General features: G+C 64.8%; 50 protein-coding genes, 1 tRNA gene and 1 pseudogene (2 of these 52 running past the window's edge). 39 read left to right on the top strand and 13 right to left on the bottom strand.

What is annotated here, in order from left to right; genetic code table 11:
* Together der and AC5RUM_RS13085 are read left to right on the top strand one after the other, a co-directional pair.
* On the top strand, window positions 1-600 hold the end of the coding sequence (gene der / locus AC5RUM_RS13090) for a ribosome biogenesis GTPase Der (protein ID WP_400581405.1). The gene continues 951 nt to the left of window position 1, outside the view; only the last 600 of its 1,551 coding nucleotides appear in the window; its start codon lies off the left edge, out of view; it ends in the stop codon at window positions 598-600.
* Between the two features lie 139 nt (window positions 601-739).
* Window positions 740-816 (top strand) — tRNA-Pro (locus AC5RUM_RS13085).
* A gap of 185 nt (window positions 817-1,001) precedes the next feature.
* Here AC5RUM_RS13085 and AC5RUM_RS13080 read toward each other — a convergent pair.
* Window positions 1,002-1,874: an Fpg/Nei family DNA glycosylase gene (locus AC5RUM_RS13080; protein WP_494035309.1), complete on the bottom strand. Its 873-nt coding sequence runs from the start codon at window positions 1,872-1,874 to the stop codon at window positions 1,002-1,004.
* 161 nt (window positions 1,875-2,035) lie between these two features.
* On the opposite strand from AC5RUM_RS13080, the gene gcvH reads away from it, so the two are divergent.
* The 5 genes from gcvH to AC5RUM_RS13055 all read left to right on the top strand — a co-directional run bounded on the left by gcvH (window position 2,036) and on the right by AC5RUM_RS13055 (window position 5,150).
* Window positions 2,036-2,422 (top strand): glycine cleavage system protein GcvH, encoded by a 387-nt coding sequence (gene gcvH / locus AC5RUM_RS13075; RefSeq protein WP_400581401.1) that lies wholly within the window; start codon window positions 2,036-2,038, stop codon window positions 2,420-2,422.
* 160 nt (window positions 2,423-2,582) lie between these two features.
* Window positions 2,583-3,059: an FHA domain-containing protein gene (locus tag AC5RUM_RS13070; RefSeq protein WP_494035308.1), complete on the top strand. Its 477-nt coding sequence runs from the start codon at window positions 2,583-2,585 to the stop codon at window positions 3,057-3,059.
* Between the two features lie 22 nt (window positions 3,060-3,081).
* Entirely contained in the window at window positions 3,082-3,798 is a 717-nt protein-coding gene (ftsR, locus tag AC5RUM_RS13065; protein ID WP_494035307.1) for a transcriptional regulator FtsR, read from the top strand.
* A complete protein-coding gene (locus tag AC5RUM_RS13060; RefSeq protein ID WP_205652606.1) occupies window positions 3,798-4,301 on the top strand; it encodes a bifunctional nuclease family protein in 504 nt (167 codons plus the stop codon). The genes ftsR and AC5RUM_RS13060 overlap by 1 nt, the downstream gene beginning before the upstream one ends.
* A 252-nt stretch (window positions 4,302-4,553) precedes the next feature.
* Window positions 4,554-5,150, top strand: a complete 597-nt coding sequence (locus AC5RUM_RS13055) for a MerR family transcriptional regulator (protein ID WP_215051712.1) — start codon at window positions 4,554-4,556, stop codon at window positions 5,148-5,150.
* A 109-nt stretch (window positions 5,151-5,259) separates the two neighbouring features.
* Here the strand turns inward: AC5RUM_RS13055 and AC5RUM_RS13050 are convergent, their stop codons facing one another.
* Window positions 5,260-6,081, bottom strand: a complete 822-nt coding sequence (locus AC5RUM_RS13050; protein WP_494035306.1) for a ParA family protein — start codon at window positions 6,079-6,081, stop codon at window positions 5,260-5,262.
* Between the two features lie 304 nt (window positions 6,082-6,385).
* Between AC5RUM_RS13050 and AC5RUM_RS13045 the strand changes: the two genes are divergently transcribed.
* Window positions 6,386-9,781 (top strand): pyruvate carboxylase, encoded by a 3,396-nt coding sequence (locus tag AC5RUM_RS13045; protein ID WP_494035305.1) that lies wholly within the window; start codon window positions 6,386-6,388, stop codon window positions 9,779-9,781.
* 131 nt (window positions 9,782-9,912) lie between these two features.
* Window positions 9,913-11,295: a MinD/ParA family ATP-binding protein gene (locus AC5RUM_RS13040; protein WP_494035304.1), complete on the top strand. Its 1,383-nt coding sequence runs from the start codon at window positions 9,913-9,915 to the stop codon at window positions 11,293-11,295.
* Window positions 11,296-11,395: 100 nt separating this feature from the next.
* On the opposite strand, the gene AC5RUM_RS13035 is transcribed toward AC5RUM_RS13040, so the two are convergent.
* Window positions 11,396-13,219, bottom strand: coding sequence for an AMP-dependent synthetase/ligase (locus AC5RUM_RS13035; protein WP_494035303.1), 1,824 nt, complete (start codon window positions 13,217-13,219; stop codon window positions 11,396-11,398).
* A 173-nt stretch (window positions 13,220-13,392) separates the two neighbouring features.
* On the opposite strand from AC5RUM_RS13035, the gene AC5RUM_RS13030 reads away from it, so the two are divergent.
* Entirely contained in the window at window positions 13,393-14,499 is a 1,107-nt protein-coding gene (locus AC5RUM_RS13030) for an ROK family glucokinase (protein WP_494035302.1), read from the top strand.
* Between the two features lie 32 nt (window positions 14,500-14,531).
* Here AC5RUM_RS13030 and AC5RUM_RS13025 read toward each other — a convergent pair whose 3' ends face one another.
* From AC5RUM_RS13025 to AC5RUM_RS13015, 3 genes are read right to left on the bottom strand one after another with little or no spacing between them, the layout of a single operon-like run.
* On the bottom strand, window positions 14,532-15,215 hold the full coding sequence (locus tag AC5RUM_RS13025) for a hypothetical protein (protein WP_494035301.1): 684 nt from the start codon (window positions 15,213-15,215) through the stop codon (window positions 14,532-14,534).
* Window positions 15,208-16,020, bottom strand: a complete 813-nt coding sequence (locus AC5RUM_RS13020; protein ID WP_494035300.1) for an alpha/beta hydrolase — start codon at window positions 16,018-16,020, stop codon at window positions 15,208-15,210. Before AC5RUM_RS13020 ends, AC5RUM_RS13025 begins: the two co-directional genes overlap by 8 nt.
* Window positions 16,017-16,805 carry an alpha/beta hydrolase gene (locus AC5RUM_RS13015; RefSeq protein ID WP_494035299.1) on the bottom strand — a complete coding sequence of 263 codons (789 nt, stop codon included), beginning with the start codon at window positions 16,803-16,805 and terminating at the stop codon, window positions 16,017-16,019. The genes AC5RUM_RS13020 and AC5RUM_RS13015 overlap by 4 nt, the downstream gene beginning before the upstream one ends.
* 110 nt (window positions 16,806-16,915) lie before the next feature.
* On the opposite strand from AC5RUM_RS13015, the pseudogene AC5RUM_RS13010 reads away from it, so the two are divergent.
* Window positions 16,916-17,602, top strand: a pseudogene (locus AC5RUM_RS13010) (lysophospholipid acyltransferase family protein); the annotation flags it as partial.
* 398 nt (window positions 17,603-18,000) lie between these two features.
* The gene (locus tag AC5RUM_RS13005; protein ID WP_494035298.1) at window positions 18,001-19,392 is read left to right on the top strand and encodes a class II 3-deoxy-7-phosphoheptulonate synthase; all 1,392 of its coding nucleotides are present in this window, start codon (window positions 18,001-18,003) and stop codon (window positions 19,390-19,392) included.
* Window positions 19,393-19,504: 112 nt separating this feature from the next.
* On the opposite strand, the gene AC5RUM_RS13000 is transcribed toward AC5RUM_RS13005, so the two are convergent.
* Together AC5RUM_RS13000 and AC5RUM_RS12995 are read right to left on the bottom strand one after the other, a co-directional pair.
* On the bottom strand, window positions 19,505-21,685 hold the full coding sequence (locus AC5RUM_RS13000; RefSeq protein ID WP_494035297.1) for a Stk1 family PASTA domain-containing Ser/Thr kinase: 2,181 nt from the start codon (window positions 21,683-21,685) through the stop codon (window positions 19,505-19,507).
* A gap of 107 nt (window positions 21,686-21,792) precedes the next feature.
* A complete protein-coding gene (locus AC5RUM_RS12995) occupies window positions 21,793-23,112 on the bottom strand; it encodes a lytic transglycosylase (protein ID WP_494035296.1) in 1,320 nt (439 codons plus the stop codon).
* A gap of 253 nt (window positions 23,113-23,365) precedes the next feature.
* Between AC5RUM_RS12995 and AC5RUM_RS12990 the strand changes: the two genes are divergently transcribed.
* Window positions 23,366-23,719 (top strand): Rv2175c family DNA-binding protein, encoded by a 354-nt coding sequence (locus tag AC5RUM_RS12990; RefSeq protein ID WP_400581372.1) that lies wholly within the window; start codon window positions 23,366-23,368, stop codon window positions 23,717-23,719.
* Window positions 23,720-23,882: 163 nt separating this feature from the next.
* Here AC5RUM_RS12990 and AC5RUM_RS12985 read toward each other — a convergent pair whose 3' ends face one another.
* Entirely contained in the window at window positions 23,883-24,977 is a 1,095-nt protein-coding gene (locus AC5RUM_RS12985) for a polyprenyl synthetase family protein (RefSeq protein WP_494035295.1), read from the bottom strand.
* Complete coding sequence (locus tag AC5RUM_RS12980; protein ID WP_494035294.1) at window positions 24,974-25,507, bottom strand: hypothetical protein; 534 nt, start codon at window positions 25,505-25,507, stop codon at window positions 24,974-24,976. Before AC5RUM_RS12980 ends, AC5RUM_RS12985 begins: the two co-directional genes overlap by 4 nt.
* A 75-nt stretch (window positions 25,508-25,582) precedes the next feature.
* Here AC5RUM_RS12980 and dinB point away from each other — a divergent pair, with 75 nt between their 5' ends.
* The 23 genes from dinB to dnaE all read left to right on the top strand — a co-directional run bounded on the left by dinB (window position 25,583) and on the right by dnaE (window position 52,976).
* Window positions 25,583-26,830: a DNA polymerase IV gene (gene dinB, locus AC5RUM_RS12975; RefSeq protein WP_494035293.1), complete on the top strand. Its 1,248-nt coding sequence runs from the start codon at window positions 25,583-25,585 to the stop codon at window positions 26,828-26,830.
* Window positions 26,831-27,119: 289 nt separating this feature from the next.
* Window positions 27,120-27,491 carry an SCO2097 family morphological protein gene (locus tag AC5RUM_RS12970; protein WP_494035292.1) on the top strand — a complete coding sequence of 124 codons (372 nt, stop codon included), beginning with the start codon at window positions 27,120-27,122 and terminating at the stop codon, window positions 27,489-27,491.
* A gap of 337 nt (window positions 27,492-27,828) precedes the next feature.
* Complete coding sequence (gene mraZ / locus AC5RUM_RS12965) at window positions 27,829-28,257, top strand: division/cell wall cluster transcriptional repressor MraZ (RefSeq protein ID WP_078028973.1); 429 nt, start codon at window positions 27,829-27,831, stop codon at window positions 28,255-28,257.
* 167 nt (window positions 28,258-28,424) lie between these two features.
* Complete coding sequence (gene rsmH / locus AC5RUM_RS12960; protein WP_494035291.1) at window positions 28,425-29,423, top strand: 16S rRNA (cytosine(1402)-N(4))-methyltransferase RsmH; 999 nt, start codon at window positions 28,425-28,427, stop codon at window positions 29,421-29,423.
* Entirely contained in the window at window positions 29,420-30,076 is a 657-nt protein-coding gene (gene ftsL / locus AC5RUM_RS12955) for a cell division protein FtsL (RefSeq protein ID WP_494035290.1), read from the top strand. The genes rsmH and ftsL overlap by 4 nt, the downstream gene beginning before the upstream one ends.
* 47 nt (window positions 30,077-30,123) lie before the next feature.
* On the top strand, window positions 30,124-31,926 hold the full coding sequence (locus AC5RUM_RS12950; protein WP_494035289.1) for a peptidoglycan D,D-transpeptidase FtsI family protein: 1,803 nt from the start codon (window positions 30,124-30,126) through the stop codon (window positions 31,924-31,926).
* 85 nt (window positions 31,927-32,011) lie between these two features.
* The gene (locus tag AC5RUM_RS12945; RefSeq protein WP_494035288.1) at window positions 32,012-33,691 is read left to right on the top strand and encodes a UDP-N-acetylmuramoyl-L-alanyl-D-glutamate--2,6-diaminopimelate ligase; all 1,680 of its coding nucleotides are present in this window, start codon (window positions 32,012-32,014) and stop codon (window positions 33,689-33,691) included.
* Between the two features lie 6 nt (window positions 33,692-33,697).
* Entirely contained in the window at window positions 33,698-35,167 is a 1,470-nt protein-coding gene (locus AC5RUM_RS12940) for a UDP-N-acetylmuramoyl-tripeptide--D-alanyl-D-alanine ligase (protein ID WP_494035287.1), read from the top strand.
* On the top strand, window positions 35,164-36,273 hold the full coding sequence (gene mraY / locus AC5RUM_RS12935) for a phospho-N-acetylmuramoyl-pentapeptide-transferase (RefSeq protein ID WP_494035286.1): 1,110 nt from the start codon (window positions 35,164-35,166) through the stop codon (window positions 36,271-36,273). Before AC5RUM_RS12940 ends, mraY begins: the two co-directional genes overlap by 4 nt.
* Complete coding sequence (gene murD / locus AC5RUM_RS12930; RefSeq protein WP_494035285.1) at window positions 36,255-37,841, top strand: UDP-N-acetylmuramoyl-L-alanine--D-glutamate ligase; 1,587 nt, start codon at window positions 36,255-36,257, stop codon at window positions 37,839-37,841. Before mraY ends, murD begins: the two co-directional genes overlap by 19 nt.
* A 2-nt stretch (window positions 37,842-37,843) precedes the next feature.
* Window positions 37,844-39,244: a putative lipid II flippase FtsW gene (gene ftsW / locus AC5RUM_RS12925; protein WP_494035284.1), complete on the top strand. Its 1,401-nt coding sequence runs from the start codon at window positions 37,844-37,846 to the stop codon at window positions 39,242-39,244.
* Window positions 39,245-39,255: 11 nt separating this feature from the next.
* Window positions 39,256-40,356 carry an undecaprenyldiphospho-muramoylpentapeptide beta-N-acetylglucosaminyltransferase gene (gene murG / locus AC5RUM_RS12920; RefSeq protein WP_494035283.1) on the top strand — a complete coding sequence of 367 codons (1,101 nt, stop codon included), beginning with the start codon at window positions 39,256-39,258 and terminating at the stop codon, window positions 40,354-40,356.
* Entirely contained in the window at window positions 40,353-41,732 is a 1,380-nt protein-coding gene (murC, locus tag AC5RUM_RS12915) for a UDP-N-acetylmuramate--L-alanine ligase (RefSeq protein ID WP_494035282.1), read from the top strand. The genes murG and murC overlap by 4 nt, the downstream gene beginning before the upstream one ends.
* A gap of 487 nt (window positions 41,733-42,219) precedes the next feature.
* Window positions 42,220-42,885: a cell division protein FtsQ/DivIB gene (locus tag AC5RUM_RS12910; RefSeq protein ID WP_494035281.1), complete on the top strand. Its 666-nt coding sequence runs from the start codon at window positions 42,220-42,222 to the stop codon at window positions 42,883-42,885.
* Between the two features lie 205 nt (window positions 42,886-43,090).
* Window positions 43,091-44,326, top strand: a complete 1,236-nt coding sequence (ftsZ, locus tag AC5RUM_RS12905) for a cell division protein FtsZ (protein WP_494035280.1) — start codon at window positions 43,091-43,093, stop codon at window positions 44,324-44,326.
* A gap of 104 nt (window positions 44,327-44,430) precedes the next feature.
* Entirely contained in the window at window positions 44,431-45,123 is a 693-nt protein-coding gene (locus AC5RUM_RS12900) for a purine nucleoside phosphorylase YfiH/LACC1 family protein (RefSeq protein WP_494035279.1), read from the top strand.
* Window positions 45,116-45,853 carry a YggS family pyridoxal phosphate-dependent enzyme gene (locus AC5RUM_RS12895; RefSeq protein ID WP_494035278.1) on the top strand — a complete coding sequence of 246 codons (738 nt, stop codon included), beginning with the start codon at window positions 45,116-45,118 and terminating at the stop codon, window positions 45,851-45,853. The genes AC5RUM_RS12900 and AC5RUM_RS12895 overlap by 8 nt, the downstream gene beginning before the upstream one ends.
* Before the next feature lie 90 nt (window positions 45,854-45,943).
* A complete protein-coding gene (locus AC5RUM_RS12890; protein WP_205652637.1) occupies window positions 45,944-46,471 on the top strand; it encodes a cell division protein SepF in 528 nt (175 codons plus the stop codon).
* 146 nt (window positions 46,472-46,617) lie between these two features.
* Entirely contained in the window at window positions 46,618-46,905 is a 288-nt protein-coding gene (locus AC5RUM_RS12885; protein ID WP_494035277.1) for a YggT family protein, read from the top strand.
* Between the two features lie 170 nt (window positions 46,906-47,075).
* A complete protein-coding gene (locus tag AC5RUM_RS12880) occupies window positions 47,076-47,768 on the top strand; it encodes a DivIVA domain-containing protein (RefSeq protein ID WP_494035276.1) in 693 nt (230 codons plus the stop codon).
* 84 nt (window positions 47,769-47,852) lie between these two features.
* Window positions 47,853-48,425 carry a signal peptidase II gene (lspA, locus tag AC5RUM_RS12875; RefSeq protein ID WP_494035275.1) on the top strand — a complete coding sequence of 191 codons (573 nt, stop codon included), beginning with the start codon at window positions 47,853-47,855 and terminating at the stop codon, window positions 48,423-48,425.
* Entirely contained in the window at window positions 48,418-49,344 is a 927-nt protein-coding gene (locus AC5RUM_RS12870) for an RluA family pseudouridine synthase (protein WP_494035274.1), read from the top strand. The genes lspA and AC5RUM_RS12870 overlap by 8 nt, the downstream gene beginning before the upstream one ends.
* Before the next feature lie 74 nt (window positions 49,345-49,418).
* Window positions 49,419-52,976 carry a DNA polymerase III subunit alpha gene (dnaE, locus tag AC5RUM_RS12865; protein WP_494035273.1) on the top strand — a complete coding sequence of 1,186 codons (3,558 nt, stop codon included), beginning with the start codon at window positions 49,419-49,421 and terminating at the stop codon, window positions 52,974-52,976.
* Here the strand turns inward: dnaE and AC5RUM_RS12860 are convergent.
* Window positions 52,973-53,431, bottom strand: coding sequence for a flavin reductase family protein (locus AC5RUM_RS12860; protein ID WP_494035347.1), 459 nt, complete (start codon window positions 53,429-53,431; stop codon window positions 52,973-52,975). The two genes, dnaE and AC5RUM_RS12860, sit on opposite strands and share 4 nt — an antisense overlap.
* A gap of 180 nt (window positions 53,432-53,611) precedes the next feature.
* On the opposite strand from AC5RUM_RS12860, the gene AC5RUM_RS12855 reads away from it, so the two are divergent.
* From AC5RUM_RS12855 to nrdR, 3 genes are all read left to right on the top strand, one after another.
* A complete protein-coding gene (locus AC5RUM_RS12855; RefSeq protein ID WP_494035272.1) occupies window positions 53,612-54,190 on the top strand; it encodes a hypothetical protein in 579 nt (192 codons plus the stop codon).
* 42 nt (window positions 54,191-54,232) lie between these two features.
* On the top strand, window positions 54,233-55,612 hold the full coding sequence (hisD, locus tag AC5RUM_RS12850; RefSeq protein ID WP_494035271.1) for a histidinol dehydrogenase: 1,380 nt from the start codon (window positions 54,233-54,235) through the stop codon (window positions 55,610-55,612).
* 87 nt (window positions 55,613-55,699) lie between these two features.
* A complete protein-coding gene (gene nrdR, locus AC5RUM_RS12845; protein ID WP_494035270.1) occupies window positions 55,700-56,197 on the top strand; it encodes a transcriptional regulator NrdR in 498 nt (165 codons plus the stop codon).
* Window positions 56,198-56,323: 126 nt separating this feature from the next.
* On the opposite strand, the gene ppgK is transcribed toward nrdR, so the two are convergent.
* Both ppgK and map read right to left on the bottom strand, forming a co-directional pair.
* Window positions 56,324-57,127 carry a polyphosphate--glucose phosphotransferase gene (gene ppgK / locus AC5RUM_RS12840; protein WP_400579601.1) on the bottom strand — a complete coding sequence of 268 codons (804 nt, stop codon included), beginning with the start codon at window positions 57,125-57,127 and terminating at the stop codon, window positions 56,324-56,326.
* An 86-nt stretch (window positions 57,128-57,213) separates the two neighbouring features.
* Window positions 57,214-57,671, bottom strand: partial view of a type I methionyl aminopeptidase gene (gene map / locus AC5RUM_RS12835; RefSeq protein ID WP_494035269.1) — the 3' portion only. It continues 421 nt past the right edge of the window; only the last 458 of its 879 coding nucleotides appear in the window; its start codon lies beyond the right edge, outside the window; the stop codon is at window positions 57,214-57,216.

Raw genomic sequence — 57,671 nt, 5'->3', positions numbered from 1 at the left:
GCGCAGGGCGCCGACTTCTACGCGTCCCTGCGGACGCAAAGCGCACTCGAAAAGGCGGAGGTCGCCGTCGTGCTCCTGGCCGTGGACGAGGTGCTGAGCGAGCAGGATGTCCGTATCCTGCAGCTGGCCATCGAATCGGGACGCGCCCTGGTGCTCGCGTTCAACAAGTGGGACCTCCTCGACGACGAGCGCCGCCGGTATCTAGAACGCGAAATCGAGCAGGACCTGGCCCACGTTGAATGGGCTCCGCGCGTCAACATCTCGGCCAAGACCGGCTGGCACAAGGACCGCCTCGTGCCCGCACTGGATCTTGCGCTCGAGAACTGGGACAAGCGCATCCCGACCGGCCGGCTCAACGCCTTCCTGGGCGAGCTGGTGGCCGCGCACCCGCACCCGGTCCGCGGCGGCAAGCAGCCCAGGATCCTCTTCGGCACGCAGGCCTCCAGCCGCCCGCCGAAGTTCGTCCTCTTCACCACCGGCTTCCTGGACCCGGGTTACCGCCGGTTCATCACCCGGCGGTTGCGTGAAACGTTCGGCTTCGAAGGAACACCCATCGAAGTCAACATGCGTGTCCGGGAAAAACGTGGCAAGAAGCGTTAATTAGGACACACCGGACCCGTGGCGGACGAAAATGTCACGGGCACCCTCCGGAATCGTGTAAGCTTTTGGAGGTGGTTCGGCCGGACTGCTTAGATGAAATTCTTCTGAAGTTCATCGAAGCGGAGAACGGCAGAACTGACGGGCTGTAGCGCAGCTTGGTAGCGCACTTGACTGGGGGTCAAGGGGTCGCAGGTTCAAATCCTGTCAGCCCGACCAAAGAAGATGCAGGTCAGAGGCCGTCTTCGGAGAAATCCGAAGGCGGCCTTTTCTGCATAACGAACAGATTGCAGCTGATGCTAAAGACGCGGCCTTCAACGCGAGGCGCCCGGAACGCGGGTCTGAGCATCGACCTCGCCGACTAACGGTCCAGCAGATTTTTCCTGCCCCAATCACCCGGGCTGCTACTTGAGGAACCGAGACGTCCGGCGGTCAGCCAGGACCTTGCCCTTGGTCTGGCAGGTGGGGCAGTACTGGAGTGCAGTGTCAGCGAAGGACACTTCGCGGACGGTGTCACCGCAGACCGGGCACGGCAGTCCGGTGCGGCCATGGACTCTCATGCCGCCCCGCTTCGTATCCTTCAGGTCGCCGGGCGCCTTGCCCGCTGCTTCCTGCACGGCCGCTCCGAGAACGCTGTGAATGGCCTCGTACAGGGCACGCACGCTCTGTTCGTCCAAAGAATCGGCCATGGCGTAGGGCGAGATCTTTGCCGCATGGAGGATTTCATCGCTGTACGCGTTTCCTATCCCGGCAATCACACTCTGGCTTCGCAGCACACCCTTGACCTGGTGGGGGTTGGCGGCCAGGATCCCGGCGAACATCGCAAGGCTGAACCCGGGGTCCAGCGGATCGGGGCCAAGGGCCGCGATTCCCGGCACCGCAAGAGGATCGGTGACCACGTAGACGGCAAGGCTCTTCTTGGTGCCGGCTTCGGTCAGGTCTATGCCGATATGTAGGCCGTCGCTGCCGGCGAACGCCAGCCTCGCCGCAATGGGGCTCTTGCCGGGCCGGAGCGGAGCCGTGGAGGGCGCCTCCGTGTAACGCACCCAACCGGCGCGGGCGAGATGGAAGACGAAGTGCAGTCCGTCGGCGTCTATGCTGACGAACTTGCCGAACCGCCGGACGCCGGTGACAGTGCGGCCTTCGAGGGCCGTATAGGGAGGATCGGCCGTCTTGAGTACGGCCACGGAGAGGACCTGAAGCTTCGTCAGCACGGTGCCTTCAAGGTGCGTGCCAAGAAAGGAACTCAGACCGGCCACTTCGGGTAGTTCTGGCATGCCCCCACTGTGGCACAACGCGGCAGGCGTGTCAGCGCCCGAGCCCGGATGATGTGGTTTCGGTGCCGTCTCCCGCCTGAACCATGTGCCTATACTTTCAGCGGTGGCTTGTTCCCTACGCCTCCGTTGACATTGGTGATTGACCCGATGAAAGGCCCCTGATGAGCAACATTCCCTCTGAGCTGTCCTACACCGCGGAACACGAATGGGTATCCGCGCCGAACGCCGACGGTGTGGTCCGGATCGGGATCACTGACTTTGCCCAGGACGCCCTCGGCGACGTCGTGTACGCCCAGATGCCCGAAATTGGAACGGCGGTGACGGCGAACGACGTCATTGGCGAGGTTGAGTCCACCAAGAGCGTCAGCGATATTTACGCCCCGGTAACCGGTGAAATTGTGGCCAGGAACGAGGCCCTGGACAGCGATTCAGCCCTCATCAACTCCGATCCCTACGGAGAGGGCTGGCTCATCGAGGTCAAGCTTGCGGAACCTGACGCGGTGGACTCCCTGCTCAGTGCATCGGAGTACGAACAACAGGTAGGCTAAAGCTAGCTGTTCGCGCTAAGCCGGGCCTGGTATCCAGTGCTGGTTTCCAGTCTTGGGGTCCAAAGGCCCGGCCGGCGCACGGCAAACCGGAGGTGCCACGCATTTCCGGACGGTACGCGTTGATTGCAGGGGGACATCTGCAACGAAGGAGGAGGAATCCATGGTTGGCGGCGAACAGAACCACACCGGCGGTGATTACGGCACGGACGTGGGCAGGGCCACGGAGACAACCTCGATCAACCTCACTCCGGTCCGCGACGAGCCAACGATCGTGCCCAAGCTTTCTCCGGAGGAGAGGACGGCCGTGGAGGCGTTGCCCTCCGGCTCCGCATTGCTGGTAGCACACAGCGGCCCCAACTCGGGCGCCCGTTTCTTGCTCGACTCCGACGTCACCACCGCCGGGCGGCACCCGGATGCAGACATTTTTCTTGACGACGTGACCGTCTCGCGCCGGCATGTCGAATTCCGCCGCACTCCCCGCAGCTTCGAAGTCGTGGACACCGGCAGCCTCAACGGCACGTATGTCAACCATGACCGCGTGGACAGCGTGGAGCTGAAGTCCGGAAACGAAGTCCAGATCGGCAAGTTCCGACTCACCTTCTACCTGAGCCCTGCCCGCGCAGCAGGACGCGCCTGATTCGGAGCGGCTGCCTGTGGCAATGGCACAACCGGAGCGCCGTGGACCCCTGGTCCTGAACATCGGGGAGGTCCTCGCTCAGTTGAGCGACGATTTCCCGAGCATGACGGCGTCTAAAATCAGGTTCCTTGAGGAAAAAGGACTTATCAATCCCCGGCGAACGCCGGCAGGCTACCGGCAGTACTCAGACAGCGACGTAGAGCGTCTGCGGTTTGTCCTGTCACTCCAGCGCGACCAATACCTGCCGCTGAAGGTGATCAAGGATTATCTTGATGCCATCGACCGGGGAGAGCGTCCGGATAACCTTCCGCCCGGCGTGACCGTCTCTCCGCGGATCGTTTCCGATGAGCTGGCGGCTGAACTTCAGAACAAGTCGCGCAAGCTCAGCGAGGAACAGTTGCGGGCGGAGTCCGGCGCGAGCGTGCCGCTTCTGCAGTCGCTGCTCAGTTTCGGGCTGATCGGTCATTCGAACGGCATGTTCGATGAGCACGCCCTGCAGGTGGCGCGCGCCTGCGTTCAGCTGGAGGGCCACGGACTGGAACCCCGCCATCTGCGGCCCTTCCAGGCGGCGGCTGAGCGGGAGTTCGGGCTGGTGGAACGGGCCGTTGCAACGCTGACGTCCCGCAAGGATGCAGCCTCGCAGGCCAGGGCCGCAGAGGCGGCCCGGGAAATCAGCGACCTTTGCCTGACCCTGCACCGGGCTCTGGTCCAGGACCGTATTTCACGGATGGAGATCTGATGATCGAAGTCGAGATTGTGGGCGTCCGGATCGAGCTGCCCTCCAACCAGCCCCTGGTGCTCCTGAGGGAGATCCACGGGGAGCGCCACGTGCCCATCTGGATCGGCACGCCGGAAGCCAGCGCGATCGCCTTGGCGCAGCAGGGCGTGGTACCGCCGCGCCCCATGACGCATGACCTCTTGGTGGACGTCGTGGAAACGCTCGGACATGCCGTGGTGAGCGTCAACATCGTGGCCGTGGAAGACAACATCTTCTACGGACAACTCCAGTTCGATAACGGCGCCACCGTCAGTTCCAGAGCGTCGGATGCCCTGGCCATCGCCCTGCGCGCGAAATGCCGGATCTGGTGCGCGGATTCTGTGATGGATGAGGCCGGAGTGCGGATCACCGAACACGACGAGGGGGAGGACACAGAGCAGGGCCCCACCGTGGACGAAGAAAGTGAATTGCGCCAGTTCCGTGAGTTCCTGGATGACGTGGAGCCGGAAGACTTCGACGGCTAAGGTCACGTTAAGGTTAAAGTTCAGGCTGAAAGTTTCGACACGCCCTTTCAATGACCTGAACATCTTTGACCTTGGGCCCTGGCAGGCCTAACGTCGAAGGTACCAAGTTCCCATTGCGTACAACAGCCGCGCGGGTCACACTGGAAAGTGCTACTCCGGCGGAATTACATGCATGAGTTTCATTTTGACTCCCGTGCGTGCAGTGCTGTTGCAGCAAGTTCCCCAGGGGAGCTCATGACAAGGAGGATCCACGTGAGTCCGAAAGGCGAAGCAGGCGAGCTGAAGCAGCCCTCAACGGCCGGCGTAGCTGTGCCCGCAAGCGGTGCTCAGGGCCTTCTCTTCACTGAGGACCTCCCGGTCTTGGACGAGGACGCCGGATACCGCGGACCCACGGCCTGCAAAGCGGCCGGAATAACGTACCGCCAACTGGATTACTGGGCCCGGACCGGCCTGGTTGAACCGGCTGTCCGCGGCGCCGCCGGCTCCGGTTCGCAGCGGCTGTACGGCTTCCGCGACATTTTGGTCCTGAAGGTGGTCAAGCGGCTGCTTGACACCGGTGTATCTCTCCAGCAGATCCGTTCAGCCGTGGAACACCTGCGTGAGCGCGGCGTCGAAGACCTCGCACAGATCACCCTCATGAGCGATGGCGCCAGCGTGTATGAATGTACGTCCGCCGATGAGGTCATCGACCTCGTCCAGGGCGGACAGGGTGTATTTGGCATCGCTGTCGGCCGCGTATGGCGCGAAGTTGAAGGGAGCCTCGCGTCCCTGCCCAGCGAACATGCCAGCGACCAGACCTTTCCCGATGACGAGCTGAGCAAGCGCCGGGCCGCCCGCAAGACCGGCTAAGCCCGGACACCTTCCTGGGCATCCAGAGGATTTATGGCTCCAGAAGATTAAGAGCGAAGGCCGCCTCCCCATCGGGGAGGCGGCCTTCGCTCTTTCGGGCGCGCGTGGCTCAGCGGTTACTGCGGCTGCGGCTCGCCCGGCCGGCCGACATCAGGTTGCCCAGGAGTGCGTCGAACAGTCCGGCCGCTGACTTGGCGGAGTCGCCGGGCCAGTGGTGGATGGAATGCGCGGCGCCCTGGATCTGCTGCCAGTTTGCCTGTTCCGGAATGTGGGGCGTCAGCAGGAGGTCACCGAACATCGACTGCATTTCGGCCAGGCGGAACGCGTGCTCGGAAGACCCGCTTCGGACCCGGTTGGCGACGATGCCTGCAGGGGACAGATTGGGGGCGAATTCCTGGCGGAACAGCTGTATGGCCCGCATGGTGCGCTCAGTCCCCGCCACGGAGAACAGGCCGGGCTCGGCCACAAGAGCCACCTTGGTGCTGGCGGACCAGGCCATGCGGGTCAGTCCATTCAGGGACGGAGGGCAGTCCACCAGGACGAGCTCATACTTCTCCGCACCTGCCAAAACGGCGGAGAGCCGGCGGAGGTCCCGCTTGCCGAGGTCGGGGCGGTCATACACCCCGGTGTAGGCGGAGCCCACGGCAACGTCCAGGACGGCGGGACCCGAGCCGTTGCTTTGGACCCGCCCGGTCCACCCGCTGGAAACGACATTCTCCGGAAGCCGGGCCTTGCGGGGATTCTTGAGCATCCGGCCGATATCCAGCTTGTCACTCGGCTGCACTCCCAGGGCAGTGCTGGCGTCGGCATGGGGATCCAGATCCACAACGAGGGTGGGGATGCCGGCGGCCAGTGCCGCAGACGCCAATCCGGTTGTGACGGATGTCTTGCCGACACCGCCTTTGAGGCTGCTGATGCTGACTACTTGCACTTGAAAACCAATACCTAACGCCGGTTGCCGTGTTGGGGTAGTTGATGTTCCGGTACTGCCGGAACAGGGGGACAGGCTTCGCCGCCCCATTCATCATATGTGGAGCCGGCGCCTAATCCCTTCTTATCGGGTCCGGGCATGGCTCGCCGGGCGGCTCTTCCGGGTCCCGGCCGGGGAGGGAATGAATGTGGCTGCGAAATGACGGATAATTCTGTGACGGTCAACACAATGATTTGTGTTTCACGGCACGCGTCTTACACACTGTGACCACTTACCGATACACCCGCGATGATGCAGGAGCAGCATGTTTTCCAAGATTCTGGTGGCCAACCGCGGTGAAATCGCAATCCGCGCGTTCCGCGCCGGCTACGAGCTGGGCGCCAAGACAGTCGCCGTTTTCCCCAACGAGGACCGTAACTCGATCCACCGCCAGAAGGCCGACGAGGCGTATCTGATTGGCGAGGAAGGCCACCCCGTCCGGGCCTACCTGGACGTTGACGAGGTGGTGCGGGTAGCTAAGGAAGCCGGCGCGGATGCCATTTACCCCGGCTACGGTTTCCTTTCCGAAAATCCGGACCTTGCGCGGGCAGCCAAGGCTGCCGGCATCACCTTCGTCGGGCCGCCCGCCGAGGTCCTCGAGCTCGCCGGCAACAAAGTCGCCGCGCTGGAGGCTGCCCGCAAGGCCGGCGTCCCCGTGCTGAAGTCCAGTGCCCCCTCGAAGGACCTCGATGAGCTGATCGCCGCTGCCGACGAGATCGGCTTCCCGATCTTCGCCAAGGCCGTGGCCGGCGGTGGTGGACGCGGCATGCGCCGCGTTGATACCCGCGAAGCGCTGCCCGAGGCGCTGCAGTCCGCGATGCGCGAGGCTGACGCAGCGTTCGGTGACCCAACCATGTTCCTTGAGCAGGCCGTGCTCCGTCCGCGGCACATTGAGGTGCAGATCCTGGCCGACGCCGAGGGCAACGTCATGCACCTCTTCGAGCGTGACTGTTCCATTCAGCGGCGCCACCAGAAGGTTATCGAAATCGCTCCGGCCCCTAACCTGGACGAAGGCATCCGGCAGGCCCTGTACCGCGACGCCGTGAAGTTCGCCAAGGCCCTCAACTACGTCAATGCAGGAACCGTCGAGTTCCTCGTGGATACCGTGGGGGAGCGCGCCGGGCAGCACGTCTTCATCGAAATGAACCCCCGCATCCAGGTGGAGCACACGGTCACGGAGGAGGTCACCGACGTCGACCTCGTCCAGGCGCAGATGCGGATTGCCTCCGGCGAAACCCTGGCCGACCTTGGCCTTTCTCAGGAGACCGTGTTCCTCAAGGGCGCGGCGCTGCAGTGCCGCATCACCACCGAGGACCCGGCCAACGGCTTCCGCCCCGACGTCGGAAAGATCACCGGCTACCGTTCGGCCGGCGGCGCCGGCGTAAGGCTCGACGGCGGTACGGTTTACTCGGGTGCCGAAATCAGCCCCCACTTTGACTCGATGCTCGTCAAGCTCACCTGCCGCGGCAGGGATTATCCGGCCGCTGTGGCCAGGGCTCGCCGTGCCCTTGCCGAGTTCCGCATCCGTGGGGTGTCCACCAACATTTCCTTCCTGCAGGCCGTCCTCGACGACGCCGACTTCATCGCGGGCGACGTCGCCACGTCCTTTATCGACGAGCGCCCGCAGCTGCTGAAGGCCCGTGTCTCGGCCGACCGCGGTACCAAGCTGCTGACGTGGCTGGCTGAGGTCACCGTCAACAAGCCCAATGGCGAGCTCACAGTCCACACCGACCCGGCCGATAAGCTGCCGGCCGTGCGGGAAAACGAATTCCAGCCGGGTTCGCGCCAGCGGCTGCAGGAGCTGGGGCCGGAAGGCTTTGCCCGTGCCCTGCGCGAGCAGACGGCTGTAGCCGTCACGGACACGACGTTCCGTGATGCCCACCAGTCCCTGCTGGCCACCCGCGTCCGCACCCGGGACCTGGTGGCTGCCGGTCCTGCAGTGTCCTCGCTGCTTCCCGGCCTGCTCTCCGTCGAGGCCTGGGGCGGCGCCACCTACGACGTCGCACTGCGGTTCCTGGGCGAGGATCCCTGGGACCGTCTGGCGGCGCTGCGGAAGGCGCTGCCGAACATCTGCCTGCAGATGCTGCTCCGTGGCCGGAACACCGTGGGCTACACCCCGTACCCGGAAGAGGTGACCGAGGCGTTCGTCAACGAGGCGGCCGCTACCGGCATCGACATCTTCCGGATCTTCGACGCCCTGAACGACGTCAACCAGATGGCGCCGGCCATTCGCGCGGTCCGTGCCACCGGCACCGCCGTCGCCGAGGTTGCCCTCTGCTACACGGGTGACCTGCTCGACCCGGAGGAAAACCTCTACACGCTGGACTACTACCTGGAGCTGGCGCAGAAGATCGTCGACGCCGGCGCCCACATCCTCGCCATCAAGGACATGGCGGGGCTGCTGCGGCCGGCCGCGGCCGCCAAACTGGTCCGTGCCCTCCGGGAAAGGTTCGACCTCCCCGTCCACCTCCACACCCACGACACTGTTGGCGGGCAGCTCGCAACGCTCCTCGCAGCGGTGGACGCTGGCGTGGATGCCGTGGACGTCGCATCGGCCTCCCTGGCCGGAACAACCAGCCAGCCCTCAGCGTCCGCACTGGTCGCGGCGCTGGCACACACGGAGCGGGATACCGGGCTCAGCCTCGCCAACGTCAGCTCGCTGGAACCGTACTGGGAGGCAGTGCGGAGGGTGTACGCCCCGTTCGAGTCCGGACTGCCGGGACCCACAGGCCGTGTCTACCAGCACGAAATCCCGGGCGGCCAGCTCTCCAACCTCCGGCAGCAGGCCATGGCACTCGGCCTGGGCGAGCGGTTCGAAGCCATCGAGGACATGTACACCGCCGCGGACCGCATTCTGGGTCGCCTCGTGAAGGTTACGCCTTCCTCGAAGGTGGTGGGGGATCTCGCCCTGCACCTGGTGGGTCTGAACGCCGACCCCGCCGATTTCAATGAGAACCCGCAGAACTACGACGTCCCGGACTCGGTGATTGGCTTCCTGTCCGGCGAGCTCGGTGACCCGCCTGGGGGCTGGCCTGAGCCGTTCCGCACCAAGGCGCTGCAGGGCCGCAAGATCAAGGTCCGCGACGCCGAGCTCAGCGCCGAAGACAGCGCTGCGCTTCGCGGGGATTCGAAGACCCGGCAGCAGACACTGAACCGCCTGCTCTTCGCCGGCCCCACCAAGGACTACCTGAAGAGCGTGGAGACGTACGGCAACGTTTCTGTCCTGGACACCCGCGACTACCTCTACGGACTGCAGCGTGGCCAGGAGCACGTCATCCAGCTGGAGAAGGGTGTCCGCCTCATAGCCTCGCTCGAGGCCGTCTCGGAGCCGGACGAGAAGGGCATGCGCTCTGTCATGTGCACGCTCAACGGCCAGTCCCGTCCTGTCTCGGTCCGTGACAAGTCTGTGGTCAGCAACGTCAAGACAGCCGAAAAGGCCGACCCGGCGCAGCCTGGACAGGTCGCTGCACCCTTCGCTGGCGCTGTCACGGTGACGGCCAAGGTAGGCGACACGGTCAAGGCCGGCGACACCGTTGCCACCATCGAGGCCATGAAGATGGAGGCATCCATCACGACGCCAGTGGGCGGCAAAGTCACGCGGATCGCCATTTCCTCTGTGGAACAGGTCCAGGGCGGAGACCTGCTGCTCGTTGTTGAGTAGATGACTGTTGAATAGCTGACTGGACGTCCACGCCCGCCCTGCGGGTATGGTAGAAGCCAGAAAAAGGTTGTGGGGACGGCGAAAGCCGCCCCCACAGCCATTTCAGCCAGAAACCATAAAGAGCGGAAGCCATGACGCAGACTGATACGCCTAAACCCGGGCCGCGACCGAACCGCGCCCCAATGGTTGCCGCTCCGGCGGAAGCCGGTGAAAAAGCCGGCGGGGTTTCCCCGGCCGAAGCCGCCGGTGTTGCCTCGTCCGGAGACATCAGCGTTGTGACCGTTTCCGACGCACAGGACCGCACGTCTGCCGGCTCGCTCTCGGCGCTCAGGGCGGTGCCGCAGCCGGGGACCGTGCCTGCAGGTCTGCAGGTAGCTACGGTGGGCACGGTGGGCGTCGATGCAGCGGGCCCAGCGGCCCCAGAGACAGTCGCGCCAGAGGCTGCCGCCCCGGACACCGCTGCGTTGGACACCGTCGAGGCAGCCACAGCCGAAGCCGAAGAAGAATCAGACACCACCGAAACGGCGGCCGAAGCTGCGGCGGTAAATGCGGAGAACCACGGGGGGCGGCGTGAACGCCCCGAGGGTCCAGAGCCGGCCGCTGCGCTGACCGCCGATCGCCTCCTGAACAAAGCCGCCGCCGCACCCGTTGCCGGCTGGCGACGCTGGTTGTACACGGTCACTTTTGGTTATGTGAACCTGGGCGATTCGGACCGGATCCGTATCCAGCGGGCCATGGAGCACCGGATCGCCATGCGCCTGGGGGAGCGCACGCGCTATGTCCCTGTACTTTCACGCAAGGGCGGGGTGGGCAAGACCACCGTCACTACCCTCCTGGGGATGGTTCTGGCGGACCTGCGCGAAGACCGCGTGATCGCCATGGACGCCAACCCCGACCGCGGAACACTGTCAGACCGTTCCCCCGGGCGGGCGGATTTCACGGCGCGCCAGCTGGTCAAGGACCGGTTCACGGTCGACTCGTTCGCGCAGTTGTCCAACTACACTGCCCGGGACGGCTCACGGCTGGATGTTTTGGCCTCCGACACCGATCCCATGGTGGCCCACGCCTTCGATGACGCTGACTATCGGGCAGTCACCGATATTCTTGGGCGCTACTACTCGATCGTACTGACGGACTCGGGGACCGGCATGGTCCATTCCGTCATGAAAGGCACCCTCGAAAAGGCAGATGCCGTGGTCCTCGTGTCCGGTGGCAGCGTCGATGAGGCCAGGCTCGCTTCGGAAACGCTGTCCTGGCTGGAAGCCCACGGGCGCCAGGACCTGGTGGCCAAGGCAACCGTAGTCATCAACATGGCCGCCGGGGACCGTACCTTGGTGAATATTGATGAAATCGAGCAACACTTCCTGTCCCGGGTCAAGAATGTAGTGCGGATTCCCCACGACCGGCACCTGGCCGAGGGATCGCGCATCCAGCTGAGCCAGCTCAAGCCGGCCACACGCAGTGCTGCCGTGGAGCTGGCGGCCCTGGTGATAGAGGAACTTCAGCAGGCCTGATCCAGCCGGGTGTGCATGGAAGGCATAAGCGCAAAAAGCCCCGCCGTTTCTGACTGTTCAGTTTCCGGCGGGGCTTTTGCCTTTGATGCGGTAGGGACGGTTAGGTTGCCGGCGCGGGTCTGGGCGCGGCGTACATCTCCTCGATCACCGTCTCGAAATCCTTGATAACCTGAGCCCGCTTGACCTTCATGGAGGGGGTCAGGTGGCCGGAGGCTTCGGTGAAGTCGCTGGGAACGATCCTGAACGACTTGATGGCCTCTGCCTGCGAGACGGACTGGTTCGCGTGGTTGATCAGCTCCTGCACGGCCGCCCTGACGGTCTCGTTGTCGGCAGCCTCGGCCACGGTGGTTTCCGCCGGCAGGTTGTGGCGCTGCAGCCACCCGGGAAGTGCTTCCTCGTCGAGGGTCACCAGTGCACCGATGAAGGGGCGGTTGTCGCCCACCACGAGCACCTGCGATACCAGCGCGTCTGCCCTGATCTGGTCCTCCAGCAAAGCGGGAACGACATTCTTGCCCCCAGCGGTCACAATGATTTCCTTCTTGCGGCCGGTGATCGTGAGGAACCCGTCGGCATCGAGCTGGCCGATGTCTCCGGTGCGGAACCATCCGTCGGCGAACGCCTCGGCGGCCAGGTCCTCGCGCTTGTAGTAGCCCCGCATGACACAGACGCCCTTGACGAGGATCTCGCCGTCGTCGGCAATTTTCACAGTGTTTCCGGGCAGCGGCGCGCCGACCGTGCCGATCTTGATCCGCTCGGGAGTGTTCACGCTGACGGGGGCCGTGGTCTCGGTCAGGCCGTAGCCCTCCAGGATCTGCAATCCAATGCCCTGGAAAAAGTGGCCAAGCCGCTCACCCAGCGGTCCGCCGCCGGAGACAGCGTGCGCCACCTGGCCGCCCATGGCGGCGCGCAGCTTCCCGTAAACGAGCTTGTCGAATAGGGCATGACGGACTTTCAGGCCCAGCCCTATCTTGCCTTCCTGCCGTGCCCGGGAATAGGCAATAGCTGTGTCCGCGGCCTTGTGGAAGATCGGGCCCTTGCCGCCGTCCTCCGCCTTGGTGAGCGCCGAGTTGTAGACCTTCTCGAACACGCGCGGCACGGCGAGCAGGAACGTGGGCTTGTAGCTCTGCAGATCCGGGAGGAGGTGCTTGATATCGGGCGTGTGGGCCACGGTGGAGCCTGCGGCCACCGCAAGAACGGAGATGAACCGTGCGAAGACGTGCGCCAGCGGGAGGAACATGATGGTCCGGGCCTGCTCGTTGACGATCTGGCGCAGCGAGGTAGCGAGGGCGTTCTCCGAAAGCTCCACGAAGTTGCCGTGTGTCAGTTCGCAGCCCTTGGGGCGCCCCGTGGTACCCGAGGTGTAGATGATCGTGGCGGTGTCGTTGATCTTCGCGGCGTGCCGGCGGGACTCCAGGTCGGCGTCGCTGATGTCCTTTCCGGCCTCCCGGAGGGCTTCGAGGCCGCCGCCTTCGAGCTGCCAGACGTGCGTGAGGGCGGTGAGCCCCTCGGATGTGGCGGCCTGCCTGATGACGTTCTCGTGGTGGTCGGTCTCGCCGAAGGCCGCCACCGCGCCCGAATCGCCGAGGTTCCAGGCGACCTGGGACGGGGATGACGTCTCGTAGATGGGAACGGACACGCCGCCGGCGAACCAGACGGCGAAGTCGACCAGCGCCCACTCATAGCGCGTCCGGGACATGATCCCCACCCGGTCCCCGGCTTCCACGCCGCTGGCCATTAGTCCCTTGGCCAGGGCGGAGACGTCCGCCAGGAAATCAGTGGCGACAATGTCCTGCCACTGACCGGCGGCATCCAGCCGGGAAAACAGCGCCGGATTCGACGCCTTGGCCGCCTGGCGCACCAGGAGGTCCGTGATGTTGGTGTCCGGGGGGACGCTGACCAGGGGCGGAACACTGAATTCGCGCACAATAGCTCCTCTGATATCCGTAGACCGCTGCGGTTAGTCCTAACCTTAGTACCCGTCGATCAAGGACCGGGGACCAAATGGTTACTCGTCAGTAACTTTACGTGATCGATGAGGTCCGGCCAAGAATCCCTGGGCAGCCGCAGGCCCGACTCGGGCACCTAGAATGGGGGATTATGCAGCCTTTCCCGCCGAGCGAACAGTCCGGACCCGCCAGCACCACGCGACGGTCCCGGCCGCGGGCATGGCGGCGCGGTTCGGTCGGCCACCAGGGCGGCAGCGCACCTTACCGGACGCTCCGGCAGTATCTTCGCCCCGCGGGCACTGGTCTCGCCATAGGCATCGACATTGGCGGCACCAAAGTCGCAGCCGGCGTGGTTGATGCAGAGGGACGGATTCTCAACGAAGCCAGACGCTCAACTCCCGGCAGCGATCCCCGTGCCGTCGAGCGGGTGATCGTTGAGCTCGTCGAGGAGCTCAGCCGTGGAGCACGCATCAGGTCGGTGGGCATAGGCGCCGCCGGCTGGATGGATCTCGACGGCGGAACCGTCCTGTTCAGCCCCCACCTGGCATGGCGCAATGAACCCCTCAGGGACAACCTGGAGCGATTGCTTCGCCGCCCCGTGATGCTGGTCAACGATGCCGACGCAGCCGCCTGGGCTGAGTGGCGGTTTGGTGCCGGCCAGGGACAGAACCGCCTGGTGTGCATCACGCTCGGGACGGGAATCGGCGGGGCCATGGTGATGGACGGTCGCGTCGAGCGGGGCCGCTTTGGTGTTGCCGGCGAATTCGGCCACCAGATCATCATGCCCGGCGGCCACCGCTGCGAATGCGGCAACCGCGGCTGCTGGGAACAGTACGCATCCGGCAACGCCCTCGGCCGCGAGGCCCGCGAGCTTGCCCTGGCGAACTCTCCGGTGGCTCAGGAACTTCTCAAAGCCGTCGATGGGCAGGCCGACCGCATCACGGGAGCCACTGTCACGGAACTGGCCATCTCCGGGGACGCAGCCTCCAGGGAACTCCTGGAAGACGTGGGTGACTGGCTGGGGCTCGGGCTGGCCAACCTGGCCGCGGCCCTGGATCCCGGGAAATTCGTGATCGGCGGTGGGCTCTGCGCCGCAGGAGAGCTCCTCGTGGCGCCTGCCCGGAAGGCCTTTGCCCGGAACCTCACGGGCCGTGGATTCCGGCCCGCCGCGGAAATCGCCCTGGCTGACCTTGGGCCGCATGCCGGACTCATCGGCGCGGCGGATCTGTCACGGGTCGGCAGCCGCACGGCCAACTGACGCTCACGCTGGCCGCTCAGCTGCTCGCGACCCTAGACGCGGGCGCCGTCGTCGTTTTCGTCCTTCTCCTGGGGCAGCTTCATGATGAGGTAAACCACCGCGCCCACGAAGCTGACCACCATGCCAAGGATCGCCAGCAGCGGAGCCGAGCGCCAGAACATCGCCGACAGCACCAGCGCCACGGGGGCACCCACTGCCCCCAGCCAGGCGAGCATGGTCAACGGATCGATCCCAGCGAGGCTGGGCGGATCCTCGGGCACAAATGCGTCGTCTTCGTCATCCACCTCATAGTCGCGCGGACCTTCCGGCGTGGCGGTTTCGTCAGATCCGGCGGTTTCTGCGGCGTGCTGCCGGGCTGCCGCGCGTTCCCGTTCCGCCGCTGACAACTCGATGGGCGCACCCGCACGGGGAGCCAGCCCCAGTGGGTCAAAGTCACTGAAGCGCTTAGCGGTCCCCCCGGCGGCAGTGCCGGGGGCAGCACCGGACACGGCGCCGTCTGCTGCGGGAGGATTCGTGACGCCGTCGCGAGGGTCCTTCCCGCCGTGAGGGTCAATCGAGTCGTTGGGGGCGCTAAGGCCGGGATGGGTACGGTTGCCGGCACCCGGCTCGGCCGTGCCGCCGGTGGTGTCTCCTTCGAGCCTGGCCACCAGGTCAAGCCAGACGGCGTCGTCCTGGTTTGCGCTGGGGTCGGACGAATTTGAATCGGGCCTATTCATTGGGGTCGCCCTTCTGGCTGGCTGTCGCGGACTGGTCTGGACCGGGGCGGGTCTCCGCAAGGATGTCCCGGATGAAGTCCAGCGAGCCGCTGAAGATTTGCCCGGCGTCGTTATCGAGGGTGGCTACATGGTAGCTGTTCTCCAGCATGGTCAGTTCCAGAGGCGCGTGCGTCAAGCCGCGGCGGAGGGCAACGATGCTCGAGTCGGAAACGACGTGGTCCACGGTGGAGCGGAAAACGCGGACGGGCGCGGTCACGCGCGGCAGCAGCAGCCGGGTGGCCCTGAACAATTTGTTCAACTCGTGCGCTGCGGCCACCGGGGTCCGGTCATAGGCGCCTTCGTTGACATCCGGCTTGAGGATGTCGTTGCCAATGGCCGGTGTGCTCTTGAGTACGAGTTTAAGGATGCCGGCCAATGGCGCGCGGGGATCGTCGATGACCAGCGCCGGGTTGACCAGGACGGTACCGGCCACGGGACGCGTGGCGGCGATGCGAAGGGCAAGGGCGCCGCCCATGGAGATGCCTGCCGAAAAAACCACATCACACTCGGCTTCCAGTTCCAGATATGCGCTATCCAGGGCATCGTGCCAGTCTGTCCACCGGGTGCGTGCCAGTTCCTGCCATGAGGTTCCGTGGCCCGGAAGAAGGGGCATGCGCACGGCGAAACCCTCGGCGGCAAACGCCATTGCCCACGCCCGCACGGCATGCGGACTCCCGGTGAACCCGTGCGAGATGGCGACGCCCACCCTCGGACCCTCTCCGGAGAAGGCACTGCTGAACGGACTGTGGTCCGGAAGGATGCTCATTGCTTCTCCGTCGATACGTTGCTGCGGGCATGCACCTGGAAGAACCTCTCCGAGGCTTCGAAAATTTCCTGTGCGTCGACGTCCAGGGTGGCAACATGGCCGCTGTGTTCCAGCGGCACAACCTCAAGGCTCCCCGAGGCCAGGCGCTTCCGGATCATCGCCAGGGACGTGGGCGGCACAACAGCATCGTTCTGCGACTTGAAGACCAGGACCGGTGCCGTGACCCGGGGGAGGCCGCGGGCGGCGGCCCCGAACAGCCTTTTCAGCTGATGGACGGCGGCGAGCGGCGTGCGGGAATAATCGCCGTCTTCGGTGGGGGACGCCGTCGGATTTTCTTCCTCGATGGGGACGGTAGTCCGCTGGAAGTACTTCAGCAGCCCGATGACCCGGACGCGCCGATCGTAGAAGCTTAGTCCTGGATTGACCACTGCCACCCCCGCCACCTCACGGCGGGAGGCCGTCAGGAGGGCAATGGCCCCGCCCATGGACAGTCCGGCCACGTAGCAGGTGTCGGTTCTGGCAGCCAGCTCCACAAATGCATCTTCGAAAGCGCGGTGCCAGTCCGCCCAGCCCCTGCGCGCCAGGTCCTGCCAGTCGGTTCCGTGGCCGGGCAGGAGCGGCACCGAGACTGCGAAGCCGCGATCGGCCAGATATTGGGCCCACGGCAGGATGCTCAACGGGCTGCCGGTGAAGCCGTGACAGATGGCGATTCCGATGCGCGCATTGGGGCCATGGCCCGGGTAGCTGAAAGCGGCGGGCCTGGTCCGGTCGCTGCTTCCTGTCATGTGTCCATCGTGTCACTGTTCCGTGCAAATCTCACTAGAGTAGGGTTGCATTGCAGTGCCGGCAGGCCCTTGGGAGTGCCTGCCAGCTGCCTTCCGGAGGGGTTGGACACGTGTTTTATTGGGTCATGAAAAGGATCTTCCTGGGTCCGGTACTCCGCACTCTATTCCGGCCGTGGGTCAAAGGATTGGATAACCTGCCTGCCGAGGGTCCAGCAATCATCGCGTCAAACCACCTGTCCTTTTCGGACTCGATCTTCATGCCGCTCACGGTGCCCCGGCCCGTCATCTTCCTGGCGAAATCGGAGTACTTCACGGGCACCGGGCTTAAGGGCCGGCTGACGGCCTTGTTCTTCCGGCTGACCAACCAGCTCCCCATGGACCGCTCCGGCGGGGCCGCCTCCGCCGCCTCGCTTGAGGCCGGCATGGATGTCCTGACGCATGGGGGCCTGCTGGGGATCTATCCAGAAGGGACTCGAAGCCCCGATGGCCGCCTCTACCGGGGCAAGGTGGGAGTGGCGCGGCTGGCGCTGCAAGCCAAGGTCCCGGTCATTCCGGTGGCCATGATCGGCACGGACAAGGTCCAGCCGATTGGAAAAAGACTCCCCAACATCCGACGCATCGGCATGATCTTCGGGGCACCCCTGGACTTCAGCCGGTATCACGAGATGGCTGACGACCGGCTGATCCAGCGATCTGTGACCGACGAGATCATGTACGAGCTCATGCGCCTCTCAGGGCAGGAATACGTCGATGAGTACGCCGCAGTGGTCAAGCTGCGGCTGGCGGGCAAGGGCCCTGCTGCCGCAGCCGTTTCCGGCGAAAGCCAGCCGGCAGAAAGCCTGCCCGCCGAAAGCCAAACGGGCGAGAGCCTGCCCGCCGAAAGCCAGGCGGGCGAGAGCCTGCCCGCCGAAAGCCAGGCGGGCAGCACCCCGACAGACGACGGCGCTGCAGGGCCGGATGAGCCGGGAACCGCGGCGGGGGAGTACCCCGCACGTGCCGGAGAGCCTAGGGCGTTGCCGGGAAGGGAACCCGGCAACGGTTCGGGTCAAGGACCCGGGGAGGATACTGACGCCGGTTCCCCCCGCCGTGCCTAATCGCCCTTCAGCATTCACGCCTGCTGTAGATATGACGCCGGGCCCGGGTCAATGACCGCCCGGGTGTCCCGATGCCTGTTCGGGCAACTACTCTTAGTAGTGTGACTGAGCTATCCGCAAAACCTGCCTCTTCCCTGACCAGCACCGCACAGAGCGGCGCCGCCAACTATCCGGGTCTGGACAACTGGCGGGACCTTCCCATCTCGCAGCAGCCAACGTGGCAGGACAGGGACGTCTTCGACGCATCCGTTCGGGAACTTTCGGCGCTTCCACCCCTCGTGTTCGCCGGCGAGGTCGATGAGCTCCGTGATCGGCTCGCAGCCGCTGCACAGGGCAAGGCGTTCCTGCTGCAGGGCGGTGACTGCGCCGAGACGTTCGGCGACGCCACGGCGGACAAGATCAGTGCACGGGTCAAGACCATCCTGCAGATGGCCGTGGTCCTTACTTATGGTGCAGCCATGCCCGTGATCAAGATGGGCCGGATGGCGGGCCAGTTCGCCAAGCCCCGCTCCTCGAACGAGGAGACGCGCGACGGCGTGACCCTTCCGGCATACCGCGGAGACATCGTCAACGGGTACGACTTCACGCCTGAGTCCCGGGGGCACGATGCCAGCCGCATGCTCCGGGCTTACCACACCTCCGCTTCCACGCTGAACCTGATCCGTGCCTTCACGCAGGGCGGCTTCGCGGACCTCCGCCTGGTGCACCAGTGGAACAAGGGGTTCACCGAAAACCCGGCCCATGCCCGCTACGAATCCCTGGCGCGGGACATCGACCGTGCCATCAAGTTCATGGCGTCCTGTGGTGCGGACTTCGAAGCACTGAAGCGCGTTGAATTCTACGCCAGCCACGAGGCGCTGCTCCTCGATTACGAGCGCGCCCTCACCCGCATCGATTCGCGTACCGGCTTCCCCTACGACACCTCCGCCCACTTCCTCTGGATCGGTGAGCGGACCCGCGAACTGGACCACGCGCATGTCGATTTCCTCTCGCGTGTCCGTAACCCGATCGGTGTGAAGCTTGGCCCCACCACCACCGGTGATGACGCCCTGCGGCTGATCGACAAGCTGGATCCAAACCGCGAGCCCGGCCGCCTGACTTTCATCACCCGGATGGGTGCGGGCAATATCCGCGAAAAGCTTCCCGCGGTCGTGGAAAAGGTCACCGCCTCCGGTGCCCAGGTTCTGTGGGTCACCGATCCGATGCACGGCAATACCGTCACGTCGCCGAACGGCTATAAGACCCGCAATTTCGATGACGTTATCGACGAAGTCCGCGGCTTCTTCGAGGTGCACCACGCGCTGGGAACTGTTCCGGGTGGCCTGCACGTCGAAATGACGGGGGACGACGTCGCAGAGTGCCTGGGCGGTGCCGACCCCATCGACCAGGAAGCATTCCTCGACCGCTACGAGTCTGTGTGCGACCCGCGCCTGAACCACATGCAGTCCCTGGAGATGGCATTCCTCGTGGCCGGTGCCCTTACCCGGCACTAGTCCTTAACCGGCACCAGTCCTTAATCGGTACTAGTCCGGCCCGGGCCCCGGCGCCATCGAAGGTTCCGGGGCTGACGTTAGGGGCTCGATGCCGATCCAGTTGCGGCCCGCCCTAAACGACGGTTAGCGTCACTACGGATCCTTCGGGAACCTCAATGTCAACGGGGTCCTGGTCACGAACCGTCCCAAAGAATCCGCCAAGGACGTTGTTGACGCGAACTTCGAATCCGCGCTTCTCCAATGCCTCGCGGGCGTCTCGGACCTGCTCCCCGATGTAGTTCGGCACCTTGACGAGTTTCGGGCCCTCGGAGATGGTCAGGGTAACAGTCCCTCCCCGTGTCAGTGTTCCGGAGGCCGGCTCCTGTTTGACCACGGAGCCCTTCGGAATGTTGCGGTCATTGACGGTTTTATCCGCCACGACGGCTACCAGTCCGGCTGCCTCGATGGCCCTGAAGGCCGCGGCCTGTTCCTGTCCGCGGACGTTCGGCACGGGTATGGGCTGCGGGCCCTTTGAGACGGTGAGGCTCACCGGTGTTCCGTGCCTGACCTGCGTTCCCGCGGCCGGGGACTGGGCGAGGACTGTGCCTGCCGGCGCCTCTTCATCAAACTTTTCCGTGACTTTACCCAGGGCCATCTCAGCTCCGCTGAGGGCTTCCTTGGCGGCGTCAAGGGACTTGCCCGGCAGCTGCGGAAGCGGGAACAGCTGGGGACCCTTCGATACGAACAGCGAAACCTGCTCGTATTTGCGGATCTCCGTTCCGGCCCCCGGGTCCGAGCCCACGACGAGCCCCGCACGGACGTCGTCGTCGAACACGTCCTGCGTGCTGGACTGGAAGCCGGCCCCTTGGAGGAGCCGCTGGGCCTCGGCGACGGTCCTGTTGGCCACTGTCGGCACGGTGCCGGGGGAGCCGGGCCCCATCCCAAAGAACCAGCCGGCACCGGTGGCCAGCAGCGCCGCAATGACCAGGATGACGATCCAGAGTACGCCACGCCGCCGCGCGTTGCCTTCGCGGAGCGTACGAAGGGGCGTTGCGGCAGCCCTGACGCGTGCTCTTTCGTCGACGCGGTCCTGTTTCCGCTGTTCGCGCTTGCTCAAGGGCCGTTGAGTCTGCCCGCTTTGACCATAGTCAACCGGAACGGCAGCCGCCATATCGTCTTCATCGAATCCGTACTTCTCGGGCAGTCGCCGGGCCGGGAAGATGGTGGTGGGGTTGCTGGTATGGGAGATGACTTCCGTCGGGCGCTGCACCCCGGGCCCCTGAACTGTGGCCTCGTTCACCGGGGACAGCACCTCTGTGTGGTTCCCCGGGATGGGCGCTCCGGATGGGAGGCGGGCCGGCGCCGGGGGCGCCGCCATGGCGCGTCCGGCACGGGAGGCGACCGGGCTGCCTGCGGGGCCGGCTGCATCCGCCGAGTGCAGTGCTGCCGGAGGTTGCAGGTCGAGCTCCGCGTCAGAGAGGTTGGTGCGGATGTGCCTGAGTTCGGAGAGGAGGGCGTTGCCGTCTACGGGTCGCTTTTCCGGGTCGTTGGCCGTGCACCACTGCACCAGTTCGTCGATTTCCTCGGCCAGCCCCGGGACGAGGCCCGACGGTGGCTCAACTACAGAATTGACGTGCTGATAGGCAACCTGGATCGGAACCTCGCCGTCGAAGGGCTGCTGGCCGGTCAGCATCTCATAGAGCATGATTCCGGTGGAGTAAATGTCGCTTCGGGCATCTGCCGGCTTGCCGAGCACCAGTTCCGGGGAGAGGTATGCCACCGTTCCAATGAGCGTGCCGGTACTCGTGGTGGTGGTCACGGCGCGGGCCAGTCCGAAGTCGCCGATTTTTATGCGGCCGTTTTCGGCGATCAGCACGTTTTCCGGCTTGACGTCCCGGTGTATGAGGCCGGCATCGTGGGCGGCGCCGAGGCCCTCCACGACCGGATCTATGAGGGCGAGGGCAAGCCGCGGAGACAGGGCGCCTTTCTCATGGAGTACATCACGGAGCGTGTGGCCCTTGATGTATTCCATGACAAGGTACGCCGTCTGGCCGTCGTGTCCCTGGTCCAGGACGCCCACGACATGGGGGTGAGAGAGTTTTGCGGCAGAGCGGGCTTCGCGCGAGAGCCGGTCAAGGAAATTATCGTCGCTGGCGAGGTGCGGATGAAGGACCTTTAACGCGACGTCGCGGTCCAGCCGCTGGTCCGTGGCCAGATAGACCGTGGACATTCCGCCTCTTGCCAGCCTCGAATTCACCCGGTAACGGTTATCTACCAGGGAACCAACGAGACTGTCCGACACCTTTTCCTGCACTCTACGATCCTAATCGCTGCAACGATACGGGTCCGGATCGAAATGCGATCCGGACCCGTATCGTTATGCTCAATGGCCCCGATCACGCGGATGACGGGCCCGGCAGGCTAGGAGAAGTTCTTTCGGTGCGCCTTGATCGCCGCCACGTAAGTCTTCGTGTCGGAGTACATGCCGTACTTGCTGACAGAGTACTGGCCCTGGTAGTAGCCGGCGATGGCGTGGTCGAGGTTCTTGCTGGTGCGGATGAGCTGCCGGATGATGGCAACACCGGCGGTGGCATTGTCATAGGGGTCGAGCAGATTGAGCTTGCGGCCCACGAGGTCGGATGCCCATTCGCCCGAGGAAGGTATGACCTGCATGGTGCCGATGGCATTGGCAGGGGACACGGCGCGCTGGTTGAAACCCGACTCCTGGTAGGCGAAGGCCAGGGCCAATGCCGGATCCACGCCCATGCGCCGCGCCGTATCCGCCACGATGGACTTCATCTGCGCCAGCGAGGGCACCGGCGACGCGTTGAGCAATGCCTTGTTCTTATTGGCGGAGGCCACCACCGCAGCCGGATATGTATAGCCGAGGAAGGAGCTGGGCACCAGCGGAGTGACGCTGGAGGCCGGCTGGACGGCTGTGGACTTGCCCGGGATGACCAGTTTGTTACCGGGGTAGATGATGCTGGTTACCTTGAGCCGGTTCGCGGACAGCACGTCTGCGAGCCGGACACCATGCCGTGCTGCGATCCCCGACAGGGTATCGCCGGACTTGATCGTGTAGGAGCGGGACGTTGCCGTGGCCGCAGGGGCCGGAGCAGCAGGCGTTGCGGCGCCGGCGCCGATCCGGATTTTCTGGCCAGGGTAAATGATCGAGGACAGGGAGAGCCGGTTCCAGCTCAAGACTTGGGACAGCTTCACGCCATGCCTGGCAGCGATGCCGCCCAGGGTGTCACCCGACTTCACGGTATACGTTTTCGCGCCTGCACTGGCTGGTGCAACAGATGTAGCCGCGTTCCTCTGCGCCGGGGCTGCGGCACCTTTCAGCTTCAGCTTCTGACCCGGATAGATCACCGAGTTGACCTTCAGGTTGTTGAGCCTAAGAACTGCCGAGGTGCTGAGGCCGTACCGGTGGGCGATGCCGCTGACGGTATCTCCGCGCACAACCCTGTGGCTGCTCGGCGTGACGCGGGCAGGCTGGAGCCCGGACGGAATGGCTGCCGGTACCGACGCTGCAGGAATGACGCCCGCCTTGGCAGCTGCGGCCTGGGCTTCCATGGCTGCGGCCAGCGTTGCCGGTATCGCAGTGGGTCGGGCGTCGGCATCGGCGGGCTGTGCGACCGCCAGGGAGGACAGCATCACGGCGGGAAGCGTCGCCGTCGTCGCCGCGATCATAGGCAGGCTGGGCCTGGGGGGCTGCTTGGGCGAGCTGGTCGTCGTCATGGGAAAGATCCTCTTCTCAGCGGCGAATGCTGTCGGTCAGGCCAGTGTGACTAATGATTCTAATGTTATTTGAGTTATTGCTGTTACAAATGTGATCTATGAGAATCTCTCACGATTTTCCAAATAGCACAAGAATCTGGCCGCGCTGAGGAAGTCGGTTTGTTTGGGTGTGTCGCCGCGAGAGGGCGTCGAAAATGCGGGGCGCCAGCGAACCGACTAGGCGTGCGGGTGTCCGCCATGGCAACCTTGACGCGTGAGTACTGTAGAAAGCCTTGTTGGCGACTGGTTGCCCCTGCCCGACGTAGCCCAGTTGCTGGACGTTTCCATCACCAAAGTCCATGGGTTGCTGGATGAACGCGCGCTGGCCGCCCTCCGCGTGGGCGAACGCCGCATCCGATCGGTGCCTGCCGCCTTCCTGAAGGACGGACACGTTGTGGAAAGCCTTAAGGGCACCATCGTCGTGCTGTCAGACGCGGGCTATTCCGACGAAGAACTTATCACCTGGCTCTTCACGCCCGACGAATCCCTCCGTGGCCGGCCAATCGACGCCCTGCGCGACGGCCGCAAGACTGAAATCCGCCGGCGCGCCCAATCCCTGGCCTGGTAAGCGAGGCCTGGAAAGCCTGCCTGGCGAGCTTCCCTGGTAAGCCTGCCTGGCTAATTGGCTGGCTGGGAATCGTTAGCGCGTTAACGAGTCAAGAGGAAATGCGGGGCGGAACAACCGCCCCGCATTTCAGCGGCCTATCCAGTCGAGGTAGTCAAAAGTGCATCTACGATGCGCGGCTTACCGTTGCTTCGGCCAGCTTCCTCAATGCCGTCTTGGGCAGGTCGTCCAGCGGGAGCAGTTCCAGTGCGCCGTACGCGGCCGCTCCGAACTCCTCGATCAGGACTTCGGTGGCGTGCAGCGCCCCGCAGTCCGCAATAATCCTGCGGATCTCCGCAACGTCTTCCTCGCCCAGGTCAGGACTGCCCAGCTTCGCGTCGATGAATGCTGATTCCTCGGGCAAGGACATATCCAGGGCAAAAGCCACGAGCACTGTCCGCTTGCCTTCACGGAGATCATCCCCTGCCGGCTTCCCGGTTGTGACAGGATCCCCAAAAACGCCCAGGACGTCGTCGCGAAGCTGGAACGCTTCGCCCAGCGGAAGCGCGAAGGCGGAGTATCCGCGCAGCAGGTCATCCGAGGCACCCCCGAGCGCGCCGCCCAAGGCCAGCGGGTGTTCGGTGGAGTACTTTGCCGATTTGAACCGGATGATTGACTGGGCGCGGCTCACGGCGCCGGCACGGTCCCGCACAGGCCCGGCCACCTCTTCCAGGATGTCCAGGTACTGCCCCGCCATAACCTCGGCACGCATGAGGTTGAAGATCAGCCGTGCCCTGCTCCCTGAGGCCGCCTGCTTGCCGATATCCGTGAATGCTTCCTCACTGAAGGACAGGCAGAGGTCCCCGGCCAGGATGGCGGCTGCATGGCCGAAGCGTTCGCTGTCCAGGGCCCAGCCCTGGCTTTCGTGCAGCTGACTGAACCGGCGGTGCACGCTGGGGCCTCCACGCCGCGTGTCGGACCGGTCGATGATGTCGTCGTGGATGAGCGCGGCGGCCTGGAAGAGTTCGAGCGCCGCGCCGGCGGTGATCACATCATCGGCGTCGGCCGGCCCTCCCGCACCTCTCCAGCCCCAGTAGCACATGAGGGCCCGCAGCCGTTTGCCTCCGGTGACAAGGTTTGAGATCGACCCCATGATGGGATCGATGTCGGGCGAGATGGCCGTCATCACGGAGTGCCTCGACGTCAGGAAGTCGGTGAGCTTGCCCGCGACGGCGGCTACGAAGGCTGCCTGCTCCACACGGAGCTGTTCGGCCACCGTCACTTGACGGACTCAGGCGCCACGTTGGCCCCGATGGTGAACGTGGACACTCCGGCGGTCTCCGGAACCGCAATGTTCACGGTCTCGTTGCCCGCCCGGACGAAGTCCTTCGAGACCACCGAACCAACCTTGCTCCCCGGAACGGCTTTGAATCCCTGCGCTTCGAGCGCCTTCGTATAAAACGCGACGACGGCGGCCGGCTTGGCGGCCACGGAACCCACCAATGCGGCGGTGGCGGGGGAGGAGGACTTGTCGAAGCTGCTCGCGGCGACTTTGGCCCCCGGCATGAGCGGAAGCAGCTTCTGCGGGAACCCTGCCACGACGGCGCCCACTGTGGCTGAGGTGCCGGGAGATGCCGACGGGCTGGGTGGCGTCGTGGTGCTGGTCTGGGCCAAGGCCGTAGTGGCTGCCGCAGCTTCAGTAGTTGCGGCGGGCCCGGGCGCAGGTGCAGTGCAGGCGGACATCACCACCATCACAGTGCCAGCCGCGAGCAGGCCGAGGCATGCAGGCATGTGGGTTCCAATGACCTTCACAGGTGTGTTCCTCCTGGGGTTTGATGCCGGATCCAGCCTCCAGTTTAGTCAGCCCCAGGGCATAGGATTGCAGATGTGGTGCCGGACCAGGACAGAGAGCAATTCGAAGCGCGCCTTCGGGAGCTCCGGCGCTGCAGCATTCTGCACGTGGATATGGACGCGTTTTTTGTTTCCGTGGAACTGCGGGGACGCCCGGAATTGCGCGGCAGGCCGGTAATTGTCGGATTTCCGGCGGACCGCTCCGTGGTCCTGTCCGCCTCCTACGAAGCACGCGCATTCGGCGTGAAGTCTGCGATGCCAATGGTCGTGGCCCACCGCCTGTGTCCGCAGGCAATCATCATCGAGCCACGTCACAAGCTCTACTACGAGGTGTCCGGGCAGCTCATGTCCATCTTCGAATCGATCACTGAACTTGTGGAACCGCTCAGCGTGGACGAGGCATTTCTTGATGTGGGGGGAGCTATCCGCAGGCTGGGCCCGCCACAGGCCATTGGCGAACTTATCAGGCGAAGGGTGGTCAGCGAACTGGGCATCACCGCTTCAGTGGGCATTGCCGCCAGCAAGTTCGTTGCCAAGATCGCCTCCACACGCTGCAAACCCGATGGCCTGCTGCTCATACGGCCCGAGGAGACAGTGCCTTATCTGCACAGCCTGCCGGTCAATGCACTGTGGGGCGTCGGTTCCAAGACGGCGGATGTACTGGCGAGAATGGGTATCCGCACGGTCGCTGACGTCGCCGCTACTCCTGTCGCCTCACTCAAGAAGGTCCTGGGTGCCACCGGCGAGCACGTCCACCGCCTCTCGTGGGGCATCGATCCACGGGCAGTGACCCCCGTCAGGCTGGAGAAGAGCATAGGGGCGGAGGAAACGTTCGCCGTGGACACCGCCGATGACGCACTTCTCCACAAAGAGTTGCTGCGCCTGTCCCACCGGACAGCGGAGCGCCTCCGGGCGTCCGGAATGGTGGCGCGGACCGTGGCCTTGAAATTGCGGTACTCCGATTTCTCCACGGTAACCCGGAGCAGGACAGTCCATACTCCCGTTGACAGCGCGCAGTTGATCTACGCCATAACCGTCCAACTGCTGGAGTCCCTGGGGAGCCGGTCTATGTCAGTCAGGCTTGTAGGCGTCCGCGCCGAGCACCTCGAGCCAGCCGCGCAGACGTCACTGCAATTGAGCCTGGACAGGCGGGATGACAACTGGCGGGCGGCTGAGCAGGCGCTGGACCGCGTGGCGGAGAAATTCGGCCATAAAACAGTCCTTCCGGCACGGTTGCTGGACGGCGGAACGGGCGCTGCCAGGACGCCGCGGGAGCAGACCTGAGCTGATGGCCGGGCGCGGGATTTTTTTGCTTGAGTTCTGGCGTCTTTCGGCGTCGCAGCACACGAAAGCGTCTTTCACAACACCGCCCGACAAACTATCCTTAGAGATACAAAGATTTCGAACGTCTGGACATGTGTGGATCACCTGACCCGCCCGCGTCCGTATGCTTGGATCCATGGACCTGCCAACGATGGAAGTGCCGGGAACCTGTACAGCATGCCGGTCGTTGACGAGGCAGGAACAGCTAATCCTGACCAGTCCGGACGTTGGCCTACTTAAGGAGGTCGTGATGCCGCTCTCGGAGCACGAACAGAAGCTGCTCGAGCAACTCGAGAGGCAACTGCATGAGGACGATCCCAAGTTCGCCAGTTCCATGGGCTCGGATCCTGGCCGCACCTGGTCCACCCGGCACATTGTGATTGGCGTACTCGCGACGCTCGCGGGAGTCCTGCTCCTGTTGGTGGGGGTTTCCATGCAGAACATCTTCGTGGGTGTCCTTGGATTCATCGTCATGGGAGCGGGTGTGTACTTCGCCACCATGCGCAGTGCTTCCAGCGGCAAGGCTAAGGCCGGTGGTCGGGGAAAGAAGTCCAAGGGCAAGAGCTCGTTCATGAGCAGCCTTGAAGAGCGCTGGGATGAAAGGCGCCGCGGAGAGTCCTGACTTCCGCCGCCTCCACTTCCCACCACCTCCACCTGGCACCACCTCCACTTGCCACCACCTCACGTCCAAACGATGGCCCGCTCCGGCGGGCCATCGGCGTTTAACCGTCCTTTTCCGGGTGTCAGCGTGAGCGGCCATTTCTAGGCGCATTTTTCCCTCCACTTTCCACCCCCTTTGATAAGCCGCGGAATTCCAAGGGAAATTGATTCTCCAATTGCCGGATTATTTCCCGCGCCGCGTTGACTGTGGTGAGAAGTGGAGTAAAGTGGAGGGTGTAAGAGGGTAGTGGCAGCGCGGGGGGTTGTTCGGCTTCAGACGGCAGAGGGGCGGTGGGGACGTGTTCCTGGGGACACACTCGCCGCGGCTGGACGAAAAGGGACGGATCATTCTCCCCGCCAAGTTCCGTGAGGAGCTTGCCGGCGGACTTGTTCTCACGCGAGGCCAGGAGCGCTGCATCTACGTCTTCAGTGAGCAGGAATTCGCGAGGGTTCACGAGCAGATCCGGGAGGCTCCCATCTCCAACAAACAGGCTCGTGACTACATTCGTGTCTTTCTCTCCGGAGCCTCGGACGAGGTGCCTGACAAGCAAGGGCGGGTGACTATCCCTCCTGCCCTTCGGGAGTATGCAGGCCTCGGCAGGGAGCTGGCCGTCATTGGCGCCGGTACCCGCGCTGAGATCTGGGATGCCCAGGCTTGGAATGTGTACCTGGCGGAGAAGGAAACCTCCTTCTCCGAAACTGACAACCCCATCGCCGGCATTCTCTGAGTACCAGCGCAAAGCATCCGAATCTGTTTCTTGAATGAGATCTCCAGCCGCCCATCCAACCGTCCTCCTGGCTCACTTCCCCGGAGCCAGGCGGCCACGGGGATAGGCGCGGATGGGGATCTGACTTAAGAAGCGAACACACCGAGGCAAGCAGGAAGGACGATGGCATGAACGAACACGACCCCGTCAGGCCTACGTCCGAACGCCATGTGCCGGTCCTGAAAGACCGGTGCATTAACTTGTTGGCCCCGGGATTCGAAGCAGGACGCCTGCGCGGAGAAACTCCGGTGGTTATCGACGCCACGCTGGGGATGGGCGGACATTCGGAAGCGATGTTGCAGCGCTTCCCTGATCTGCATCTTGTGGGCATCGACCGCGACGAAGAGGCACTTGCCCTCGCCGGCGAGAGGCTGAAGCCGTTCGCCGGCCGCACCGACCTCGTCCATGCCGTCTACGACGAGATCGCCGAAGTCCTCGAGGACCTCGGCATTTCTGAGGTCCACGGCGTGCTGATGGATCTCGGCGTCTCTTCGTTGCAGCTCGATGAGCGGGAGCGTGGCTTTGCGTACTCGTTTGACGCGCCCCTGGATATGCGGATGGACACAAGCCGCGGGCAGACCGCGGCCGATGTCGTTAACAACTACAGCGAAGAGGAGCTCGTTAGGATCATCCGGAAGTGGGGCGAGGAGAAGTTCGCCGGCCGCATCGCCAACAGGATTGTCACGGCCCGCGTGGACAAGCCGTTTGCCACCACCGGGGAACTGGTGGAGCAGATCCGGGCAGTAGTCCCTGCCGGCGCCGCCAAGTCGGGAGGCCACCCTGCCAAGCGGACATTCCAGGCGCTGCGGATCGAGGTCAACGAGGAACTCGACGTCCTCGAACGGGCAGTCCCCGCAGCGGTGGAAGCCCTTGCGCTGGGCGGCCGGTTAGTCGTCATGTCCTACCACTCGCTGGAAGACAAGATTGTAAAAAGCGTCTTCCAGGCGCGTTCCAAGTCATCGGCGCCGCTGGGATTCCCAGTGGAGCTCGAAGAACACAAGCCCGAACTCAAGACCCTTACCAAAGGCACCGAGGTGCCTACCGCCGTCGAGATCGCGGAGAATTCGCGCGCAGCATCCGCCCGGCTGCGCGCCGTGGAACGCATCAGAGCCAGGAGAGCCGCATGAGCACCGCAGCTGTCAAGACCTACACCCTCGCGTCAGGCCACAGTGCCGGAGACGTCGACTCCGGGCTGTCTGGAGCCCGCAAGGCGCGGACACCGCTGTCGGTCGTGCGGTCCGTTCCCAAGAAACGCCGTGCTCCCTTCGTGGTTCTGTGCTTTGGCCTGCTCGCGGTGGCACTGATCGCCGTCCTTGTGCTGAACATCTCTGTCTCCACCGCGCAGTACCAATTGGTGAGCCTGCGCAGCGAACAGACGAGGCTGACCAAGCAGAACCAGGATCTGACACAGCAGGTCCAAAACTTCGAAGCTCCGCAGAATCTGGCCGCCAAGGCCTCAGAATTGGGAATGGTAGCTTCCACAGGGAAGGGGCAGATAGATCTGTCCACGCTCACTGTCAGCGGCCAGGCCAAGCCTGCTGTCAAGGGTGACTCTGCCGGAGCGGTAATCGCCGCACCGGCAGTTCCCGGCCAGCTTAACGTCGTTCCGCCGGCCGCTACTGCTGATCCGCTGGAAAGCCGGAAACCGGTTGCGGAAGAGGCTGCGGCAGGGCCGGTGGCTGCAGCGCCGCTGGCTGCGGCGCCCGCCGCCCAGAACCCGGCAGCGGTCCTCCACGGAGGCACCATCCCGGCTCCGGCACAAAAGGCACCGGGGCGGTAACTGGCAGAACGGATGCGGCTGGCAGCCAGCAGGGCAAGCAGTAAGGGATGATCGTGGCGCAAGGCAAGGCAAGCAGGCAGAAAGTCCCGAACGCTACCAAGCGGTTGCGCCTGGGACTCAGCATCATGCTGGCATTGCTGCTGGTGGTGGGCGGAAAGCTCTTCCTGGTTCAGGGCCTGGACGTTGGCGGAATGGCCGAAGCTGCTTTGAGCAACCGGCTGCGGCCCACCGTGCTGCCCGCGGAACGGGGCAGCATCGTGGACGCCAACGGGACGGTGCTGGCCAACAGCGTGATCCGCTACAACATCACCGTGGACCAGGCGGTCAACACCAAGACGGAGTCCTTCAAACGGCTTGAGACCGTGAACGGCGAGGACGAACTGGTCACGGTTTCCCGTGACCAGGGGATCTCGGAACTGGCCGCCGTCCTGGGCATGGACGTCGAGGACGTCCGGAACTCCGTCACAGGCAAGAAGACCTACTACATCGTGGCCAAGGACCTGAAGCCGGACGTAGAAGACCGGGTGTCCAAACTGCAGATCCCGGGCATCTTCTCCGAAGGAACCAGCAAACGCGTCTACCCGAACGGATCTGTCGCCGGTGGCATCGTCGGGTTCCTGGAGAACGGGGACAGGGGCCAGGCCGGCCTGGAGCAGACTCAGGACGCCATTCTCAGGGGAACACCCGGGAAGCGACTCTTCGAGATCGGCGCCGACGGCCTCCGCATCCCGGTGGGCGTGGACCAGCTGACACCGGCGCAGGATGGCAAGGACGTCAAGCTCACCCTCGACTCCGACCTGCAGTATTTCGCGCAGCAGGCCATTCAAAGCCAGGCGGACAAGCTAAGCGCGGAGTGGGGCACCATCATCGTCTCCGACGTCAAGACCGGCAACATTATTGCCATGGCAGATACCGATGCACCGGATCCCAACGACCCCGGAAAGGTGGCGGCTGAGGACCGCGGCGTCCGGGCAGTCACGGCAGCTTATGAGCCAGGCTCCGTGGAGAAAATGATCACCGCCGCCGCGGTCATCGAAGAGGGCAAGGCCAAGCCACTCGACACCTTCGTCATCCCGCCTTCCTACGTGGTGGACGGCCAGCAGTTCGATGATTCCTTCTCCCACGGAACCGAAAAACGGACCCTTGCCGGCATCCTTGGATGGTCCATGAACACCGGAACGGTCATGGCTGGCCAGCGGCTGACCAAGGAACAGCGTTATGACTGGCTGAAGAAATTCGGCATAGGCGAGGCTCCCGAGATCGGCTTGCCTGCAGAGGCCAAGGGCATCCTGACACCCCCCGACCAGTGGGATGGCCGCCAGCAGTACACAGTGCTCTTCGGCCAGGGCGTATCCCAGTCAACGCTCCAGACTGTGCGGGCCTACCAGTCCATTGCCAATGGCGGAATGATGCTCCAGCCGCGCCTCATTGACAGCTACATCAATCCTGACGGAACCGAGGAGAAAGTCCCGGCGAAGCCAGCCCGGAAGGTTGTGTCCCCGGAGACGGCCAAGCAGGTCCGGGACATCCTCGAAAGTGCCGTCACCGAGGGCCAGATCAAGGAAGCAGCCATCGATGGTTACCGCGTCGGTGCCAAGACCGGAACGTCGCAATCGCCGTGTGATGATGGCACGGCAGGTTTCTGCGGCTACACGGCCTCGATGGTGGGAATGGCGCCGATGGACGATCCGCGGTTTATTGTTGAGGTGGTCCTGCAGCGGCCCAAAGGTTCCATTTACGGCATCACCAACGGTCCCGTGTTCCGTTCGGTCATGAGCCAGGCACTGCGAACGTACAACGTTCCGCCGTCCAAGGGGCAACCGGTCAAGCTGCCGCAGTTCGCCAAGTAGTAAACCCGCTTTCAAAGACCGCGGTGCACGTGAAGGCTTCGTTCTGCCGTGCCCGTTGGTCCACTAGTACCCACGGAGATCCACTTTGTCAGAGCACAACGCCCCCGGCACTGCCGATGCCCCGAACGGGCAGGCTTCCCCCGGCGGGTTCCGGCCCTCGGCCGTCGCCGCAATAGAGCTGGGTGCCATCGGCCGGTGGATTGGCCTCACCGTGCCAGGAGATGCGGCGGACGTCCAGGTTACCGGGATCTCCCTGAATTCCCGGACGGTGGAACGCGGCGATCTTTATGTGGCGCTGCCGGGTTCCGCACGCCACGGCGCGGACTTTGCTGCCACGGCGATTGAGTCCGGCGCCGCTGCTGTGCTGACCGACGACGCGGGCGCACGGCTCCTGGCGCTGGCGCCTGATATTTCCGTCCCGGTGCTTGTGGTGGATGAGCCCCGGGCGGTGGTCGGTCGCCTGTCAGGGCTGATATACCGCAGCCAGGCCCCGGACGGCGGCCCGTCGCCGGCGCTTTTCGGCGTCACCGGCACCAACGGCAAGACCACCACCACATACTTCGTCAATTCCCTGCTTCAGGCCCTCGGCAAAAGGACGGGGCTGATCGGCACCATCGAGATCGTGGCCGGCGGGGATCCGATCCCGAGCCTCCTGACGACGCCGGAATCCACCGACGTGCACGCCCTGCTCGCCCTCATGCGCGAACGGGGGCTTGATGCAGCCTCCATGGAAGTGTCCTCGCATGCGGTCTCGTTCCGCCGGGTTGACGGCGTGGTGTTCGACGTCGTCGGGTTCACCAATCTGACCCAGGACCACCTGGACCTGCACGGCACCATGGAGGACTACTTCCGCACCAAGGCGGAACTGTTCACCATGGAGCGCGCCCGCGCCGCCGTCGTAACGGTCGACGACGAATGGGGACGCCGTCTCGCCGCCGAAGCGGATCTGCCGGTCACCACGCTGTCAACCCTGCCCATTGACGCCGCAGACGGAGTGTCCGGTTCCGCAGCCGGTTCCACCGGCGCGGACTGGACCGTCACTGAGCTGCGGCCCCGCGGCCTCGGCACTGAGTTCACCCTTCGGGGCAGCACAGGCGTGGAGCTCCGGGTGCATACCGGTCTCCCCGGCAGCTTCAACGTGTCCAACGCCGCGCTTGCGCTGGCGATGGTGCTGGCCGGGGGCGCCGATCCGGCGGAAGTGCAGGCGGCACTCGATGCCCACGACCCCTTCACCGTGGCCGTGCCCGGCAGGATGCAGCTCGTATCGGCCGAACCCGCTGCGGTCGTCGATTTCGCGCACAACCCGGACGCCCTGGCCCGGGCGCTGGAGGCGGTCCGCTCCACGGACCCGGCGTCGCGCGTCATCGTGGTTTTTGGCGCCACCGGCCAGCGGGACCAAGGCAAGCGTCCGTCCATGGGCGCCATCGCGGCCCGGCTCGCCGACGTCGTAATAGTCAGCGACGACGACCCGCATGACGAGGACGCGGCGGCTATCCGGTCGGATGTGCTGGTCGGAGCCACGGATGCCAAGGAGTCCGAGCGGCTCGACTGCCAAATCCTGGAAGTTTTCCCCCGCGACGAGGCGATCCGGAGAGCAGTTGAACTGGCATCGGCCAGAGACACCATCCTCGTTGCCGGACGCGGCCATGAAGTGTGGCAGGAGGTCAAGGGCGTGAACCTTGCCCTCGACGACAGGGTGGAACTCCGGAAGGCCTTGACGGCACGGGGATTCACCGTTCTTGAAGACGAGCGGATAGAGTCCTAGACCGACATGATTGCATTTACTGCGGCGGAAATCGCCGAAATCACCAGCGGCCTGCTCGTTGCCGATCCCGAGCTCACTCCCACCTCGGTGGTCACCGACTCCCGCGAGGCCACCAGCGGCTCCCTCTACGTGGCAAAGCCGGGCGAAAACGCGGACGGGCACGACTTCATGGCAGCTGCCTTTGACCGCGGTGCCGTGCTGGCACTGGCCGAACGCGAAGTCACCGATTCCGCCGGAAAGACCTACCCGGCTGTTGTCGTCAAGGATGCTGTGCTGGCCATGGGGGCACTGGCAGCCGAAGCGGTCCGGCGGATCAGGGCACGCCGCGAGGCGGCAGGCGAACAGCTGACTGTCATCGGCATCACGGGCTCTGCGGGCAAGACCACCACCAAGGACCTCCTGGCCGGCATCCTGTCAACGGAGGCCAACACCGTGGCCCCGCAGGGATCCTACAACGGTGAAGTAGGTGTGCCGCTGACGGTCTTCCAGGCCGGCTTCGACACCCGGTTCCTCGTCATCGAAATGGGCGCCACCGGCATTGGGCACATCAGCTATCTCAGCGAAATGGTCCGCCCGGAAATCGGCGTCGTGCTGGGCGTGGGCACGGCCCATGCCGGCGAATTCGGCGGGGTGGAGAACATCGCGACCGCCAAGGGGGAGCTCGTCGAAGCGCTTCCGACTGCGGGCACGGCTGTCCTGAACCTGGACGACCCCCGGGTGGCAGCCATGGCTGGCCGCACGCAGGCCGCCGTGTTCGGTTTTTCATCCCGGGGCGCCGCTTCAGACGGCCCGGCTGCCAGGGCTTTGAACCTCGACACCAACGCCGAAGGCCATCCGGAATTCGACCTCGGACTGCCGGGGGAGGAGCCCGTCCACATAAGCAGCAGGCTCATCGGTGAGCACCACGTCGCCAACCTGCTCGCCGCGGCGGCCGCAGCGCACGCCGCCGGCGTCCCTGCGGCACGGATCGGCGCATCCCTCAGCTCCCAGTCGGCCGCCAGCCGCTGGCGCATGGAACGTACCGAGCGGGCGGACGGCGTCACCATCATCAACGACGCGTACAACGCGAATCCGGAGTCGATGCGTGCCGCGCTCCGGACGCTGGCCGACCTCGGCCGCGGGCGCCGCACCTGGGCCGTCCTCGGGGCCATGCTGGAACTGGGCGACGACTCCATCCGGGAGCACACCGCCGTTGGCACCCAGGTGGTGCGCCTGAACATCTCACGCCTGCTGGTGGTGGGGCGGGAGGCGCGTGCGCTGTACGTCTCGGCCATCCAGGAAGGCTCTTGGGGCGAGGAATGCATCTTTGCCGAAACCGCAGACGAGGCCTACGACGTGCTCGAAGCCCAGCTGGAACCCGGCGACCTGGTGCTGTTCAAGTCCTCGAATTCGGTTGGACTGCGCCATCTGGGCGATCGGATAGCATTACCCCGACAATCCCGAGCAAGTGCCAATGAAGGGAGCGAGCTGCTGTGATTGCACTATTGATCGGCGCTGGCCTTGCCCTGTTGATGGCATTGGTCGGCACCCCGCTGTTCATACGTCTACTGGTCCGAAAGAGCTATGGCCAGTTCATCCGGGACGACGGACCGACGTCGCACCACACCAAGCGCGGCACCCCCACCATGGGCGGAACCGTGGTGGTCACGGCTGTCCTCATCAGCTACGGACTGACGCACCTCATCATGTGGATGATGAACCCTCGATCGGCCGGACCATCGGCCTCGGCGCTGCTCCTGCTGTTCCTGATGGTGGGCATGGGCCTCGTGGGTTTCCTGGATGACTTCATCAAGATTTCACGGCAGCGCAGCCTTGGCCTGAACGCCAAGGCCAAGCTGATCCTGCAGGGCGCGGTGGGCATTATCTTCGCCGTCCTGGCGCTCTACTTCCCCGACCCGGACGGGCTTACGCCGGCGTCCACCAAGATTTCCCTGGTTCGCGACATTCCCTGGCTGGACCTGGCCTTCGGCGGCACAGTCCTCGGTGCGATTCTCTTCGTCGTCTGGTCAAACCTGATCGTCACGGCAGCAACCAACGGCGTCAATCTCACTGACGGCCTGGACGGACTCGCAGCAGGGGCCTCGGTCATGGTGTTCGGCGCCTATACGCTGATGGGCATCTGGCAGAGCAACCAGGCCTGCGGTTCGCCCCGCCAGGCCGGAAGCGGCTGCTACTCCGTGCGGGACCCCCTTGACCTTGCGCTCCTGGCCGCCATCATGAGCGCGGCGCTGGTGGGCTTCCTGTGGTGGAACACGTCACCCGCCAAGATCTTCATGGGCGACACCGGGTCGCTTGCAATCGGCGGCGCCATCGCCGGCTTCGCCATCCTGTCACGCACCGAACTGCTGCTGGCCTTCATTGGCGGACTGTTCGTGCTCATCACCCTGTCGGTCATAATCCAGGTGGGCTATTTCAAGGTCACCAAGGGCAAGCGCTTCTTCAAGATGGCGCCGCTCCAGCACCACTTCGAACTCAAGGGCTGGGCCGAAGTCACCGTCGTTGTCCGTTTCTGGATCCTGGGAGGCCTGTTCGTCGCTGCGGGTCTAGGCATCTTCTACGCAGAATGGGTGGTCCTGCTGTGAGCATCGAAACCGGAACGGCCAGGCTGAAAGACCTCGTCAGCTGGGACTCCGACTGGGCAGGGCTGCGCGTGGTAGTCACCGGCATCGGCGTTTCAGGCTTCGCCGCGGCGGACACCCTCATCGAACTGGGTGCCCGTGTAGTGGTGGTGGACGGCTCGACGTCGGAAACGGCCGAGGCCAAAGCGGACACGCTGAGGATCGTGGGCGCAGCAGACGTCCTGCTCGGTGATGACGCCGTAAGAACGGTGCCGAAAATCGACGGCATGAAGCCGGACCTGATCGTCACATCGCCGGGCTGGCGGCCGGACCAGGCACTGCTCGCCGCCGCCTCACGCGCCCATATCCCGGTGTGGGGCGACGTGGAGCTCGCCTGGCGGCTGCGCGTCCGGGAAGGCCGCAAGACGGCGGACTGGCTGACCATCACCGGAACCAACGGAAAGACGACGACGGTCGGCCTGACCGAGTCCATGCTGAAGGCGGCCGGGCTGAAAGCCATTGCCGTGGGCAACGTGGGCACGCCTATTCTGGACGCCCTCCGGGATCCCGTCGAGTACGACGTGTTCGCGGTGGAGCTGTCCAGCTTCCAGCTGCACTGGTGCGAGTCCGTTTCCGCTGTGGCGAGCGTCTGCCTCAACGTCGCCGAGGACCACGTGGACTGGCACGGATCGTACACGGACTACCTGGCTGACAAGGCCAAGATCTACGAACACACGCAGAAGGCCTGCATCTACAACGCCGAGCAGATCGAAACCGAGCGCATGGTGGAGGATGCCGACGTCGTAGAGGGCTGCCGGGCCATCGGGTTCACCACTGTGACCCCCGCCATCAGCATGCTGGGCGTCGTCGAGGGCCTGCTGGTGGACCGCGCCTTTATCGCGGAACGGAAGGACAGCGCCGCGGAACTCGCATCCATGGCTGATCTTGGCCCTGTGGCCCCGCGCCACATGGTTGCCAATGCCCTGGCCGCCGCCGCGCTGGTGAGGGCATACGGGCTCAGCCCGGAAGACGTGCGCCTCGGGTTGAGGGCCTACATCCCTGGAAGCCACCGCATCCAGCCCGTGGCCAAGCAGAACGGCGTGCTCTGGATCAACGACTCGAAGGCCACCAATCCGCACGCCGCTGCCGCGTCGCTCTCCGCTTTCGAGTCTGTCGTCTGGATCGCCGGAGGCCTCTCCAAGGGCGTCAGCTATGACGAAATCGTCAGCGCGCACGCAGCCCGGCTCAAGGCTGTGGTACTCATCGGCAAGGACACTGCGTCCCTGGAAGAGTCGTTGCGGCGACACGCTTCGGATGTACCGGTCATCCGGCCGGCCACGGGCGACACTGAAAATGTGCAGTCTGCCGGAACCGGTCACGACGCCGCGTCGTCCCCATCCGAGTCCGGCGAGGCTGTAATGGCACAGGCCGTCGCTTCAGCGGCACAGGTCGCCACCTCCGGTGACACTGTGCTCATGGCCCCGGCGGCTGCGTCCATGGATCAGTTCTCTTCCTACGCTCACCGTGGCGACGCCTTCATCGAAGCAGTCCGCGAGCTCGTGGAAGGGCAGGCTCAGACCGGCAAGGAGTAAGAATGGTCAGCACGCCCACACGTCCCGCGGCGGCACGGCCGCGGACGGCGGAGACCATCCGCGGGGCTGCCTCTGGGCGCCCCCGTAACTCATCCTCCCGTAACGCGCCGTCCGGTAAAGCGCCCTCCGGCAGCCCCTCCTCCGGCGGCAGCTCTGCGCCGCGAACGCCGTTGCCGGCCAAACTGCGGCGGGGATACCGGCGCTTCTGGTCTGCCTTGGAAGGAAGCGGCAAATCCCGCAACGGCTCCACGTACTACCTCATTCTCGGAACCACCCTTGCCCTGACGGCCATCGGCATCATGATGGTGCTCTCCGCGTCCAGCGTGGAGGCCATTGCGGCGGGGGAGTCGCCGTACTCGGCCGCCCTCAAGCAGGGGCTTTTCGCCGGCATCGGCGTCTTCCTGATGTTCATGCTGTCGCGGATCAATGTGGTCTGGCTGAAGCGGCTTGCGTGGGCGGGCATCATCGTCGCCTATGCCCTGCTGGGGCTGGTGCTGGTGATCGGCACGAGCGTGAACGGCAACAAGAACTGGATCGAAGTCGGCGGGTTCTTCACGCTTCAGCCGTCGGAGGCTGCCAAGCTCGCCCTGGCCCTCTGGATGGCCACGGTCCTCGCGAAGAAGTCGAAGCTGATTCACCGCTGGCAACACGCAGTCATTCCTGTCGTGCCGGTGGCTCTCGGTATTATCGGGCTCGTCCTCGCAGGAAACGACCTGGGCACCGGCATGATCATCATGATGGTCATGGCCGCCGCGCTGTTTTTCGCCGGTGTACGCCTCTACCTCTTTGGCTTCGCTGCCGTAGGTGGCGTCATCGCCACGGCAGTCATGGCCATGACGAGTTCCAACCGCATGTGCCGCATCACCTCGTGGTGGACGGGGCAGAGCTGCGGGGACGGCACCGACGCCAATTACCAGTCAACTAACGGCCTCTACGGGTTGGCTTCCGGCGGCTGGTTCGGCGTCGGGCTTGGTCAGAGCCGGCAAAAATACAGCTGGATACCGGAAGCCCACAATGACTTCATTTTCGCCATCATCGGCGAGGAACTCGGGCTGGTGGGCACCGTCGTCGTACTGCTCCTGTTTGCCATCCTTGGTGCGGCAATCTACAGAGTGGTCGTTGCCCAGGAGGACCTGTTCCACCGGGTCCTTGCCGGCACCATCATGGTGTGGCTTCTGGGCCAGGCCACGGTCAACATGGCCGTGGTCACGGGGCTGGTCCCGGTCATCGGCGTCCCGTTGCCCTTCATTTCCTATGGCGGGTCCGCCTTGCTCATGTCACTCTGCGCAATCGGCGTAGTGTTGTCCTTGGCCCGGGTCCAGATGGCACCCAACCTCCGGCCCCGGAAACTGCTGCCTTCGCCCTGGAAGCCCGGCCGCAAGAAATCCCGTACGAAAGCGTAAACAGCACCTTGATGAAAACCGACTCATTGTCCGTGGTCCTCGCCGGCGGTGGAACGGCGGGCCATATCAATCCGCTGCTGGCCATTGCCTCCGCCATCCGCGAGACCCGCCCCGATGCGAGGCTCCTCGCGGTCGGAACGTCCACCGGCATGGAGACGAGGCTGGTTCCGGCCGCCGGGCTCGAGCTGGCCACCATTGACCGCGTCCCGTTCCCGCGGCGGCCCTCCGCGGATCTGCTTCGGCTGCCTCGCCGGCTGGCGGGCGCTGTAAAGCAGGCCGGGCGCATCCTGGACGACGCCGGGGCCGACGTGCTGGTGGGAGTGGGCGGCTACGTGTGCACACCCATGTACCTGGCGGCCTGGCGGCGGAAAATCCCCATCGTCATCCACGAAGCCAATGCCCGTCCCGGCCTCGCGAACAGGGTTGGTGCCCTCTTCAGCAGGCACGTTGCGGTGGCATTCGCCGGCACCCCACTGCGGCACGCCCGCCATGTAGGCATGCCCATGCGCCGGGAAATCTCTGCCATGGTCAGATCCACGGCCCGGGAAAGTGCCCTCACGGCGCTGGGGCTCCGGCCCGAAAAGCCGGTACTTATCGTGACGGGCGGATCCTCCGGCGCCCAGAGCATCAACCGAACGGTGGCGGCGTCCCTCGATGCGCTGGCAGAAGCCGGAATCCAGACCCTCCACATCACGGGGCGGGGCAAAACGGTGGAGGACAGCGACGGGAACGTCCTGCAGGGCGAAGGCTACCGGCAGCTCGAATATGTCGACGGCATGGAATCGGTGTACGCCGCCGCGGACCTTCTGCTTGCCCGTGCCGGTGCGGCCACGGTCAGTGAGGCCGCCGCCGTCGGCGTTCCTGCAGTCTTCGTGCCGCTGCCCATCGGCAACGGCGAGCAAGCCCTCAATGCCGACGGGCTGGTGCGGGCCGGCGGCGCATTGCTGGTGGCGGACCGCGAGTTTACTCCGGAGTGGGTCAGATCGCGGCTCATTCCGCTCCTGACCGACCGGTCCCGGCTCGAAGCCATGGCAGCGAACTCAGAAAACCTTGGCATCAGGGATGCCGACCGGCTCATGGCCGGTCTCGTACTGGAAGCGGTATCCACATGACCAGCAACGGCACACTTCGCCAGGACGCGCTTGGCCGCGTGCACTTCATCGGCATCGGCGGTGTCGGCATGTCCGCCGTCGCCCGGATCATGGTCGCCCGGGGCGTGCCTGTCAGCGGTTCGGATGCCAAGGACCTGCCGGTCATGGCAGACCTCGCCGCAGCCGGAGCCACAGTGGCGGTGGGGTACGACGAGGCGAACCTCAAGGACGCCCAGACAGTGGTGGCGGGCTCCGCAATCCGGGCTGACAACCCCGAACTCGCAGCGGCCAAGGCCGCGGGCCTGCCGGTACTGCACCGATCAGAGGCGCTGGCGGCCACCATGGGTGACGACCTCGTGGTCACCGTGGCCGGCACACACGGCAAGTCGACCACCACGTCGATGATTGCCGTGCTGCTCCAGGGCGCGGGCCTGGACCCGTCATTCGCCATCGGGGCCAACGTTCCGGCGCTCGGTGTCAACGCGGCGAACGGCTCGTCCAAGGTGTTCGTGGCCGAAGCCGACGAGTCCGACGGGTCCTTCCTGAACTACCGCCCGCAGATCGCCGTTGTCACGAACGTCGAGCCGGACCACCTGGACCACTATGGCACTGCCGAGGCGGTGTACGAGTCCTTCGATCTGTTCACTGCGCTGCTGCCGGCGGACGGCGTGCTGGTCGCCTGCGCGGACGACGCCGGAGCGCTGGCTCTGGCCCGGCGCACCACGGAGCGCGGCAACACCCGTGTTGTGTTGTACGGCACCTCCGATGAGGCTGACATCCGGCTGTCCGACGGCGGCCCCGGCAACGTGGCGGTCACGACGGCGGCGGGAAAGTTTCCGTTGTCGCTGCAGGTTCCCGGCCGGCACAATGCGCTCAACGCCGCTGCCGCAATGGCGGTTGCTCTGGAGCTTGGCGTGGAGCCGGAATCTGCGGCGTCGGCGCTGGCAGGTTTCTCAGGCGCATCGCGGCGGTTTGAGTTCAAGGGTGAGGGCAGGGGAGTGCGGGTGTACGACGACTACGCCCACCACCCCACCGAGGTGCGGGCAGCCCTCGCCGCCGCACGCTCGGTGGCAGGGGACCACAAGGTCCATGTCCTGTTCCAGCCCCACCTTTTTTCCCGGACCCGTGAATTTGCCGAGGAATTTGCCGAGGCACTCAACGCGGCTGACACGGCCCTGGTGCTGGACATCTATCCGGCGAGGGAGGACCCCATCGCCGGAGTGACGAGCGCGCTCATCACCCGGCACCTGGGGGAGGGCGGCCGCTTGGTCGCAGGAGGGCAGGCAGCCGTGGATGCCATGTCCGCTGTGGCGCAGCCTGGCGACATCATCCTGACGGCCGGCGCCGGAGACGTGACCGCATACGGCCCCCTCATCGTGGAGTCGCTCGGTGGCTAGTACCCGCCGCCCCACCTACCGGCCCGTAGGGTCCGGAAAGCCAGCCGGGTCAGGAAAGCCAGCCGGGTCCGGAAAGCCAGCCGGGTCCGCAGACCGGGCCAAGACGCCGGACACCCATAAGGACGCGCAGCCGCGAGTGATCACCGCCTCCAAGAGCGCACCAGCCCCCGCCCCGGAGCCTAGGAAACCCGCTCCGCAGCCCGGGAAACCCGGCAAGGGGTCCCGGAAAGGCGCCCCGGAGCCCGGGAAAGCAACCGGGCAGGACCGGACGCCGAATAACGCAGCGGAGCAGCAGAGCCGGATCCAGGCCGTTCTGGCTACCGCTCAGCGCCCGTGGCGCAAAGGCGCGGAACAGAAGGCATCGCCCCGCAGCGCCAGTACAGGACGGAGTGCCAGCCAGGACGGGGCAGGCCAGAACAGCGCAGACCAGGACAACGTCCTCGCCTTTCCAGAGCCCAAAGGCAGGCGGCTCAGGCGCAATGCCATTATGGCGGCATGCGTTGTGGCCGCACTTGTGGCCGGCTTGATCCTGGCCGCCGTCTACTCGCCTGTGCTGGCCGTCAAAACGGTGACGGTGAGCGGTACCAAGCTGCTTAAGCCTGCGCAGGTCCAGGCCGCCCTCAAGCCGCTTGAAGGCACGCCGCTGCCACAGGTGAACGACGGGGAGGTCGAAAGGCTGCTCAAGCCCCTCGTCCAGATCAAGTCGGTGACCACCCAGGCCCGTCCGCCCTCCGAGCTGGTGGTCCAGGTCTACGAGCGTGTTCCGGTGGCACTCGTCAAGCGCGGGGCCGAGTACATGCTGGTGGACGTGGAGGGGGTGCGCCTGACCGCCACGGCAGATCCCGCAAACGTGAAGCTGCCGGTCATCGACGGCGGCGCCGGTGCGATCGGCAAAGACCTCTTCCAAGCCACCACAGCCGTGCTGGGCGCCCTGCCGGCCAGCGTTCTGGCCAAGCTCTCCAACGCTTCAGCTAAATCGGTGGATGCGGTTGAACTGAAGCTGGTGGACGGCCAGACGATCATCTGGGGCAACGAGGGGGAGCGGGAGTTGAAGGCACGGGTGCTGGAGGCGCTGCTGAAGGTTCCCGCGGACCCGGCCAACCCCGTGAAGGTCTACGACGTCAGTGTGCCCCGGCACCCCGTGACGCGCTGATTCCGTGACAGGCTGACACGCCGTATTTCGCCGTGATTAGTCCGACACGCGGGCTCGGTTATTGAATGTACGAAGCATAGGAAATAGCGTCACAGACATGAGTTACTTGACATAACTATAACCTTCAACTCGAAGGTTAAGGTTCAGCGCTTCAAGCTCGACTCCATCAGATTTCGCAACAGGACACGAACAAGGGACACGTAACGTGGCAGCTCCGCAGAATTACTTGGCCGTCATCAAGGTCGTCGGCATCGGCGGCGGTGGCGTGAACGCAGTCAACCGCATGATCGAGGTGGGTCTCCGCGGTGTCGAATTCATCGCGATCAACACCGATGCCCAGGCGCTGCTGATGAGCGATGCCGACGTCAAGCTTGACGTCGGACGCGAACTGACACGCGGGCTTGGTGCCGGAGCCAATCCGGAGGTCGGCAAGCAGGCTGCCGAGGACCATGCTGACGAGATCGAGGAAGTGCTCCGCGGGGCAGACATGGTCTTCGTTACTGCCGGGGAGGGCGGTGGCACGGGCACTGGCGGAGCGCCGGTGGTGGCACGCATTGCGCGTTCCCTCGGGGCCCTGACCATTGGTGTGGTGACACGTCCGTTTACGTTCGAGGGACGCCGCCGTGCAGGCTCCGCGGAGGCCGGAATCGACGCCCTTCGGGACGAAGTGGACACGCTGATCGTGATCCCCAACGACCGCCTGCTGTCCATCAGCGACCGCAACGTCTCGGTCCTGGACGCGTTCCGTTCCGCCGACCAGGTCCTGCTGTCCGGTGTCCAGGGCATCACGGACCTGATTACCACCCCCGGCCTGATCAACCTCGACTTCGCCGACGTCAAGTCCGTCATGCAGGGCGCCGGATCGGCCCTCATGGGCATCGGGTCCGCCCGCGGTGAGGACAGGGCGGTCAAAGCGGCCGAACTCGCCATCGCATCGCCGCTGCTTGAGGCTTCCATCGACGGTGCGCACGGCGTGCTGCTCTCGATCCAGGGCGGATCCGACCTTGGCCTGTTCGAGATCAACGAGGCCGCCCGCCTGGTCCAGGAAGTGGCACACCCCGAAGCCAACATCATCTTCGGTGCCGTGATCGACGACGCCCTCGGGGATGAGGCCCGCGTAACGGTGATCGCTGCCGGCTTCGACGACGTCAAGGCCACATCTCCGTCCATGGACCAGTCGCAGCCGCAGGCCGCCGCGCAGCGTCCGGCGGTTCCGGCGTCTGCGCCGTCGAGCCCGGCGCCGTCGAACAGCCAGCCGCAGGTCCACGTCCAGCCGGTGCACGCCGGAGTCGGGGCCGCCGGACTGGGCAGCTGGGGCCAGCAGCGCCAGTCAGCGGTCCCCGCAGACTCGGGGTTCGACGTCGACCTCCCGTCGGTCGTAGAGCCGGACCTCTCCGGCGGCCGCTCCGATGACCTGGACGTTCCGGACTTCCTGAAGTAGGCGTCCTTCCTGCAGCAGGTGGACGCTGGGCGGCACTGCCGTCCGGTGCCCCTTGCTGAAGCTCTCTTGATTGTTGGTGTTTTTGATTGTTGTCGGTGTTCTGATTGTTTCTGTGGCGTGCTGAAGTCCTGCCCGGGGTGTCCGTGGCGTTCACCGACACGGGGGCGGGAAATCTAGCCCTGCACGTCGGCGATGACGCCTCGTCCGTAATGCGGAGACGCGATGATCTGGACGCTGCTGCCGGCATTGCGCCCCGCCGGTTCCAGTACATGAACCAGGTTCATGGCAATGAAGTGGCCGTGGTGGACTCGGCGGCTGTTGCCCCCACGGCGGATGCGATGGTGTCCCGCACGCTGCCGTTGGCGGTGATGGTTGCCGACTGCATTCCGATGGTGCTGGTGGGTGAATCAGGCGCTGGCGGGCCGGTGCTTGGCGTGGTGCACGCCGGCCGCCCGGGCCTGGCCTCAGGGGTGATCCCCGCGGCGGTGGAACAGATGCAGGCAACGGGCGCGCGGGATGTTCGCGCCTGGCTGGGGCCGTCAATCTGCGGTCAGTGCTATGAAGTTCCGGACGGGCTGCGGGATGACGTTGCCGCCTTCGTGCCGTCCGCCTGGTCCACCACCAGCTGGGGAACCGCCGCGCTTGATCTGCCGCGCGGTGCGGCGAGCCAACTCGAATCCCTGGGCGTCCCGGTCGAATACCGGGGACCCTGCACGCTGGAGACGGAAGAGCTCTACTCGTATCGGCGGGACCGTCAATCTGGACGGTTCGCGGGCCTTGTGTGGTCCCATGAGTGAGGCTACGCCGGAAACCGACGCCCGGACGCGTGAGCTGAAGCAGCGGCTGCATGCCGTACAGCGCCGGATTGCAGACGCCGCCTCGGCCGCCGGCCGGACCGACGACCCGCCGCGGCTTATCGTCGTGTCCAAGTACCATCCCGCCGACGATGTCCGCCGGCTGGCCTCATTGGGGATCACGGAATTCGGGGAGAACAGGGACCAGGAGGCCTCCCAGAAGGCGGCGTCCCTGAGCGGGCTGGATGTGCGGTGGCACTTCGTGGGCCAACTCCAAAGCAAGAAGGCCAAGAGCGTGGTCCGTTATGCTCACGCCGTGCACTCGGTGGACCGTCCGCAACTCGTGGAGTCACTCGCCAAGGCGATGGCCGCAGAGCAGGAAAAGTCAGGACGGGACAACCTGGACTGTTTTATCCAGGTCAGCCTGGACGACGACGAAGCCGCGCACCGCGGCGGGGCCGCGCCTGCTGATGTTCCGCTCCTGGCTGAGCGGCTGGAAGAAGCCTCAGGCCTTCGGCTGGCCGGTGTTATGGCGGTGGCCCCGCTGGGGGCCGACCCCGACCGCGCCTTCGCAAAACTTGCTGACATTTCGGCCCGGCTCAGGGGCGGCCACCCCGGCGCCGTGGCCGTTTCCGCAGGCATGAGCCAGGACCTGGAAGCAGCCATCCGTTTCGGCGCGACACACCTCAGAATCGGTTCGGATATTCTCGGATCGCGCCCGGCGGTGCGATAGCGTCTGAGTATTGGAAGTGAATGGCGGGGATTCCAATGCTGTCAGTCTTTATTTGGGCGGCCCGCTTACGGACACGATTAGGAGTCGACCATGGCCGGCGCTCTGCGCAAGACAATGATCTATCTTGGGCTCGCCGATGGCGAAGAGCACTACGAGTCTGAGCTTTCCACCCAGCAAAAGGATGAGGACCAAATGGAGCCTGACCGCGAGGAGCGCCGTGCCCCGGCGCCTGTCCGCGAGGTCGTCCGTGAAGCGCCACCCGCCGCCGAAGAGGAATACCGCGCACCCGTGACACCTATTAAACGTGCGGCTTCGAGCCGCGAAGAGACCACCGGACTGCGGCAGATCACCACGATCCACCCGCGCTCCTACAACGACGCCAAGCTCATCGGTGAAAGCTTCAGGGACGGCATCCCCGTCATCATGAACGTCACGGACATGGGCGAGGCGGACGCCAAGCGGCTCGTGGACTTCTCCGCGGGACTGGTCTTTGGCCTCCGCGGCAGCATTGAGCGTGTCACCAACAAGGTCTTCCTGCTCTCGCCGTCGTACATTGAAGTCATCGGTGATGACAAGAAGGCCAGCGAGACCACCGCCAGCTTCTTCAACCAGAGCTAACCAAGGCCCGTCGGTTGCCAGGCAGGGACACCTGCCTGGCAATCCGTGTTGAAATAGTAATTGTGCTGAAATACTGGTGCAGCATTGAAGTCAGACTGACAGGACGCCACGGCATCCGGAATGAACATGGAGATATGGGTTAGCTCATGGGACTAGTATTCGGGCTCGTCTATATCGTCCTGCTGTTCGTGTTCGTCGCCCTGATCGTGCGTCTCGTGTTTGACTGGGTCCAGATGTTTGCCCGTGAATGGCGCCCCCGGGGCATGGCGCTTGTGGCGGCCCATGCGGTGTACTCGGTCACGGACCCGCCGCTGAAAGTTCTCCGCCGCATCATCCCGCCGCTGCGGCTTGGTGGCGTCTCGCTCGACCTTGGCTTCCTGGTGTTGTTCATCGCCCTCAGCATCGCGATGGCCATAGCCAGGTCCTTCGCATAGTTTCACAGCAGCTTTGCAGCGCGGTGGCCGTCCCTGACCGGGTGGCTGATCGCGCGGAAATCTCCGGTTTGACACAACGTGTTGAATTAGAGGAACCAGACCATATTTAGGTACCGTAGTTTTGAACGGCCGGAAGGCCTACTGACTAACTAGACCAACGAGGTGACCAGATGGCTTTGACGCCAGAAGACGTTGTCAACAAGCGCTTTCAGCCGACCAAGTTCCGCGAAGGCTACGACCAGGATGAAGTTGATGACTTCCTGGACGAGATCGTCGTTGAACTGCGCCGCCTGAACCAGGAAAACGACGAACTTCGCAAGAAGCTCGCCGAAGGTGGCAGCGGAACCGCCGCGGCGGCTACAACAGTGGCACCGGTCGTTGAGAAGGTTCCCGCTCCCGCCAAGGCAGACAAGGACGAATCGCGCGCGAAGGCAGAAGCCGAAGCAAAGGCCGCCGAGCTTGCCAAGAAGAAGGAAGCGGAGCAGGCAGCTGCTGTTGCAACCCAGGCTCCCGCTGCCGCCGGTGGCAACGTTTCCGACTCCGCCGCCGGCCTGCTTGCCATGGCGCAGCAGATGCACGACCGTCACATCGCCGATGGCCAGGAACAGCGCGACAAGATCATTGCCGAAGCGCAGATCGAAGCCAGCAGCCTCGTCAACGACGCCCAGGAGAAGTCCCGGAAGATCCTTGGCGCCCTGGAGCAGCAGCGCTCCGTCCTCGAACGCAAGGTGGAGCAGCTCCGCGGCTTCGAGCGGGACTACCGCTCACGCCTGAAGGCCTACATCGAAGGCCAGCTGCGCGACCTGGACGCCCGCGGCTCCGTCGCAGCACCCGAGGTCGGCGAAAGCAACGCCGCCGTTTAGCACGTATTCTGAAAGCCGGTGGCTGAGGGTTCCTCGGCCACCGGCTTTTGTGATTAACAAGTACGCTTCCCGAATGAAAGCACCATGACTGACGAACTCGCCGCCGACGCAGCCCATCCAGCCTCCCCGCGCCCGCGGCCCCGTCGGGCAGTGCTCCTCGCCCTGTTTGCGGGGCTGGCTGTCTTCGCGTACGTGTTCGATCAGCTCACCAAGCTGTGGGTGACGAGCACGATGGTGGAAGGCGAACGGATCCCCGTGCTGCCGCCGCTGCTGCACTGGTACTACATCCGTAATTCCGGCGCGGCATTTTCCATCGGGGAGAACGTGACGTGGGTTTTCACCATCATCATGGTTGCTGTCTCCGTCGCCATCGTCTTCCAGCTGCGCAGGCTTGGTTCCGCGTGGTGGGCAGTGGCACTGGGCCTCCTGCTCGGCGGGGCCCTTGGCAACCTGACCGACCGGCTGTTCCGCGAGCCCTCCTTCGCCATGGGCCACGTCATCGACTTCATCCAGCTGCCCAATTTCGCGATCTTCAATATCGCGGACTCGGCCGTTGTGTCCTCGGTGGTCATTATCTGCCTGCTGACGCTGCGCGGCATCGCCCTGGACGGCTCGCGTCACACGGGAGCCAAGCGTGACGGAGGCAAGGATGTCTGAACGCGTGGTCGTGCCGGAGGAACTCGACGGCAGCCGGGTTGATGCCGGGCTGGCCAAGCTGATGGGCGTGTCCCGGTCGCAGGCGGCCACCCTCATCGCCGACGGCAACGTCCTCAGCGGCGGCAAAAAGGTGGGTAAATCCGCCAAGCTCGCGTCGGGCACAGTGCTCCACGTGACGGTCCCGGAGCGGCGGGACCCCCTGGAAATTGTGGAGGAAGTTGTGGAAGGCCTGAAGATACTCCTGGACGACGACGATTTTGTGGTCGTCGATAAGCCGGTAGGAGTGGCCGCCCATCCGTCTCCGGGCTGGGTGGGTCCCACCGTCGTCGGAGGGCTGGCCGGCGCCGGATACCGCGTGTCAACGTCAGGATTCGCTGAGCGGGCAGGCATCGTCCACCGTCTCGACGTCGGCACATCCGGAGTCATGGTGGTGGCCAAAACAGAGCCGGCCTACACCGCGCTGAAGCGTGCCTTCAAGGAACGCACCGTGGACAAGGTCTATCACGCCGTGGTCCAGGGCCTCCCGGACCCCCTGCAGGGGACCATCGAGGCGCCAATCGGCCGCCACCCGGACCACGACTGGCGCTTCGCCGTCATCGAAGACGGCCGGCCGTCAGTGACCCACTATGAGGTCCTCGAGGCCTACGGAAAGGCCACCCTGGTGGAGGTGCACCTGGAAACGGGCAGGACGCACCAGATCCGGGTCCACTTCGCGGCGCTGCGCCACCCCTGTGCCGGTGACCTCACGTACGGCGCCGACCCGCGTCTCGCCGCAACCCTTGGCCTGACCCGGCAGTGGCTACACGCCCGGCAGCTCGGCTTCGACCACCCGAGGACGGGGGAACGCGTGACCGTCACCAGTGAATACCCGGAAGATCTGGCCTACGCGCTGCAGGTCCTGGAATCCGGCCGGGCCTGAACCCGCTTCGGGAGGGTGCCCGTCCGCCGGCAGGTCAGCGCTGGTTGTCACGGGGAGACCACTAGAATGGTTCGGTGACTTCCAGCAATGACTCGTTCGTCCACCTCCACACCCACACCGAGTACTCCATGCTGGACGGTGCCGCCCGGCTCGGTGAGCTGTTCGACGAAACCGAGCGGCTCGGGATGCCCGCCCTCGCCACCACAGACCACGGCTACCTTTTCGGCGCCTTCGACTTCTGGAAAAAGGCCACGGACAAGGGCATCAAGCCCATCATCGGTGTGGAAGCCTATGTGACGCCCGGTACCGCCCGCGGCGACAAAAGCCGCGTGCGCTGGGGCGATGAAAGCCAGCGCAAGGACGACATCTCCGGCGGTGGTTCCTACACCCACATGACGCTCCTGAGTTACAACAACGTGGGCATGCGCAACCTGTTCCGCGCCTCGTCGATCGCCTCACTGGACTCGGTCTTCGGCAAATGGCCCCGGCTGGACCGCGAGCTGCTGAACACCTACTCCGAAGGGCTCATCGCGACGACGGGTTGCCCGTCCGGTGAAATCCAGACCAGGCTGCGGCTCGGCCAGTACCGTGAGGCACTGGAAGCGGCAGCTGAGTTCCGCGACATCTTTGGCGCCGAGAATTACTTCTGCGAACTCATGGACCACGGCCTCGACATCGAGCGGCGCGTCACGGGCGACCTGCTGCGCCTTGCCAAGGAGCTCAATCTCCCGCTCGTGGCCACCAACGACCTGCACTACACACACGAGCACGACGCCAAGGCACACGAGGCGCTGCTGGCCATCCAGTCCGGATCCACCCTGCTTGAGCCCACGTACGACAACGGCGGCTCCCGCTTCGCCTTCTCCGGCAGCGGCTACTACCTGAAGTCACCCCAGGAAATGCGTGACCTGTTCCGCGACCACCCCGAGGCGTGCGACAACACGCTCCTGATCGCCGAGCGCTGCGAGGTTTCATTCAACACCGGTGCCAACTACATGCCCCGGTTCCCCTGCCCGGAGGGCGAGGACGAAACGTCCTGGCTGGTTAAGGAAGTCGACAAGGGACTCCACTACCGCTACCCCCAGGGCATCCCGGACAAGGTCCGCAAGCAGGCGGACTATGAGCTGGAAGTCATCACCTCCATGGGCTTCCCGGGCTACTTCCTCGTGGTGGCCGACTTCATCAACTGGGCCAAGAACAACGGCATCCGCGTCGGTCCGGGCCGCGGCTCGGGTGCCGGTTCCATGGTGGCCTACGCCATGCGCATCACCGACCTCGATCCGCTGCACCACGGCCTGATCTTCGAGCGCTTCCTCAACCCGGACCGCGTCTCCATGCCTGACTTCGACGTTGACTTCGATGACCGGCGCCGCTCCGAGGTGATCGACTATGTGACGCGCAAATACGGCGACGAACGTGTGGCGATGATTGTCACCTATGGCACCATCAAGACCAAGCAGGCGCTCAAGGACTCCTCCCGCGTGCTGGGCTACCCGTTCAGCATGGGCGAGCAGCTGACCAAGGCGCTGCCGCCGGCTGTCATGGCCAAGGACATTCCGCTGGCCGACATCCAGAACCCGGAGGCCAAGCGCTACAGCGAAGCCGCTGACTTCCGCCAGCTGATCAGCAGCGACCCCGAGGCTGCCAAGGTTTTCGAGACGGCTCTGGGCATCGAAGGCCTGAAACGGCAATGGGGCGTGCACGCGGCGGGCGTGATCATGTCCTCGGACCCGATCATCGACGTGATCCCAATCATGCGCCGTTTCCAGGACGGGCAGGTCATCACGCAGTTCGACTACCCGACGTCCGAAGGCCTCGGCCTGATCAAGATGGACTTCCTCGGGCTGCGGAACCTGACGATCATTTCCGACGCCCTGGAAAACATCAAGATGAACCGCGGCATCGAACTCGACCTCGAAACCCTGGCCCTTGACGACACCGCGTCCTACGAGCTGCTGGCCCGGGGCGACACCCTCGGCGTTTTCCAGCTCGACGGCGGCCCCATGCGCTCCCTGCTCAAGCTCATGAAGCCTGACAACTTCGAAGACATCTCCGCCGTGCTCGCCCTCTACCGGCCAGGTCCCATGGGCGCCAACGCCCACACCGACTACGCGCTGCGCAAGAACAAGATCCAGGAAGTCGTCCCGATCCACCCGGAACTGGCCGAACCGCTCGCGGAGATCCTTGGCACCACCTACGGCCTGATCGTGTACCAGGAGCAGGTTATGGCCGTGGCGCAGAAGCTCGCCGGCTACTCCCTGGGCCAGGCAGACATCCTGCGCCGCGCCATGGGCAAGAAGAAGAAATCCGAGCTGGACAAGCAGTTCGCGGGCTTCTCCCAGGGCATGCAGGATAACGGCTACTCGATGGAGGCCGTCAAGACGCTCTGGGACATCCTGCTGCCGTTCTCCGATTACGCCTTCAACAAGGCCCACTCGGCCGCGTACGGCGTGATTTCCTACTGGACCGCTTACCTGAAAGCGCACTACGCACCGGAGTACATGGCGGCATTGCTGACCTCGGTTGGAGACGACAAGGACAAATCGGCGATCTACCTGAACGAATGCCGGCGCATGGGCATCACAGTGCTCCCGCCCGACGTCAACGAGTCAGCGCTCAACTTCACCCCGGTGGGCAACGATATCCGCTTCGGGATGGGCGCCATCCGCAACGTCGGCGTCAACGCCGTCGAGGCCATGGTGGCCGCACGCGAGAAAGAGGGCGCGTACACGTCCTTCAAGGATTACCTCATGAAGGTTCCCGCTGTCGTGTGCAACAAGCGCACCGTGGAATCCCTGATCAAGGCGGGTGCGTTCGACTCGCTCGGCCACCACCGCCGCGCGCTGGCGATGATCCACGAAGAGGCGATCGACTCGGTCATCACCCTCAAACGAAACGAGGCGATCGGCCAGTTCGATCTTTTTGCCGGCTTCGATGAGGCTGAGTCCGAGGCGTCCCTGAGCATCGAGATTCCTGACCTTCCCGAATGGGAGAAGAAGGACAAACTCTCGTTCGAGCGCGAAATGCTCGGACTGTACGTCTCGGACCACCCGCTGCAGGGCCTTGAGGGGCTCCTGAGCCAGCACGCGGACCAGTCCATCACCTCGATCATCGCCGAGGACGGCCCGCACGACGGCGCAATCGTCACCATTTCCGGCATGATCACCTCGCTCAGCCGCAGGATCGCCAAGGCCAGCGGCAACGCCTATGCCCGGGCGGAGATCGAGGACCTTGGCGGTTCCATGGAAGTGATGTTCTTCGGACAGGTGTATGGCCCCATCGCCTCGGTTCTGGCCGAGGACCTCATCGTGGTGGTCAAGGGCCGCCTGCAGCGGCGCGACGACGGTGCCGTCACCCTGAACTGCATGGAGCTCTCCGTCCCGGACCTTAGCGAGGGCACGAATGGCCCCATCGTGATTACGATGCCCACACACAAGGCCACGGAGGCCGTGGTCACGGAGCTTGGGGATGTGCTGCGCAACCACCGCGGCAACTCGGAGGTGCGGATCAACCTGCAGGGCGACACCCGCGTGGAGGTCATGGGGTTGCCCGTGCATCTCAGGGTCAATCCGAACCCGTCCCTCTTCGGCGACCTCAAAGTGCTGCTGGGGCCTGCCTGCCTGGACGTCTAAATTTCATAGTCGAGCGGTACGGGCTGGCCGTAGGCGCCGGAGTGGTAAAGCAGGGGTGCGCCGTCGTCGCCCACCTGGCCTTCCACCACTTCGACCACCACCACTGCGTTGTTTTCGAAGGAGAGCCGCATCTGGATCTGCCCGATCAGCCAGCCGGCAACGTCCTTGAGAATGGGGACCTCATGGGGGCCGAGAGCCCAGTGGTCACCGGCAAAGCGCTCCTTGGTGCGCGCAAACCGGTCAGCCAGTTCCTGGTTCTCCAGCCCCAGCATGTGCACGCCGATGTATTTCGTGTTGGCCACTGCCGGCCAGGAACTTGAGCTGCGCGCCATGTTGAACGTAAAGCGGGGTGGCTTGGCTGAGAGCGATGCTACAGATGTTGCGGTGAAGCCGTAGGGGACCCCGTTGTAGTTCACCGTGATGATGGCAACTCCGGCCGCATGGCGGCGGAACATCTCCTTGAACGTACCTTCGAAGGCCGCGTCATCTGAGGCCACTGTGATCGAACTCCCTGCTGGGCTGGTGCTTGATGGGTCCTACTACAAGAGTATTGGGCTTCCGCTGTGCTGTGTGAGTCCAGGGCGGCAACAGGGCCATGTGCCGTATAGCCGGGGAACGTTTGTTAGCGTTTCTTCATGACCCAACCAGCAGCCGCACCCTCTTTCCGCCGCCATGACGGGGTGGACGCCTCCCGGGCACGCAGTTCCCGGCGCCGGCAGCGGAGCCCCCGCAGCTGGCCTTGGCTGGCCGGGATTGTGGGGTCGGGGGTGCCGGCCGGCGTCCTGTGGTGGCTGCTTGCACCCGGCGGCCTGAATCTCGTGACGGGCGACGCCGCCCTGGCGTCGGGGACGAACACCGAGGTCTGGCTTCCGCGGGATCTTGTTCTGGCGGGGCTTTTCCTGGTTGCGGGCTGTCTCGTGGCGGTGCTGCTGGCGGGCCGGAAGGACGGGGGATCCGACCGCATGCTGGCGCTTACCGTGGCGGCAAGCGGCGCGGCGGCCGTCCTCGCGTGGCAGACCGGGCTCCTGGCGGGCCTCTGGCTTGGCGGACCCCAAGACACGTCCGCCAGTGTGAGCGTCGCTTTTTCGCTGCGGTCCTACCCGGTGCTGCTCCTGTGGCCGGCAGCTGCTGCGGGCGGCTACTTCGCCATCAGCCTGCTCGAATTACTGCACCGGCCCAGGGAAAGGCGCGCGGACACCGGCCATGGTGTGTGAGCGCGTCCGCTGGTGAGGTCCGCGGGCGCGTAAAATGGACCGGTGACCACATCTCCGGACAGCTCCGTACGCCCGAATTCCGCCGCCGCCGTCGTCTTCCGCACTGTAGACTTGCGGGGCCGCCGCCTGACCTTGGCCGAGCTACGCAGCGCCGTACCGCGTGCCCGGCATGAGACGGTGGCCGACGCGGAGCAGAAAGTCACGGACATCATTTCCGCTGTCCGGCAGCGGGGTTACGCGGCGCTTACTGAATTTGCGAGCCGCTTTGACGGCGTGGAGCAGGCCCATCCGCGGGTTCCCGCCGAGGCGCTGCAGTCCGCGCTGAGCGGCCTGGACCCGGCAGTCCGCTCGGCCTTGGAGGAATCGATCAGCCGCGCCCGGCGTTTTGCCGACGGCCAGCGTCCGGGCGATGTCGACATCGCCCTCGGTGATGGCGCCGTCGTGAGCCAGAAGTGGGTGCCGGTGGCGCGGGTCGGGCTTTACGTTCCCGGCGGTCTCGCCGTCTACCCGTCGTCGGTCATCATGAACGTGGTTCCTGCGCTGGCGGCCGGCGTGCAGTCCATCGCCTTGGCTTCACCGCCGCAGAAGGACTTTGCCGGTCTCCCGCACCCCACCATCCTGGCGGCTGCGGCACTTCTTGGCATCGACGAGGTCTACGCGATCGGCGGAGCGCAGGCCATCGCGGCGTTTGCCTACGGAGTGCCCGGCACAGGGGGAGAAGAGGCGCTGGAGCCGGTGGACGTTGTCACCGGGCCGGGGAACATTTTCGTGGCTACCGCCAAGCGCCTCGTCAAGGGGGTCGTGGGGATCGATTCCGAGGCGGGTACCACCGAGATCGCCATATTGGCGGACGCCACAGCGCGCCCGGCCTTCGTGGCGGCGGACCTGATCAGCCAGGCGGAGCACGATCCGAAGGCGGCCTCGGTGCTGATCACCGATTCGGAGGAGCTCGCTGCCAACGTTCGCGAGGAGCTCGAGCTCCAGGCCTCGGCGACCAAACACAGCGGGCGGGTGCGTGAGGCACTCTCTGGACCGCAGTCCGGCGTCGTGCTGGTGGACGACCTTGAGCAGGGCATTGCCGCCTGCGACGCCTACGCGGCCGAACACCTCGAGATCATGACGGCGGACGCTGCCGCCGTGGCGGCACGGATCAGGAATGCCGGGGCCATCTTTGTGGGGGACTACAGCCCCGTGAGCCTTGGCGACTACTGCGCGGGATCAAACCACGTGCTGCCCACCAGCGGAACGGCTGCATTTTCATCGGGTTTGAATGTGACGACTTTCCTGCGCGCGATCCAGGTCATCAACTACACGGAATCGGCCCTGGAACAGGTCAGCGGGCACATCGTCAGCCTCGCCGGGGCAGAAGACCTGCCCGCCCACGGCGATGCCGTGACGGCCCGCTTCAGGGCAGAAGGCTAGCCACTACATGTAGTAATTACAGGCTTGTTATTCGCCTACATCTAGTCGTAAACTGGTTTTGGAACGAGGCTAGGGGAAGGAACGAACGTGTACTGTCCGTTTTGCCGCAACCCTGACTCGCGTGTGGTGGACAGCCGCATAGCTGACGACGGTTCAGCGATCCGGCGCCGCCGGCAATGCCCGGAATGCGGCCGCCGGTTCACAACAGTCGAAACCACCAGCCTTTCGGTGATCAAGCGTTCCGGCGTGGGCGAGCCCTTCAGCCGCAGCAAGGTCATCAACGGTGTCCGCAAGGCATGCCAGGGCCGGCCCGTCAGCGAGGATGACCTGGCCATGCTGGCGCAGGAAGTCGAGGAGAACATCAGGGCCTCCGGTGCGGCCGAAATCGACGCCCACGAGGTTGGCCTCATAATCCTGGGGCCGCTGCAGAAACTGGACAAGGTTGCCTACCTTCGCTTCGCCAGTGTGTACCAGGCCTTTGAATCGCTCGAAGATTTCGAATCCGCCATCGCGCTGCTGCGCCACGAGGGCGAGGTCGAAGCCAAGCGGCCTGAAGGCAAGAGCTCTGAGAAGAGCCAGCTCTAAGCTCCGGTGGCGGCAGCGGAGGGGAAGCCACAGCCGCCACCGGCTCCAGTGAATACGGAAGGCGGCAGACATGGTGTCTGCCGCCTTCTGCGTTCAGTGCCTGCGGTATGCCACCGCAGGCACTGACTACTTCGCGAGCTCGTGCTTCACCGCAATTTCCAATGCCGCTCCCACAATACCGGCTTCATTTTTCAGCTCGGCGGGGACGATGGGGGTGCGCAGCCGCAGGTGCGGCAGGTACTCGCTGGCGCGCTTGGAGATGCCGCCGCCGACGATGAAGAGTTCGGGGGAGAACAGGAACTCGACGTGGGAGAAGTAGCGCTGCAGCAGCACGCTGTACTCCTCCCAGCTGAGCCCGTCCCGCTCCCGGGCAACAGCAGAGGCCTTGCTCTCGGCGTCGTAGCCGTCAATTTCCAGGTGGCCGAGTTCGGCGTTGGGAACGAGGTTGCCGTTGAAGATGAAAGCCGAGCCGATGCCGGTGCCGAGCGTGATCACGAGGACGGTGCCGTTGATTCCCTCGCCGGCGCCGTAGCGGGCCTCGGCGAGACCGGCCGCGTCGGCGTCGTTGATGACCTCCACTGGGCGTCCCAGCCGCGCGGTCAGCAGCGCATCGATGTCCGTGTTGATCCAGCTCTTGTCCACGTTGGCTGCGGAGTGGACCACGCCGTGCTGGATGATGCCGGGGAAGGTCACGCCGATCGGGCTGTCCGCCTCAGGGGCGTCCGGACGCGCCGCCAGCTCCTCCACGACCTTGGCTACCACCTCCACGACAGCCGCAGGCGTGGCGGGCTGGGGCGTCGGCAGGCGGAAACGATCGCCGATCAGTTTGCCCTTCTTCAGGTCGACGATGCCGCCCTTGATGCCGGTGCCGCCGATGTCGATGCCGATCAGCGGAGCGTTCTTGCGGGTCTTTTCGTCCTTCTTGGCCAATGCGATTCCGTTCGTGGCAGGGTTATGGGCTCGGGCAGGGCAAGGGTCTCTTGCCAGGAGAGTCAAGGGCAGGTAAACGGCCCGTGTCAGGGAAGGGTGAGGATCTCGGCACCTGATTCGGTGACGAGAAGCGTATGTTCGAACTGTGCGGTGCGCTTGCGGTCCCGCGTCACTACGGTCCAGTCGTCGGCCCACATGTCCCATTCGATGGTGCCCAGGGTCAGCATGGGCTCGATGGTAAAGACCATGCCTGCCTCGATGACCGTGTTGTAGGCAGGCGCGGCGTCGTAATGCGGGATGATCAGGCCAGTGTGGAAGGCCTCGCCAACTCCGTGGCCGGTGAAATCGCGGACAACGCCGTAGCCGAAGCGCTTTGCATAGGATTCGATGGCGCGGCCGATCACGTTGATCTGGCGTCCCGGTGCGACCGCCTTGATGGCGCGGTTCAGGGCTTCCTGGGTCCGCTCCACCAGCAGGCGCGACTCTTCGTCCACGTCTCCGACGAGGAAGGTGTAGTTCGTATCGCCGTGCACTCCGCCGATGT

Source organism: Arthrobacter sp. B2060 (genome assembly GCF_059090445.1).
The sequence above is the reverse complement of the archived record's forward strand: the minus strand, read 5'-3'. Positions and strand labels throughout refer to the sequence as shown.

What these genes read in the sequence shown, in the direction of transcription:
- AC5RUM_RS13080 (WP_494035309.1), bottom strand. Translation starts at nt 1,874, where the DNA reads ATGCCAGAACTACCCGAAGTGGCCGGTCTGAGTTCCTTTCTTGGCACG.
- gcvH (WP_400581401.1), top strand. Translation starts at nt 2,036, where the DNA reads ATGAGCAACATTCCCTCTGAGCTGTCCTACACCGCGGAACACGAATGG.
- AC5RUM_RS13070 (WP_494035308.1), top strand. Translation starts at nt 2,583, where the DNA reads ATGGTTGGCGGCGAACAGAACCACACCGGCGGTGATTACGGCACGGAC.
- ftsR (WP_494035307.1), top strand. Translation starts at nt 3,082, where the DNA reads ATGGCACAACCGGAGCGCCGTGGACCCCTGGTCCTGAACATCGGGGAG.
- AC5RUM_RS13060 (WP_205652606.1), top strand. Translation starts at nt 3,798, where the DNA reads ATGATCGAAGTCGAGATTGTGGGCGTCCGGATCGAGCTGCCCTCCAAC.
- AC5RUM_RS13045 (WP_494035305.1), top strand. Translation starts at nt 6,386, where the DNA reads ATGTTTTCCAAGATTCTGGTGGCCAACCGCGGTGAAATCGCAATCCGC.
- AC5RUM_RS13040 (WP_494035304.1), top strand. Translation starts at nt 9,913, where the DNA reads ATGACGCAGACTGATACGCCTAAACCCGGGCCGCGACCGAACCGCGCC.
- AC5RUM_RS13030 (WP_494035302.1), top strand. Translation starts at nt 13,393, where the DNA reads ATGCAGCCTTTCCCGCCGAGCGAACAGTCCGGACCCGCCAGCACCACG.
- AC5RUM_RS13025 (WP_494035301.1), bottom strand. Translation starts at nt 15,215, where the DNA reads ATGAATAGGCCCGATTCAAATTCGTCCGACCCCAGCGCAAACCAGGAC.
- AC5RUM_RS13020 (WP_494035300.1), bottom strand. Translation starts at nt 16,020, where the DNA reads ATGAGCATCCTTCCGGACCACAGTCCGTTCAGCAGTGCCTTCTCCGGA.
- AC5RUM_RS13015 (WP_494035299.1), bottom strand. Translation starts at nt 16,805, where the DNA reads ATGACAGGAAGCAGCGACCGGACCAGGCCCGCCGCTTTCAGCTACCCG.
- AC5RUM_RS12995 (WP_494035296.1), bottom strand. Translation starts at nt 23,112, where the DNA reads ATGACGACGACCAGCTCGCCCAAGCAGCCCCCCAGGCCCAGCCTGCCT.
- AC5RUM_RS12970 (WP_494035292.1), top strand. Translation starts at nt 27,120, where the DNA reads ATGCCGCTCTCGGAGCACGAACAGAAGCTGCTCGAGCAACTCGAGAGG.
- rsmH (WP_494035291.1), top strand. Translation starts at nt 28,425, where the DNA reads ATGAACGAACACGACCCCGTCAGGCCTACGTCCGAACGCCATGTGCCG.
- ftsL (WP_494035290.1), top strand. Translation starts at nt 29,420, where the DNA reads ATGAGCACCGCAGCTGTCAAGACCTACACCCTCGCGTCAGGCCACAGT.
- AC5RUM_RS12950 (WP_494035289.1), top strand. Translation starts at nt 30,124, where the DNA reads ATGATCGTGGCGCAAGGCAAGGCAAGCAGGCAGAAAGTCCCGAACGCT.
- AC5RUM_RS12940 (WP_494035287.1), top strand. Translation starts at nt 33,698, where the DNA reads ATGATTGCATTTACTGCGGCGGAAATCGCCGAAATCACCAGCGGCCTG.
- murD (WP_494035285.1), top strand. Translation starts at nt 36,255, where the DNA reads ATGGGTGGTCCTGCTGTGAGCATCGAAACCGGAACGGCCAGGCTGAAA.
- ftsW (WP_494035284.1), top strand. Translation starts at nt 37,844, where the DNA reads ATGGTCAGCACGCCCACACGTCCCGCGGCGGCACGGCCGCGGACGGCG.
- murG (WP_494035283.1), top strand. Translation starts at nt 39,256, where the DNA reads ATGAAAACCGACTCATTGTCCGTGGTCCTCGCCGGCGGTGGAACGGCG.
- murC (WP_494035282.1), top strand. Translation starts at nt 40,353, where the DNA reads ATGACCAGCAACGGCACACTTCGCCAGGACGCGCTTGGCCGCGTGCAC.
- AC5RUM_RS12910 (WP_494035281.1), top strand. Translation starts at nt 42,220, where the DNA reads ATGGCGGCATGCGTTGTGGCCGCACTTGTGGCCGGCTTGATCCTGGCC.
- AC5RUM_RS12895 (WP_494035278.1), top strand. Translation starts at nt 45,116, where the DNA reads ATGAGTGAGGCTACGCCGGAAACCGACGCCCGGACGCGTGAGCTGAAG.
- AC5RUM_RS12890 (WP_205652637.1), top strand. Translation starts at nt 45,944, where the DNA reads ATGGCCGGCGCTCTGCGCAAGACAATGATCTATCTTGGGCTCGCCGAT.
- AC5RUM_RS12885 (WP_494035277.1), top strand. Translation starts at nt 46,618, where the DNA reads ATGGGACTAGTATTCGGGCTCGTCTATATCGTCCTGCTGTTCGTGTTC.
- AC5RUM_RS12880 (WP_494035276.1), top strand. Translation starts at nt 47,076, where the DNA reads ATGGCTTTGACGCCAGAAGACGTTGTCAACAAGCGCTTTCAGCCGACC.
- lspA (WP_494035275.1), top strand. Translation starts at nt 47,853, where the DNA reads ATGACTGACGAACTCGCCGCCGACGCAGCCCATCCAGCCTCCCCGCGC.
- AC5RUM_RS12870 (WP_494035274.1), top strand. Translation starts at nt 48,418, where the DNA reads ATGTCTGAACGCGTGGTCGTGCCGGAGGAACTCGACGGCAGCCGGGTT.
- AC5RUM_RS12860 (WP_494035347.1), bottom strand. Translation starts at nt 53,431, where the DNA reads ATGTTCCGCCGCCATGCGGCCGGAGTTGCCATCATCACGGTGAACTAC.
- AC5RUM_RS12855 (WP_494035272.1), top strand. Translation starts at nt 53,612, where the DNA reads ATGACCCAACCAGCAGCCGCACCCTCTTTCCGCCGCCATGACGGGGTG.